Annotated in this window: 43 protein-coding genes (1 of these 43 running past the window's edge); 28 read left to right on the top strand and 15 right to left on the bottom strand. The window is 64.0% G+C overall.

Annotated features, from left to right (window positions below):
- The 3 genes from GYK42_RS22115 to GYK42_RS22105 all read right to left on the bottom strand — a co-directional run.
- Positions 1-2,903: the 5' portion of an AAA family ATPase gene (locus GYK42_RS22115; protein ID WP_166449231.1), read on the bottom strand. Its footprint begins 856 nt before the window's first position; 2,903 of the gene's 3,759 nt are visible here — the first part of the coding sequence; the start codon lies at positions 2,901-2,903; its stop codon lies off the left edge, out of view.
- Between the two features lie 16 nt (positions 2,904-2,919).
- Entirely contained in the window at positions 2,920-4,146 is a 1,227-nt protein-coding gene (locus GYK42_RS22110) for an exonuclease SbcCD subunit D C-terminal domain-containing protein (RefSeq protein ID WP_166449230.1), read from the bottom strand.
- A 67-nt stretch (positions 4,147-4,213) separates the two neighbouring features.
- Positions 4,214-7,234, bottom strand: coding sequence for a PAS domain-containing protein (locus tag GYK42_RS22105; protein ID WP_346768149.1), 3,021 nt, complete (start codon positions 7,232-7,234; stop codon positions 4,214-4,216).
- A 273-nt stretch (positions 7,235-7,507) separates the two neighbouring features.
- On the opposite strand from GYK42_RS22105, the gene GYK42_RS22100 reads away from it, so the two are divergent.
- Together GYK42_RS22100 and GYK42_RS22095 are read left to right on the top strand one after the other, a co-directional pair.
- Positions 7,508-7,879, top strand: coding sequence for a YajD family HNH nuclease (locus GYK42_RS22100; RefSeq protein WP_034755042.1), 372 nt, complete (start codon positions 7,508-7,510; stop codon positions 7,877-7,879).
- 21 nt (positions 7,880-7,900) lie between these two features.
- Positions 7,901-8,569, top strand: coding sequence for a response regulator (locus tag GYK42_RS22095; protein ID WP_166449229.1), 669 nt, complete (start codon positions 7,901-7,903; stop codon positions 8,567-8,569).
- A 34-nt stretch (positions 8,570-8,603) separates the two neighbouring features.
- Here GYK42_RS22095 and GYK42_RS22090 read toward each other — a convergent pair whose 3' ends face one another.
- Positions 8,604-10,760, bottom strand: coding sequence for a TonB-dependent receptor domain-containing protein (locus GYK42_RS22090; RefSeq protein WP_166449228.1), 2,157 nt, complete (start codon positions 10,758-10,760; stop codon positions 8,604-8,606).
- A gap of 170 nt (positions 10,761-10,930) precedes the next feature.
- Between GYK42_RS22090 and GYK42_RS29610 the strand changes: the two genes are divergently transcribed.
- Positions 10,931-12,277, top strand: coding sequence for a sensor histidine kinase (locus GYK42_RS29610; RefSeq protein WP_346768148.1), 1,347 nt, complete (start codon positions 10,931-10,933; stop codon positions 12,275-12,277).
- 27 nt (positions 12,278-12,304) lie between these two features.
- Here the strand turns inward: GYK42_RS29610 and GYK42_RS22080 are convergent, their stop codons facing one another.
- Positions 12,305-15,529 (bottom strand): di-heme oxidoredictase family protein, encoded by a 3,225-nt coding sequence (locus GYK42_RS22080; RefSeq protein ID WP_166449226.1) that lies wholly within the window; start codon positions 15,527-15,529, stop codon positions 12,305-12,307.
- On the opposite strand from GYK42_RS22080, the gene GYK42_RS22075 reads away from it, so the two are divergent.
- From GYK42_RS22075 to GYK42_RS22035, 9 genes are all read left to right on the top strand, one after another.
- Positions 15,528-15,716: a hypothetical protein gene (locus tag GYK42_RS22075; RefSeq protein WP_166449225.1), complete on the top strand. Its 189-nt coding sequence runs from the start codon at positions 15,528-15,530 to the stop codon at positions 15,714-15,716. The two genes, GYK42_RS22080 and GYK42_RS22075, sit on opposite strands and share 2 nt — an antisense overlap.
- A 213-nt stretch (positions 15,717-15,929) precedes the next feature.
- Positions 15,930-17,207 carry a winged helix-turn-helix domain-containing protein gene (locus GYK42_RS22070; protein ID WP_205711507.1) on the top strand — a complete coding sequence of 426 codons (1,278 nt, stop codon included), beginning with the start codon at positions 15,930-15,932 and terminating at the stop codon, positions 17,205-17,207.
- Positions 17,204-18,196 (top strand): DUF2804 domain-containing protein, encoded by a 993-nt coding sequence (locus GYK42_RS22065; protein WP_166449224.1) that lies wholly within the window; start codon positions 17,204-17,206, stop codon positions 18,194-18,196. The genes GYK42_RS22070 and GYK42_RS22065 overlap by 4 nt, the downstream gene beginning before the upstream one ends.
- 99 nt (positions 18,197-18,295) lie before the next feature.
- A complete protein-coding gene (locus tag GYK42_RS22060; RefSeq protein ID WP_166449223.1) occupies positions 18,296-20,962 on the top strand; it encodes a bifunctional acetate--CoA ligase family protein/GNAT family N-acetyltransferase in 2,667 nt (888 codons plus the stop codon).
- Positions 20,963-21,078: 116 nt separating this feature from the next.
- A complete protein-coding gene (locus GYK42_RS22055) occupies positions 21,079-21,708 on the top strand; it encodes a hypothetical protein (protein ID WP_166449222.1) in 630 nt (209 codons plus the stop codon).
- A 213-nt stretch (positions 21,709-21,921) separates the two neighbouring features.
- Positions 21,922-24,510, top strand: coding sequence for a DUF349 domain-containing protein (locus GYK42_RS22050; protein ID WP_166449221.1), 2,589 nt, complete (start codon positions 21,922-21,924; stop codon positions 24,508-24,510).
- Complete coding sequence (moaE, locus tag GYK42_RS22045) at positions 24,507-24,980, top strand: molybdopterin synthase catalytic subunit MoaE (RefSeq protein WP_166449220.1); 474 nt, start codon at positions 24,507-24,509, stop codon at positions 24,978-24,980. The genes GYK42_RS22050 and moaE overlap by 4 nt, the downstream gene beginning before the upstream one ends.
- A gap of 121 nt (positions 24,981-25,101) precedes the next feature.
- Positions 25,102-27,708 carry an ATP-dependent chaperone ClpB gene (clpB, locus tag GYK42_RS22040; protein ID WP_166449219.1) on the top strand — a complete coding sequence of 869 codons (2,607 nt, stop codon included), beginning with the start codon at positions 25,102-25,104 and terminating at the stop codon, positions 27,706-27,708.
- A 116-nt stretch (positions 27,709-27,824) separates the two neighbouring features.
- A complete protein-coding gene (locus GYK42_RS22035) occupies positions 27,825-28,946 on the top strand; it encodes a polyamine ABC transporter substrate-binding protein (protein WP_166449218.1) in 1,122 nt (373 codons plus the stop codon).
- An 84-nt stretch (positions 28,947-29,030) separates the two neighbouring features.
- On the opposite strand, the gene GYK42_RS29605 is transcribed toward GYK42_RS22035, so the two are convergent.
- The 3 genes from GYK42_RS29605 to ppk1 form a co-directional block, all read right to left on the bottom strand.
- A complete protein-coding gene (locus tag GYK42_RS29605; RefSeq protein WP_256267160.1) occupies positions 29,031-29,159 on the bottom strand; it encodes a hypothetical protein in 129 nt (42 codons plus the stop codon).
- Positions 29,160-29,343: 184 nt separating this feature from the next.
- A complete protein-coding gene (sixA, locus tag GYK42_RS22030) occupies positions 29,344-29,802 on the bottom strand; it encodes a phosphohistidine phosphatase SixA (RefSeq protein ID WP_034755059.1) in 459 nt (152 codons plus the stop codon).
- 25 nt (positions 29,803-29,827) lie between these two features.
- The gene (gene ppk1 / locus GYK42_RS22025) at positions 29,828-31,921 is read right to left on the bottom strand and encodes a polyphosphate kinase 1 (RefSeq protein WP_166449217.1); all 2,094 of its coding nucleotides are present in this window, start codon (positions 31,919-31,921) and stop codon (positions 29,828-29,830) included.
- Between the two features lie 282 nt (positions 31,922-32,203).
- On the opposite strand from ppk1, the gene pstS reads away from it, so the two are divergent.
- The 14 genes from pstS to GYK42_RS21955 all read left to right on the top strand — a co-directional run bounded on the left by pstS (position 32,204) and on the right by GYK42_RS21955 (position 46,559).
- Entirely contained in the window at positions 32,204-33,253 is a 1,050-nt protein-coding gene (gene pstS / locus GYK42_RS22020; protein WP_046684744.1) for a phosphate ABC transporter substrate-binding protein PstS, read from the top strand.
- 198 nt (positions 33,254-33,451) lie between these two features.
- Positions 33,452-34,423: a phosphate ABC transporter permease subunit PstC gene (gene pstC / locus GYK42_RS22015; RefSeq protein WP_240943706.1), complete on the top strand. Its 972-nt coding sequence runs from the start codon at positions 33,452-33,454 to the stop codon at positions 34,421-34,423.
- Positions 34,420-35,307: a phosphate ABC transporter permease PstA gene (gene pstA / locus GYK42_RS22010; protein ID WP_166449215.1), complete on the top strand. Its 888-nt coding sequence runs from the start codon at positions 34,420-34,422 to the stop codon at positions 35,305-35,307. The genes pstC and pstA overlap by 4 nt, the downstream gene beginning before the upstream one ends.
- Before the next feature lie 38 nt (positions 35,308-35,345).
- Positions 35,346-36,128 carry a phosphate ABC transporter ATP-binding protein PstB gene (gene pstB, locus GYK42_RS22005; protein ID WP_373631409.1) on the top strand — a complete coding sequence of 261 codons (783 nt, stop codon included), beginning with the start codon at positions 35,346-35,348 and terminating at the stop codon, positions 36,126-36,128.
- 42 nt (positions 36,129-36,170) lie between these two features.
- The gene (gene phoU / locus GYK42_RS22000) at positions 36,171-36,881 is read left to right on the top strand and encodes a phosphate signaling complex protein PhoU (RefSeq protein ID WP_034778131.1); all 711 of its coding nucleotides are present in this window, start codon (positions 36,171-36,173) and stop codon (positions 36,879-36,881) included.
- Positions 36,882-36,886: 5 nt separating this feature from the next.
- On the top strand, positions 36,887-37,576 hold the full coding sequence (locus tag GYK42_RS21995) for a response regulator (RefSeq protein ID WP_034755074.1): 690 nt from the start codon (positions 36,887-36,889) through the stop codon (positions 37,574-37,576).
- Between the two features lie 11 nt (positions 37,577-37,587).
- A complete protein-coding gene (gene phoR / locus GYK42_RS21990) occupies positions 37,588-38,904 on the top strand; it encodes a phosphate regulon sensor histidine kinase PhoR (protein WP_166449214.1) in 1,317 nt (438 codons plus the stop codon).
- Between the two features lie 77 nt (positions 38,905-38,981).
- On the top strand, positions 38,982-40,178 hold the full coding sequence (gene senA, locus GYK42_RS21985; protein ID WP_240943705.1) for a selenoneine synthase SenA: 1,197 nt from the start codon (positions 38,982-38,984) through the stop codon (positions 40,176-40,178).
- A 24-nt stretch (positions 40,179-40,202) separates the two neighbouring features.
- The gene (locus GYK42_RS21980) at positions 40,203-42,149 is read left to right on the top strand and encodes a UvrD-helicase domain-containing protein (protein ID WP_166449213.1); all 1,947 of its coding nucleotides are present in this window, start codon (positions 40,203-40,205) and stop codon (positions 42,147-42,149) included.
- Positions 42,150-42,242: 93 nt separating this feature from the next.
- Complete coding sequence (locus GYK42_RS21975; RefSeq protein WP_166449212.1) at positions 42,243-43,157, top strand: NAD-dependent epimerase/dehydratase family protein; 915 nt, start codon at positions 42,243-42,245, stop codon at positions 43,155-43,157.
- Between the two features lie 381 nt (positions 43,158-43,538).
- Positions 43,539-43,922, top strand: a complete 384-nt coding sequence (locus GYK42_RS21970; RefSeq protein ID WP_346768147.1) for a LiaF transmembrane domain-containing protein — start codon at positions 43,539-43,541, stop codon at positions 43,920-43,922.
- Positions 43,912-44,727, top strand: a complete 816-nt coding sequence (locus GYK42_RS21965; protein WP_166449210.1) for a LiaI-LiaF-like domain-containing protein — start codon at positions 43,912-43,914, stop codon at positions 44,725-44,727. Before GYK42_RS21970 ends, GYK42_RS21965 begins: the two co-directional genes overlap by 11 nt.
- 6 nt (positions 44,728-44,733) lie before the next feature.
- Positions 44,734-45,810 (top strand): sensor histidine kinase, encoded by a 1,077-nt coding sequence (locus GYK42_RS21960; RefSeq protein WP_166449209.1) that lies wholly within the window; start codon positions 44,734-44,736, stop codon positions 45,808-45,810.
- Positions 45,811-45,821: 11 nt separating this feature from the next.
- Positions 45,822-46,559, top strand: a complete 738-nt coding sequence (locus tag GYK42_RS21955; protein ID WP_166449295.1) for a LytR/AlgR family response regulator transcription factor — start codon at positions 45,822-45,824, stop codon at positions 46,557-46,559.
- Here the strand turns inward: GYK42_RS21955 and GYK42_RS21950 are convergent.
- The 3 genes from GYK42_RS21950 to GYK42_RS21940 form a co-directional block, all read right to left on the bottom strand.
- The gene (locus GYK42_RS21950; protein ID WP_166449208.1) at positions 46,545-48,809 is read right to left on the bottom strand and encodes an ATP-dependent DNA helicase; all 2,265 of its coding nucleotides are present in this window, start codon (positions 48,807-48,809) and stop codon (positions 46,545-46,547) included. The genes GYK42_RS21955 and GYK42_RS21950 overlap by 15 nt on opposite strands.
- On the bottom strand, positions 48,806-50,458 hold the full coding sequence (locus GYK42_RS21945; protein WP_166449207.1) for a VRR-NUC domain-containing protein: 1,653 nt from the start codon (positions 50,456-50,458) through the stop codon (positions 48,806-48,808). Before GYK42_RS21945 ends, GYK42_RS21950 begins: the two co-directional genes overlap by 4 nt.
- A gap of 95 nt (positions 50,459-50,553) precedes the next feature.
- Complete coding sequence (locus tag GYK42_RS21940; protein WP_166449206.1) at positions 50,554-51,258, bottom strand: SMI1/KNR4 family protein; 705 nt, start codon at positions 51,256-51,258, stop codon at positions 50,554-50,556.
- A gap of 156 nt (positions 51,259-51,414) precedes the next feature.
- On the opposite strand from GYK42_RS21940, the gene GYK42_RS21935 reads away from it, so the two are divergent.
- Positions 51,415-52,644, top strand: coding sequence for an MFS transporter (locus GYK42_RS21935; protein WP_166449205.1), 1,230 nt, complete (start codon positions 51,415-51,417; stop codon positions 52,642-52,644).
- A gap of 167 nt (positions 52,645-52,811) precedes the next feature.
- On the opposite strand, the gene phaP is transcribed toward GYK42_RS21935, so the two are convergent.
- The 4 genes from phaP to GYK42_RS21915 form a co-directional block, all read right to left on the bottom strand.
- Positions 52,812-53,423, bottom strand: coding sequence for a TIGR01841 family phasin (gene phaP / locus GYK42_RS21930; RefSeq protein ID WP_166449204.1), 612 nt, complete (start codon positions 53,421-53,423; stop codon positions 52,812-52,814).
- A 107-nt stretch (positions 53,424-53,530) separates the two neighbouring features.
- Complete coding sequence (locus GYK42_RS21925) at positions 53,531-53,725, bottom strand: hypothetical protein (RefSeq protein ID WP_034755105.1); 195 nt, start codon at positions 53,723-53,725, stop codon at positions 53,531-53,533.
- A 47-nt stretch (positions 53,726-53,772) separates the two neighbouring features.
- Entirely contained in the window at positions 53,773-56,013 is a 2,241-nt protein-coding gene (locus GYK42_RS21920; protein ID WP_166449203.1) for an ATP-binding protein, read from the bottom strand.
- 102 nt (positions 56,014-56,115) lie between these two features.
- Positions 56,116-56,544 carry a winged helix-turn-helix transcriptional regulator gene (locus GYK42_RS21915; RefSeq protein WP_166449202.1) on the bottom strand — a complete coding sequence of 143 codons (429 nt, stop codon included), beginning with the start codon at positions 56,542-56,544 and terminating at the stop codon, positions 56,116-56,118.
- A 116-nt stretch (positions 56,545-56,660) separates the two neighbouring features.
- Here GYK42_RS21915 and GYK42_RS21910 point away from each other — a divergent pair, with 116 nt between their 5' ends.
- On the top strand, positions 56,661-57,512 hold the full coding sequence (locus GYK42_RS21910) for an SDR family oxidoreductase (RefSeq protein WP_166449201.1): 852 nt from the start codon (positions 56,661-56,663) through the stop codon (positions 57,510-57,512).
- The last annotated feature ends 159 nt before the right edge of the window (positions 57,513-57,671 follow it).

Below are 57,671 nucleotides of genomic sequence, written 5' to 3'. Positions count from 1 at the left end.
CCAGGGTGGGCATCCTGGAACTGGCGCAGCCAGCCGTGCAGGGCGGCGGTGGCGCCGTGTGCCTGCTCGCGCAAGGCGGCCAGGCGCTGCGACAGCTGCGCGCACGCTTCTTCCAGGCGCGTGCGCTGCTGGCCGGCCGACTGTGCCGCCGTTTGCCGCTGCGCCAGCTGTTCTTTGGCCTGCGCGATGGCGTCCGCCAGCGCGCGCTCGACCTCGGCCACGCTTTGGCCCTGCCATAGCGCGTTGCGCTGCGCTTGCAGCGCCGTGCGCTGTTTGTCGGCGGCGGCAAAGGCGGCGTGGGCTTCCTGCGCCGTGTGCTGTGCCTTGCCGGCGGCCAACAGCGCCGCTTCCAGTTGCGCGGCCAGGGTCGCCAGCGCGTGGCCGCGCTTGTCCTGGTCCGCCTGCTGTTTCAGCCATTGCCGGCTTTCCGATTCACGCGCCGCACGGAAGGCGGCCGGACCGGCACGCCAGCCTTCTTTCCAGCCTTCGGCGCCGTCGGCGTCGGCAAAGGCGCCATCGAGCTGCGCCAGCAAGGCATCGAGCGCGGCGCGCGCCGTCTCGCCCTTGTCTGCATTGCCCGCTTGCTGCGCCTGCAGCTGGGCCAGCCGCGCTTGCGCATCGGCGACGGCGCTTGTGCAGCGCGCGTGGTCGCTGGACGCCAGGTCGTGCGCCGCCTGCGCCTGCTCGCGCAGTGTACTGGCCTGGCGCAGCGCCGTTTCCTGCTGCGCCAGCGCCTGCAAGCCTGCCGCATTGGCCGCCAGCTGCTGCGTGAACCAGTCCGCGCGCTGGTCTGCCGGCGGCAGCTGCAAGGTATCCGCATGCGGCTGCCATTGCGCATTCAGGCCGTCAATGATGGACGGCAGTGCAGATAGTTCTTCCGCCGTTTGCGCTTGTTCGCGTAAATGGGCTGCCAGCGCCGCCTTGTGCGTGGCCAGCCGTTCCAGATTGCCGCGCGCCTGCGTGCGGCAAGCCAGCACCTCATCCTGCAAGCTGGCCAGCATCGCCTGCAAGGCGTCATCGGCATGGCTGTACGGGTGTTCCAGCGCGCCGCAGACGGGGCAGGGCTGCTCGTCCTGCAAGTTGGCCCGCAGCTGCTCGACGCTGGCCGCGCATGCCGCTTCCGCGCCTTTCAAGGATTTTTCCGCCTGCGCCAGGCGCGCCTCCAGCTGCGCCGTTTGCGCCGCTTCCTTTGCTAATGCCGTGCTTTCCGTTTGCGCGGCCTGCGCCAGTTGGGCTGCCCTCGCTTGCCAGTGCGCCAGCGCCTGCTGCTGGCGCGTCAGTTCGCTCAAGGTTTTGTCCGCGCTGGTCAAGATGCGCGCGTGCGCCTCCAGCCGGCCGCGCTGTTCCTGCAGCCCCTGGCCATCGATGGCTTGCATGGCCGCCAGCGCCTCGCGCCGTTCGGCATCGCGCAGCGCCAGCGCGGCAGCGGCGCTGGCCAGCGCATCTTGCGCCGCCTGCGTGGCGTCAAAGGCCTGGCGCACCTGCCGTGTCGATTCGGCCATGCTGGCGTCGGCCGCATCGGCTTGCGCGGCCGCTTGTCCGGCCTGGGCAAACAATTGATCCCACAATTGCCACGATTGCGCCAGCGCCTGCCACTGCTGGTGCGACGCCAGCCACTGGCTGCCCGCTTCCTGTTCCGCCTGCGCGGCTTGCTGGCGCTGCTGCAGCGCGTGCAGCGCGGCGCGCGCCGCCTCGTTGGCCTGGTCGGCACCTTGCGCCGCTTGCTTTGCCTGCTCATGCGCGGGCAAGTGTGCCGCAATGCCGGCGTCGAGCGCCTTGGCCTGGTCGAGCAGGGCCGCCGCATCGTGTTGCGCCGCTTCCCTGGCCAGCAAGGCCGCTGCCGCCAGTTGTACGGCCTGCGCCAGTTGCGCTTCGCTGGCGACGGCCTGCGCCGCCTGCGCGCGCGACGCTTCCAGCGTGGCGCCGGTGCTGGCGATGTCGTTCGCCAGACGCGCCACGTCGTCGATCAGGGGCCGCGCCGGCTGCAGCAATTCCCATTGCGCCAGCGCCGCGCGGCGCGCTTCGGCAGCGGCCCGTTCGGCATCCGCGCCATCGAGCGCCGCTTGCGCCGCCGCCATCTGGGTTTGCAGCTTGTGCGTCTCTTGGTGCCAGCGTTGCTGCAGTTCCAGCACGGCCTTGCGCAAGTCGATGGTGTGCAGGGTGGTCTCGGCTGCACCACTTGACGCTTCGGTATCGGCCCGTTCTTCCGGCGACAAGGGACGCTGGTCGGCCAGCTTTTCGCCCAGGCGTTCGAGGACCTGTTTTTCCTTTTTCGCCCGCTCGAAGGCGCGCATGGAAATATCCGTATAGATGCTGCTGCCCGTCAGGGTTTCCAGCAACTCGCCCCGTTCATTGTCTTCCGTCTTGAGGAAGGTGGAAAACTCGTTTTGCGCCAGCAGCACGGCGCGCGTAAACTGGTCGAACGACAGGCCGATGCGCTTTTCGATCTCTTCCTTGACTTCCGTCTTGGTGCCGCCGATGGGCTGCAGCGCGGGCAGCTGGTGCAAGCTCATGGCGGTTGCCTGCAGCGCGCCTTCCGCCTTGGTGCGCGAGCGGCGCACGCTCCAGCGCGCGCGGTAGCTTGCGCCGTCGTTGCCGACGAAATCGACTTGCGCGTAACCGTCGGGCGTGCCGCGGCGCAGCAGGGTGCGCGTATCCTGGGCATTGACGGTTTCCTTGCCCACGTCGGGCAGGGCGCTGCCCCGTCCCAGCACTTTCAACAGGCGCGGCGTGGCGTCGTACAGGGCCAGGCACAGCGCGTCGAGCAGGGTGCTCTTGCCCGCGCCCGTGGGGCCGCTGATGGCGAACAGGCCGGATGACGCCAGCGGTTCCTGCTGGAAGTCGACTTCAAATTCGCCAGCCAGCGAGGCCAGGTTCTTGCCGCTGATTTTCAGTATTTTCATGGTTCTTCAGTTGCGCTCAAGCGCCGGGCAGCAGTAGTTCGGCCAGGGCCGACAGTTGTTCGGGTGGTGCTTCCTTGCCGTATTTTTGCAGGTACAGGCGGCGGAAGATGTCGTCGGGCTGCAGCTGGCCCAACTGGTCGAGCGTCAGGTTCTCGGGCGCGCTGCTGCGCGCGGCGCTCGACGTTTCGATCTTCGCCAGACGCACGGGCTTGCCGTCGAGCGCCGTTTCGATGCGCGCGCGCAGGCCCGGTTCGGGCGCGTCGAGGCGCACGCGCACTTCCAGGAAGGGTTGCGCTTCCGGTGGCGCAGCGGGTATGTCGAGGGCGGCCAGCTGCGTCAGCACTTCGTTGATGGGCGCCGGCGTGGCGGGCACGCGCAAGAGCGGCACGGCGCGCGGCACTTCGATGGCGCGCACCTCAGTCAACTGCTCGCCGTCGATATCGAGGCACAGCACCTGGTGGCGGTAATTCACTTCCGCGAACGACAAGGGAATCGGGCTGCCGCAGTAGCGGATGTGCTCCTGGCCGCCCACGGCCTGCGCCTTGTGCAAATGGCCCAGCGCCGCATACGCGATGGACGTATCGAAGATCCCCGAGGGCAGCATCTCCGTGCCGCCGATGACGATGCGGCGTTCGGAGTCGTTCGACATTTCGCCGCCCACCATGTGGCAGTGGCCCATGGCAACGATGGCTTGCCCTGGCTGGCGGCGCGCCAGCGCCAGGTCCGCCAGCTGGCGGTACAGCAGGGCGATGCCGCCCAGGTAGGCATCCTGCGTGTCGCCGGCCGGCAGTTTCGGCACGTCGCCGGGACGCAAAAAGGGCACGGCCAGACACCAGGCCTGCACTTGCCCATCGCTGCCGGCGAGCGGCAGCAGCAGGCGTTCCAGGTCGATATTGCCTGCCTCGTCGCGCAGCAGATGTCCGACTACGTGGGTGCCGTGCGCGGCCAGCAGGGGGCCGGGCGCTTCGAGCCGTCCCGCCGAATCGTGGTTGCCGGCCACGACGACCAGTTGCAGCGCGGGCAGGCGCGCGCGCGCCTGCTGCAGGAATACATATAGCTGCTTTTGCGAGGCGGCCGATGGGTTGGCGTTGTCGAATACGTCGCCCGCCACCAGCAGCACGTCGACCTGTTCGGCCACGAGCGTGTCGAGCAGCCAGTCGAGGAAGCGCTGGTGTTCGTAGCCCCTTTCATAATTGTGCAGGGTCTGGCCCAGATGCCAGTCGGAAGTGTGCAGCAGGCGCATGGTGTGGCAACGGTAGGGAGGACAGGCGCCAATATAGCAGGAATGACGGCATGCGCCAGCGGCTAAATCAAGCCGTCAATGCGCCGGCGCGATAAGTATTCCTGCCATCCTGCTTGGCCTTGTACAGCAGCACGTCGGCCCGCTGCAGCAGGACGGCGGGCGAAATGTCTTCGTCGCGGTAGAAGGCCAGGCCGATGCTGGCGGAAATGCGCACGGTGATGCCATCGAGTTCGAACGGCTGCTGCATGGCGGCGACGATTTTTTCGGCCAGCACGGCCGCGTCGTCGGGCCGTGTGATCTGTTCCATGATGATGGTGAATTCGTCGCCGCCCAGGCGGGCGATGATGTCGGTGGCGCGCATGGTTTGCGTCAGGCGCTGGGCGAAGGCGCGCAGCAGGGCGTCGCCGGTGCCGTGGCCGTGCGTGTCGTTGACGGGCTTGAAGCGGTCGATATCCATGTACATGACGGCCATCAGGTGCTGCTGCTGGCGGCTCGCGTGCATGGCGTCGCTGAGTTTTTGCTGGAAGCCGGCGCGGTTCGACAGGCCCGTGAGCGCATCGACCTGGGCCAGCTTCAGCAGGCGCTGTTTCTCGCGCTTTTGCACGGTGATATCCTGGCGCATCACGTGAAAGCCCACCACCTGCAGCTTGTCTTCGCCGATCTGCGGGATGTAGATCACTTCCAGGCAGCGCTCGATGCCTTCCTTGTCGTCCTCTTCCTCGAAGCTCAAGGTTTCGCCGGCCAGCACGCGCTCGATATACGGCGCCACCGTGCGGTAGCGCGCCTCGCCCACCGTTTCGCGCACGCTCTTGCCCAGCGCCTGCCGGCCCGTCAGGCCGAATTCGCGTTCATAGGCGATGTTCAGGAAGCGATAGATCTGGTCGGCGTCGATATACGCGATCATGGCTGGCAAGGTGTCGGCGATGGTGCGCAGGCGCGCTTCGCTTTCCAGCAGCGCCACTTCCGATTCGCGCAAGGTGGTGATGTCGTCCAGGGTCCCCACGTAGCCTTCGATCCGGCCGTCGACGAGGATGGGCGCGATCTTCACGGAGACCCATACCAGCCGGCCGTCGCGCTGCAGGTAGCGCAGGGTTGACTGGAATGGCGCATGGCTGCGCGTGAGCTGCTCCAGCGCCACGTGCATCAGCGGATAGTCGTCCGGATGCAGGGCGCTGGTCCAGCCGGCGCCCAGGGCGGCCGCGCGCGGCAGGCCCGTGATCGATTCGAAGGTGCGGTTGACGTAGGTGCAGCGGCGCTGGCGGTCCAGACGCACCAGCCCCAGTGGCGAGGCGTCGTTGACGGCGGCCAGCTCGGCCTGTTTCTGGCGCAGTTCCAGTTCCTGCTGGCGGCGCTGCGAGATATCCTCGGCAATGCACAGGATATGTTCGATCTGCTGGCGCTCGTCGAACACGGGCACGGAGACGGCGCGCAGGTAGCGCAGGCTGCCGTCTAGCAGGCGCAATGGCTTTTCCGTATGGTCGATAACGCCGTGCTCGGCCAGGATGGCGCGGTCGTCTTCGGCATCGTGCAGGCCGAAGTCGGGCGGGAAGGCCTGGAAATCGGTCTTGCCGATGACGTCGGCGGCCAGGTGGCCGGTGATGTCCTCGGCCGCCTTGTTCCACACTTCCATCTGGCCGAAATTTTCCGGGCGCGCGCTTTTCACGTAGACGAGCACGGGCAAATGGTCGATCAGCGATTGCAGGAAGCTGCGGTTATCCTGCAGCGCCAGTTCGTCGTGCTTGCGCGCGCTGATGTCGCGCGAAGTGACGGCCACGCCGTCGGCGATCGGCACCACCTGGTGGCGCAGCCAGCGCGTGCCGCCCGAGGCCAGCGGCAGCTCGAATTCATCTTCCAGCGGCTGGCGCGTTTCCATCACCAGCACGAAGCGCTTGAAGAAACGCTCGCCGCGCAGCAGCGGCATCTGCGGCAGCACGCGCTGGCCCAGCAGTTCGGAGCGCGGCTTGCCCAGCATGTCGGCGGCCCGCTCGTTGATGTCGGCAAAGGTGAAGTCTTCCACCGGTTTGCCCGGTGCGGGGCGCCAGGCTTTCAGCAGCAGCACGGCATCGAGGCTGCCCTGGTGCGCCGCGCGCAGCAGCGCCTGCGTTTCCTTGGCCTGGCGGATGCTGCGGCGCAGGCGCGCGCTCTGGCGCATCAGCAGGGTCGTAAAGCCGGCAATGAGCACGCTGGCGGCGAGCAGCGCGCCGATATACACGATGCGGCGGTGTTCGAAGCGCGCCAGGGCGACGGTGCGGCTCACGCCCACCACGGCCAGCAGCGGGTAGCGCGGCAGCTCGTGGTAGCTGTAGATGCGCGACGTCGCGTCGACGGGCGGCTCGATCAGCAGTTCCTCGGCGGCGTGCTGCGGCGGTCCCGGCATGCGAAAGTCGATGCGATCGCTGAGGATCAATTGCTCGCCGATGCGCCCCACCGTCAGGCCGCTGTCGCGCGCCACCAGCATCAGCGCGCCATGCTCATCGAGGTTCAGGCGGTCGTAGTCGTCGACAAAATACGTGGGGTCGACGAGGATGACGATGGCCCCGGCGAAGCGGCCCTGGGCATCGTTCAGGCGGCGCGCCAGGCGGATGGTCCAGCGCTTGCCGTCCGCGTCGAGCATGGGCGTATCGACCAGGGCCGTGTCGGATGCATTGGCGGCCAGCGCCCTGAAAAATGGCTGCGTGGCCAGGTTTTCCGGCAGATAGGCGTGGGCGCTGTCGACCACATTGCCCTGCGCGTCGATGAGGGCGATCGGCAGTTCCAGCTTCGATGGCAGCACGCTGTCGAGCAGGCCCTGGCGGCGCGTGAATTCATTCAGGCGCAGGCCGCCATCCGTCTCCTCGTATTTGAGCTTGAACAGCTGCGTGGCGTGGTCCGTCTGGCGCAGGGTGAAACTGGTATGGTCGGCCAGGGTGCGCGCCAGCGACTGGCTGACGGCCACGGCGTCGCGCACGGCGCTGGCCCGTTCCTGGCCCACCTGGTAAAAGACGGCCGCCCACAGCGCCAGCAGCAAGATGAGCGCGAACAGGGGCACCAGGCTGAGACTGTACAGGCGGCGGGCAAGGCGTTGCAGGGGTCTTGTTATCGCTATCACGGGCGCTTGCAGGCTAGGGTCATGAAAAAGGGAAGGGCGGCGTGGCGCGCATCATAGCCGAAATATGCTGACCTGCGCGCTGCCTGCTGCCCTAGCGTCTGTTCGTGGTCTGTCGCTGGCCTTATTTTGCGTTAAATCAAGTATCTGTGGTGCCGCGCACGCTAAAAAAAGCACGCCGGCGGTGACACGGGCTGGCGGCGTGGCAGAAAAAGTACAATTGCGCCCCCATCCTCATTAAAATGGATGCTTCTACCTCCCATATCGAAAGTTGTCATGCAGAGTAAAAAGCCCGATGCTGCACGGCTGGACAAGATCGTGGCCGAAGCGCGCCGCGCCGCCGACCAGCGCGAGAGCGGCTACCGCGAGCGCTCGCTGAAGATGTATCCGTGGGTATGCGGCCGCTGCATGCGCGAATTCACGCGCGCCAACGTGCAGCAGCTGACCGTGCACCACCGCGACCATAACCACGACAACAATCCGCCCGATGGCAGCAACTGGGAACTGCTGTGCCTGTATTGCCACGACAATGAGCACTCGCGCTACCTGGAAGCGGACCGTGGCGCCGGCCTGCTGTCGGCCGAGGTGGCGCCGGCCACGCACAATCCGTTTGCCGCACTGGCGGGCCTGATCAAGAAAAAGGACTGAGCGGGCCGCGCCGCTTTCCCCATGCGCATCTTGCTGACCGAAGACGACCCGCAGCTGGGCCGCGCCACGCAGATCGGCCTGGAGCAGGGCGGCTATGCCGTCGACTGGGTCACGAGCGCCGAGCACGCGCACACGGCCGTGCGCCTGCACGACTATGGCTGCATCCTGCTCGACCTGGGCTTGCCGGGGCAGGACGGCATGCAGGCGCTGGGCGTGCTGCGCGATAACGGCTACAGCGGGGCCGTGCTGGTCGTCACGGCGCGCGACAAGGTAGGCGAACGCATCGCCGGCCTCGACGCGGGCGCCGACGACTTCATCGTCAAACCGTTCGACCTCGACGAACTGGCCGCGCGCATCCGCAGCGCCTGCCGCCGCGCCGTCGGGCGCCTGCGCGAAAACCTCGTGCACGGCGACCTGGTGCTCGATATCGCGGACCGGCAGGTGACGCAAGGGGGATTGCCCGTGATGCTGACGGTGAAGGAATTTCGCATCCTGCAACTGCTGCTGGAACACGGTGGCCGGGTGCTGAGCCGGGAGCAGCTGGAGAAAAACCTGTACAGCTGGGGCGGCGAGGTGGAAAGCAATGCCGTGCAAGTGCATATCCACCACCTGCGCAAGAAGCTGGGGCGGGACTTGATACGCACCGTGCATGCGATCGGTTATTGCATCGACAAGCCCAAAGCGGCCTGACGAAAAAAAGGCGGCCCGCAGGCCGCTCCCTTGATCAGAAATCGACGGTGGCCGACAGCCACAGACGGCGTCCGTCCAGGCTGTTGACATAGCGATTGGCGTAGGTCAATGCCGGTGCGCGGTATGGCTGGTAGTCGATGAAGTCCTTGTTGAGCAGGTTGTACACGGCCGCGTTCAATGTCACGCGTTTGTTCAGCTGGTAGCTGGTGCCCAGATGCAGCATGGTATAGCCCTTGTAGTCGCCCAGCGCGGCCTTGGCGGCGCGCGTGGAAGCCGACGTGCCTGGATCGCGGAAGCGCTCGCTGCGATACTCGGCGCGCAGCCAGCCATTCCACTCGCGCGAGATATCCCACGACAGGCGCGCGTTGACGGCGTGCTTGGGCGTGTCGCTGAGCGGCTTGCCCGCGTTGCTGCCGCTCTTCTGTTCGCTTTCCGTGTACGTGTAGTTGGCGCTGGCCGACAAGGTCTTGCCGAGCGGGAAGCGCGTATTGAGCTCGACGCCGCGCGTGACGGCATCATCCACGTTGACGGACTGGCTAAACGCATCGACGTTGGGCCAGTTGCCGAAGCTGACGCAGCCGGGACGGTTCGGCGATGGACGGTAGTCGCAATTGACGAGGCCCGTGCCCGTCGTGATCTTGTCCTTGAATTCGTTGTTGAACAGGGAGCCGCTGGCCGTCCAGCCTGCCAGGTTATCGAAATAGGCGCCGATTTCCGTCGTCGTGCTCGTTTCCGGTTTCAAGTCCGGGCTGCCGACGAGGGGAATCGTGCCCTGGCCGCCGAAACCGTTGATGCCTGGCGACAGTTGCTCTACGCGCGGCGTCTTGTAGCCCTTGCTGACGCCGCCCTTGACGGTCCAGCTCTGTGTCGCGTTCCACACGGCATAGGCGCGGGGGCTGGTCTGGCCGCCGAAGATGCTGTGATCGTCATAACGGGCGCCGAAGGTCAGCGCGATGTTCTCCAGCACTTGCCATTCGTCTTCCACGAACAGGGCTTTTTGCGTGAATTCGAATTTCTTTGGCGCCACGCCATCCGTCATGTCCGCTTTCCACCATTGCGCGCCGACTGTCGCCATGTGTTTGCCCAATGGCATGACCAGCTTGGTGTCGAAGACCTGGCTTTCCACTTCCAGGGTGCGCGCGCTGCCGGCCACGGCGCCTGGCGTGCCTGGCGGAATCGTGCGGCCCAGCGTTTCCGTCTTGTTCACCATGTAGCTGCTGTCCAGGGTGCCGAAGCCGAAGCGGCCCGTGTGCGACAGGGTCCACTGGTCGCGGTTATATTTCTGCTCCGGGCCGTAGCCGCCCTGTACGCTCTTGGTGCCGAGCTGTCCGTTCGAATTATCGTAGGTCTGGCGGCCCGCGTCGGCATCGAGGATGACGGTGTGGTAGCGGTTCGGCGTAAAGGCCAGGCGCGCGCCAAAGTTCTCGACGTCCGAGCGCACGGGATTGGCGCCCATGCTGGCGGCCGTGTCCGTGCCGGCGGCGTTGGGGACGCGGATGTCGGCCGCATCGCGCCGCTGCTTGCTGCCGCGCAGGGACAGGCCCAGCAGGTCGGTGGCGATCGGGCCGCTCAGGTAGAAGCGGCCGGCCTTGACGTCGCCGAAGTCCGATTCCTGCTGCGCGGTATAGTCGGCCGAGACCGAACCCATCCACTGCTTGCCCACCTTGCGCGTGATGATATTGATCACGCCGCCCATGGCGTCCGAGCCGTACAGGGTCGACATGGGGCCGCGGATGATCTCGATGCGCTCGATGGCGGCCAGCGGCGGCATGAAGCTCGTCTGCGTGCCGCCAAAGCCGTTCGGCGTGACATTGCCGGCCGCGTTCTGGCGCCGGCCATCGATCAGGACCAACGTATAGTCGCTGGGCATGCCACGGATGCTGATGTTCATGCCGCCCGTCTTGTCGCCCGCCGCGCCCACGTCGATGCCTTCCACGCTTTCCAGCGCCTGCGTCAGGTTGCCGAAGCGCTCTTTCGACAGTTCCTGGCGCGTCAGCACCGTGATCGAGGCGGGCGCCTGCTTGATGTCCTGCTCGAAACCGGAGGCGGAAACGACCACTTCCGGCATGCTGGCAGGCGCGCCCGTCTGGGCGTGCGCCGGCAGGCAGGACAGGGCTGCCAAGGCCAAGGCCAGGGCCAGGGCCAGGGTGGTGGGACGCGGCAGGCGCGTGCGGTGGGTGCTGTTGGACATGCAAACTCCTGATGGTGGATGTGTTATTGGTTTTTGTTGCTGGTGCAAGCTAATGGGAATCATTGATGCAATAAGAATCATTTACAATTGCGGCCATGGCTACCCAAAAAATATGTCGCTTCGGATCTTGCGCAGAAGTTCTTAAGAGATTCTTAACGGCTGGCGGCGGCGTGAAAACCTGGTCCTTGCGGCGCACCTTGCTGGCCGTGCTGCTGGGCCTGACCCTGGCCCTGTGGGTGGGCAGCGCCGCCATCGTGTACGTGGAGGCGCGCCGCGAAAGCCAGGAATTGTTTGACCAGTCGCTGATCGAGACGGGCCATCTGCTGCTGTCGCTGGTGGAAAAGGATGCGCGCCAACATGGCTTGACGGGGCCCATCGACGTGCCCCTGCGCGGCCATCCGAATCCGCACCAGTATTTGCTGTTCAAGGTGCGCGACGCGCAACAGCGCGTCTTGTACCGCAATGATGCGGCGTCCGACATCGCCCTGTCGCGCAACGCGCCGGACGGCCTGTCGTGGACCAGCATAGCCGGCCAGCGCTGGCGCCTGTTTTCGCTGTGGGACCCGCAGCGCAGCCTGCAGCTGCTGGTGGCCGAGCCGACCAGCCACCGCGACGACATCAGCCGCGGCTTCTTTTACCGCATCGCGCTGTTCGGCCTGCTGCTGGTGGCGCTGGCCACCATCGCCATCTGGTGGAGCATCCACCGCGTGTTTCGCGTGCTGCAGGCATCGGCCGATGAAGTGTCGGCGCGCACGCCCGATGAACTGGCCGACGTCAGGCTCGCGGGCGCGCCCGCCGAGCTGCATCCGCTGCTGCTGGAAATAAACCGCCTGTTCGGCAGGGTGCGGCAAAGCCGCGACAACGAGCAGCGCTTCACTGCCGATGCGGCGCACGAACTGCGCACGCCGCTGGCCGCCATCAAGACCAATCTGCAAGTGCTGCAGCGGGCCCGCAGCGAGGACGAACGCGCGGAATTCATCGCCGCTCTGGGCGCCAGCGTGGAGCGCGCCACGCGCCTCGTCAACCAGTTGCTGGCGCTGGCGCAGCTCGATCCGCAGTCGCAGGCGGAGACAGGGCTGGCACCGGGCGACCTGGCGCACCTGCTGGCGCAGCAGGCCGCACAGTGGCAGGCGCTGGCCGCGCCGTACCGGCTGTCGCTGAGCGTGAACATGGCGCCGGCGCCGTGCGCGCTGCACGCGGACAGCCTGAAGATGCTGCTGCGCAACCTGGTCGAGAATGCGCTGCGCTACACGCCGGCGCAGGGCTCTGTGGTCGTCAGTTGTGGCGTGGAGAATGGGCGCAGCTATGTGCGCGTGGCCGATACGGGGCCCGGCATCGCCGAGGAATGGCATGAGCGCGTATTCGAACGCTTCGTGCGCCTTGGGAGCACAGCGCTGCCCGGCAGCGGACTGGGACTGTCCATCGTGCGCCGCATCGCCGAGCGGCATGGGGCGAACATCGTGCTGGGCGCCGGTTTGCAGGGCAGGGGGCTGGCGGTGACCGTCGTGTTTCCATGACGGCCCCGCCAGCCGTGCTTCACATGCTTACAGCGACTTGAGGAAAGCCAGCAGCGCGTCGCGGTCCGTCTTCGATAGGTTCTCGAAACGCTGGCGCGCTTTGGTCCCTTCTCCGCCGTGCCACAGGATCGCTTCCGTCAGACTGCGCGCGCGGCCGTCATGCAGGTAGCCCGCCTTGCCGCCGCCATTGCCCATGACTTTTTCCGTGTAGCCGATGCCCCACAGGGGCGCCGTGCGCCACATGCTGCCTTGCGCCTGGCCTTCCGTGAAGGTGTCGGCCAGTTCGGGGCCCATGTCGTGCAGCAGCAAATCGGTGTAGGGACGGATGGTCTGGTTGCGCAGTTCCGCAAACAGATGTCCCGCACCCGTCTTCATCTCCACCGTGTGGCAGGCGGCGCAGCGCATGCCCTGGAACAGTTTCGAGCCGGCCGCCACCTGCTGCGGGTCGACCTTGAGTTCCTCGATCGGCGCCACGCCTTTCGGGAAACCGCTGGCGATGCTGCGCTGGGCCGGCACAGCCACCAGGGCCAGGTATTGCGTGATCGACTGCAGGTCCGCTTCCGAGATGCCCGGCTGGGCGCCTCCCGCCGCGCAAGCCACCGGTCCGGCCATGCAGGCGCGGTTGCGGTACACGGGCGAGGTGACGGCCATGTCCAGCAGCAGCGCGTCGGCGGCCTGGTGGCGCAGGGTGGCTTTCGCGGCCTTCCAGCCGAAGCGGCCCAGGCGCACGGCGCCCGCCTCCGGTTCATACACATAGTTGGGCAGGCCCTTGACGCCGTCGGCATCCGGCGTGCTGCGGGCGCGCGCCAGGATGTCGGCTTCCGGCACGGCTTCGAGCAAGCCCGTGCCGATCATCGGCGGCGCCGCGCGCAGCGAGACGACTTGCGGCACGGGGCCTTCGAAGGCCAGCGTCGGTTTGCGCAGTTCGACCTGCGTGCCATCGGCCAGGGTGGTCTTGCGTGCCGTGAAACCGGCCACGCTGACGCTGTTGCCCCAGTTCTGCGGCACGCCAGAAGGCGACACGGCATTCATCTGGATCGCCGTGCCGTATTGCGGGTGCGGCACCTGCTGGCCCGCCGCATTCAGGCTGGCGACGCGCACGGCCATCGTGTCGAGGCGCTGGTTCAGCGCCACGGGCGCGGGGCTGCGGCCATTGTTGACGTGGCAGGCGATGCAGGCCGACTGCCCGTAGCGCTGTCCCTGCAGGCCTACGGCGGGTGCGTAGCGGTCGTTGCCGCCTTCGTTGTGGTCACCCGTGGTGAAGTTGGTGTGCACCAGGCGGCGGCCCTCGACGAAGCGCTGCATGTTCTGCATGCCGATATTGTTGTGCGGCTGCTGGAACATGAACAGGGCGTTGTCCGAGTAGTTATACGACACGGAGCCGAGGCCGCCGGACAGCGTTTCTTCCGGCAGCGGCACGCCATTGAGGCGCGGTTGCACGCCGTACCACGGCCGCAGTCCCGCGCCCACCACGTACGTCCATTCGTAGGAGTAGTAGCGGATGCCGCCGTCATCACCTTTCGAGGCCATCGAGGCGGTGGTCGAGAACATCGATGGCGACACTTCGATGATGTCGCCCGCCGTCAGGGCGCGCGCCTTGACGTCGGTGCCATTCGGCATGCCGTTGGCATCGAGTCCGCCATGGCCCGGGTACTCCTTGATCAGCAAGGTGCAGGCGCCATTGATGCCGTTGGCGTTCGTCAGGCGGTCGTTGGCCGGGTAGGCCGTCGGCTTGCAGACGGGGACGTTGCGGTCCACCAGCTCGCCGGGCGACATCCAGCCGTAGCCCGTCACGCCAGGGCGGTCGAAGCCGCGGAAGAAGGCCACGCCGCCGGACAGGAAATCGACGGTGGTGTACTGGTTGACGATCAGGGTGGGTTTCACCACGCCGCGTACACGGCTGTTGTCGATGATTTCCACGCCCCAGGTGCGGTTCTTGAAGTACTGCGGCACGAAAGTCAGGTAGTTGCCCGGCCCCTTGTCTTGCGGCATGCCTGTGACGGGATCGACCGTTTCATTCGGGCCGTAGCCGATGTCATTCCATTCCTCGCCCCGCTCGCGGCCGTGGCGCGCCAGGCCGCGCGCGCCGAAGCGCGTCACCAGGGTGCCGTCGGCCAGGGTGAATTGCAGGCTTTCCAGCGGCTGCGCGGCGGCTGGCAGCGGCGCCATGCCCGCGCCGTTGGCGGGAAATTTCAGCGCCGACGTCGCGGTCGACGGCAGGCTGTTGTCGCTGCCGGGCGTCTTGAAGCTCACTTCCAGCAGCGAGTAGCCATACTGCGTGGCGCGCGCCACGCCCTGCAGGCGGATGTAGCGGGCATGGATGCCCAGGTTGAAGAATTCCTCCGTGCCGCCGCGGCCATTGCTCACGTAGCGGATTTGCGACCAGTTTTGTCCGTCGTCGGATACTTGCAGCGCGTACTGCATGCCGTACGCGTTTTCCCACAGCAGTTTCATGTAGCCGACGGGCGTTTTGACGCCGAAGTCGAACTGGATCCAGGCGCCGTCCTCGAACTTGCTGGCCCAGCGCGTGCCCGTCTTGCCATCGATCGCCATGGCGGCCGACATGCCGTTGTTCTCCACGGGCGAGGAAGTGGCGGCCACGGGCGAAATGGTCACGCCGGGCTGGCCCGGATCGATGGTGACCGGGAGCGGTTCGGTGACGGGCGGCGTCACGGGCGGCAGTACGGGTGTACCCGAAAATGCCTGGATTTCAAAGATGGAGTAACCATACTGACCCGCGCGCTTGACGCCCTGCAGGCGCAGGTAGCGGCCCTGCGCCGTCAACCCCGTGATGTCCTCGACGCCGCCCTTGCTGTCGCTGACGTTCTGGACGGTGGTCCAGTGCGTATTGTCGTCCGATACCTGCAGCAGGTAGGCGCTGGCGTGCGCGTTTTCCCAGGCGATATGCACGCGCGTGATGCGCTGCGTGCTGCCGAAATCGAGCGTCAGGTATTCATTGTCGGAGAAGGCGCTGCCCCAGCGCGTGCCGTCGTTGCGGTCAATCGCGGCGCTGGCCGACAGGTCGCCCCGTTCCGCCGAGCTGGCCGTGGCGGAGATGGGCGTCAGCGCTGTTTCCGCCGATGCCTGCGCCAGCAGGCGCTGCGCCATGGCGGGCGTGGCCGGATTGTCGCCGCCACCGCTACCGCCGCCGCATGCCGCCAGCAGCAGGGCCACGGCCAGCGGCAAGCGCCGCCTGGAAAAGTGGATAAGGCCGGCCTGGTGCCGCCGGGGCCGAAGCAGGGATATGTGCATGCTATCTTCCTTGTTTTTATTGATGATGCAAGATTGTGCCGGCTACCTCGGCATCCCCGCCGATGTGTTGCGCATGCTGCAGCGTCACGGCGGCGCCTTGCGGCCAGGGGACGGCAAGGAGGAGCATGGCGGACAAAGATGGGGAGTGATTTTAATTGCCTCATGGCAATATTTCATTAAGTTATAGAAGCGCATGAGGCATGTCAAGAGATCTCGTGCGCTTGTCATCCACTGTGCATGTCACCCGGGTTTTTTGCACTGTGCTGGTGCGCAAGGTGAGTGAAAATGTGCGATAGCATGAATAAAATTCAGGAAAAAATGCGTGGCGCGCGACGGGAATGCGGTATCTTCCTGAAATGCCTGCCGACGACGCGAGCCCCTTTTTGAGGAAGAACTGACCTTGCCGATTTCACCCGCCGCACCGATACCCGCGCCGCTCTCCCTGGCCGCCGCGCGCGCCTTGCACCTGGCCGCGCAGGGCTTGCTGCAGGCGCGGCGTAAAAAGGCCGTCAAGGCCGACGTGCTGTCCGCCATCCGCCAGATGGGTGTGCTGCAGATCGACACCATCCACGTGGTCGCGCGCAGCCCGTATCTTGTGCTGTGGAGCCGGCTGGGCGACTATCCGCAGCCGTGGCTCGAGCAATTGCTGGCCGAGGGCGCGCTGTTCGAATACTGGGCGCATGAAGCGTGCTTTGTGCCCATCGAAGACTATGGCTTGTACCGCCACCGCATGCTGGACCCGGCCGCCATGGGCTGGAAGTATTCCGTCAAGTGGATGGCCGAGCAGGGCGAGGCCGTCGCTTCGGTGCTCGAACATATCCGCGCCAACGGCGCCGCGCGCTCGGCCGACTTTGAACGCACGGATGGCAAGGCGGGCGGCTGGTGGAGCTGGAAGCCGGAAAAGCGCTCGCTCGAAGTGCTGTTCACGTCGGGCGTGCTGATGATCGCCAAACGCCATCAGTTCCAGCGTTATTACGACCTGGCCGAACGTGTTTTGCCGGGCTGGCACGACGGCTTGCTGCCGACCGAAGAACAGGTGCGCCGGCGCCTGCTGCTGGCCAGCGTGAAGGCGCTGGGCCTGGCGCGGGCCAGCTGGATCAGCGACTACTTCCGCACGAAACAGCCACGCGCCAGCCTGGCGCACGATCTGCAGGCGCTGGTGGACGAGGGCGCGCTGCTGCGCTGTACGGTCGACGGCTGGATTGACGCCGTGTACGTGCATGCCGAGCACGCGGAGTTGCTGCGCGACGCGGCCGCCGGCAAGCTGGCGCCCACCCTGACGACGATTTTATCTCCGTTCGACCCCGTCGTCTGGGACCGGCGCCGCGCGCTGGAACTGTTCGGCTTCGACTACCGGCTCGAATGCTACACGCCCGCAGAAAAACGCCGCTATGGCTACTTCACCTTGCCGATCTTGCGCCGCGGCGCGCTCGTGGGACGGCTGGACGCCAAGGCGCACCGCGCGCAGGGGCGCTTCGAAATCAAGTCGCTGGCGCTGGAAGACGGCGTGCGCGTCAGTCCCCGCCTGGTGCAGGACGTGGCCGGCGCCGTGCAGCGCCTGGCGCTGTGGCATGCGTGTCCGCAGGTCGAGATAGCCCAGGCGCAGCCGGCCGCTTTTGGCGCGCTGCTGGCCGAGGCGCTGCACGACGGCGGCGCCCCCGCAAGGAAGGCCGCATGATGCTGCCGCCGGCTCCGCCCGCGCTGCTCGACGCCGACGGCCAGCCATGTTTTGGCCGCTACACGGGCCAGCTGGACGCTTTCGACTGGGCCGCGCTGGCGCCGCCGCACGCACGCGGCGGTCTCTGGCGCTTGTTCCACCACAAGCGCTGGCATTACGTGGCCCTGTCGACACCGGCCGTATTTTGCGGCGTGGCCATCGTCGACCTGGGCTGGACCAGTACGGCGTTCGCGTATGCCTTCGACCGCCACAAGGGCAAGATCGTGGCGACCTTTTCGCAGGATGGCATCCTCGGCTTGTGCGCGTCGGTTGCGCCGCATGCGGGCGCCAGCAGCCGTTTCCGGTTTTTGTCGCAGACAATCAGCATCGAAACGCAGCCGCAGCAGCGCTACCGTTTGCGGCTCGATTGCGGCCATTTCGGCATCGATGCGGAATGGGGGCCGCCTGTGGCGCCTACCTTGCTGGCCATCGGCCCCGTGGGCGAGGGCGGCAGCGTGCATGCGACGCAAAAGTCGGGCGGCTTGCCCTTGTGGGGCACCGTGCGCTGCGGCGCCGTTGGCTACAGCTTGGACGACGGCGTGGCCAGCTTCGATTATTCGAACGGGCTGCTGGCGCGCGAGACGGAATGGCGCTGGGCTTCGGCGCATAGCCTGGACCTGGGTTTCAATCTGCAGGCCGGCTATTTCGGCGCGCATGAAAACGCGCTGTGGCTCGATGGCCAGCTGTATGCGCTGGGCCGCGCGCATTTCGACTTCAATCCCGACAATCCGCTGGCTCCGTGGCATGTGTGGACGGACGACGATCTGCTGGACCTGCACTTCAAGCCGGAAGGCGCGCGGCGCGAAGACAAAAACCTGTGGATCGCCGCCAGCCGCTACATCCAGCCCATCGGCACGTTCAGCGGCTGGGTGCGCACCAGCGCGGACTCTCCCAAGCGCATCGTGGCGCAACTGGCGGGCGTCACGGAAAGCCACCGCTCGCGCTGGTGAGCATGCTTTTTCGCGAAACACATCGCAAGGTCAAATTTATTTGCCTGCGCATCCTTTACACTGGCGCACAGTCGCTCCGGCAAACCATGAGGCCAGAACATGAGTATCCGTAATCTCGACAAGCTGTTCAAGCCGGCCTCGGTGGCCCTGATCGGCGCCACGGCGCGCGAGCGCAAGCTGGGCGCCATCGCCCTGTACAACCTGCTGGGTGGCGGCTACCAAGGCGAGATTTGGCCCGTCAATCCCAAGTACGACGAGCTGATGGGCCTGAAATGCTACCGCAAGCTGGCGCACTTGCCCAAGGCGCCGGACCTGGCCATCATCTGCACGCCGCCCGCCACCATCACGGCCCTGATCCGCGACCTGGGCGCGCTGGGCACGCGCGCGGCCATCGTCATGACGTCGGGCCTCGATCCCGTGCGCGAGCAGTCGCTGCGCCTGGCCATGCTGAAGGCGGCCAAGCCGCATTTGCTGCGTATCCTGGGGCCGAACAGCATGGGGCTGCTGGTGCCGAAGCTGGGCTTGAACGCCAGCTTCGCCCATGTCGGCGCGACGAGCGGCAAGATCGCCTTCGTGTCGCAATCGGGCGCGCTGGTGTCGGGCGTGCTCGATTGGGCCAATGCGCACGGCGTGGGTTTTTCCAAGTTCATTTCGCTCGGCGCCAGCTACGACATCGATTTCGGCGATCTGCTCGACTACCTGGCCGGCGACATCGATACGGCCGCCATCCTGCTGTACATGGAAGACATCCAGGCGGCGCGCAAATTCATGTCGGCGGCGCGGGCGGCCGCGCGCAGCAAACCCGTCATCGTTTTGAAAGCGGGGCGCGAGGCGGAAGGCGCGGCCATGGCGGCCTGGCATACGGGCGCGCTGGCCGGTTCCGACGCCGTCTACGACGCGGCCATCCGCCGCGCCGGCATGCTGCGCGTGTATTCGGCCGAAGAACTCTTCGACGCCGTGGAAACCTTGACGCATATCCGTTCGCAGCGCGGCGAGCGCCTGGCGATCCTGTGCAACGGCGGCGGCCTGGGCGTGATGGCCACCGACGCGCTGGTGGGCAGCGGCGGCAAGCTGGCCGAGCTGTCGCCCGATACCGTGATCGCGCTGGAAAAGGCGCTGCCACGGGGCTGGTCGCACGACAACCCCGTGGGCTTGCCCGGCGACGCGGCCGTGCAGCGCTATGCCGACGCCATCAAGCCGCTGCTCGACGAGCCGCAGGCGGACGCCTTGCTGCTGCTGCACGCGCCCACGGCCATGGTCTCGTCGATCGACATCGCCGAAGCCGTCACGCCGCTGATCAAGGCCACCTCGCGCACGGTGCTGTCGTGCCTGCTGGGCGGCACCACGGTGGCTCCCGCGCGCCAGGTCTTCAACCGTGCCGGCATTCCCACCTACGACACGCCGGAAAAGGCCGTGCATGGCTTCATGCAGATCGTGCAGTACCGGCGCAACCAGGAAACCCTGATGCAGGTGCCGGCGCAGCTGCCCATGTCGGCCACGCCGCGCCGCGCGCGGGTGCGCGAAATCGTCGCCGCCGCGCTGGCGGCCGGCCAGACGGTGCTCGGCGAATGCCGTTCGAAAGAGATTTTGGCCGCCTACGGCATCCCCGTCGCCACCACGCGCATGGCGGCCGACGTGGAAGAGGCGCTGGCCGTGGCGGCGGATATCGGCTATCCCGTCGCGCTGAAAATCCATTCGCCCGACATCGCCCATAAATCCGACGTGGGCGGCGTGGCGCTGGACCTCGACACGCCCGACATCCTGCGCACGGCCGCCGCCGCCATGCTCAAGCGCGTGCGCCGCATGCGCCCCGACGCCCTGATCGACGGCTTCACGGTGCAGCAGATGGCGCGCCGGCCGCAATCGCATGAATTGATCGTCGGCGTGACCACGGACGCCGCCTTCGGCCCCGTGATCCTCGTGGGGCAGGGCGGCATCGCCGTGGAAGTGACGGCCGATCACGCCATCGGCCTGCCGCCGCTGAACATGGTGCTGGCGCGCGACATGCTGGCGCGCACGCGCGTGTCGAAACTGCTGGCCGGCTACCGCAACCAGCCGCCGGCCGATATCGACGCCATTTGCTATACGCTGATCCAGGTGGCTGAACTGGTGGCCGACATCGGCGAGCTGGCCGAACTCGACATCAACCCGCTGGTGGCCGACGCGGACGGCGTGATCGCCCTCGACGCGCGCATCCGTTTGCAGCCGGGCCAGCAGCGCGACCGCCTGGCCATCCGCCCGTATCCGCAGGAGCTGGAAGAGCAGGTGACGTGGATGGACCAAGCCATCCTGCTGCGTCCCATCCGTCCCGAGGACGCACCACAGCACATGGAGCTGTTCCACGCGCTGGACCCGGACGACGTGCGCCTGCGCTTTTTCACCTCCATGCGCGAGCTGCCCGTATCGCAGCTGGCGCGCCTGACGCAGATCGACTACGACCGCGCCATGGCCTTCATCGCCACGCACACGGGGCCGGACGGCAAGCCGGAAACCCTGGGCGTGGTGCGCGCCGTGGCCGACCCGGACAATATCCACGCCGATTTCGCCATCGCCGTGCGCTCGGCCCTGAAGGGCAAGGGCCTGGGCCACATCCTGTTCGAGAAGCTCGTCGACTATTTCCGCAGCCGGGGGACGGAAGCGCTGGTGGGCGAGGCGATGGCGCGCAACAAGGGCATGCAGCGGCTCGTGAAAAGCTTTGGCGGCGAAGTCACGCCGTCGGAAGAGCCTGGCGTCGTCAACCTGTATATCGGGCTGCGCGCGCCGTAAAAGAAAGCGCGCCTGGCCCGCTGCGGGTTTGTGCAGGATCAAACCGGCCGCTGTCGGTAGTCTTTACACTTTCACTTCCAGGATCAGACATCCAGCGCGTTTTCGGGAGTGAGTGCATGCTTACGGCAACATATATATTGGTTTCCCTGTCGGTGGAACAGGCCAGCATTCGCATGAGCTTGCTGGCTTTTCAGAAGTACATGCATGTGCAGCTGCGCCACCAGAGCAGGCTCAGCCTGGCGCAGATGCAGTACGCGGGCGACTGGCTGAACCGGCTCTACCAGGGCGGCTACTGGCGCAAGGTGGAGATGTACCTGATCCCCGCCATCCGCCAGGCCGCGCCGCATGCGGACGGCCTGCTCGACGAGATTACTGGCTTGAACCACGCGGCGCTGGAGAGCATCAATGTCGTGCAGCAGCGCGCGGGCGCCGCCATCGACCATTCCGAATTGCAGGCCGAGCAGCTGTGCGCCGCCATCGACGCCTTTTGCGCGGCCTTGCTGCAGCGCCTGGAAAAAGAAGAGCGCGAGCTGTTCGCGCTGGCGCGCAAGGTCATCGTGGGCGAAACGTGGTTTGCCATCGCCTACCAGTTCCTCGCCCACGATGCGCGCGCGCAGGAAGCGCGCCGTGGCAAGGCGCAAGTGCTGCCCTTTGTTTTGCCGGCAGCCGGCGGCGCTGAAACGGTGGCCGATGGCGCAGAGTCCAGCTCGCCCGTGCCGCCGCAGCCGCTGCGCGCGCAGGCTTGAACGGGTAGCGAGCGCACACCCCATTCTCCCGTTTGTACCGGGGTGCTTTCCTGATTTTGCGCTGGCCCTCCCATTGGGGAAATGCCGTGTTACTCACGGTGTTATTCACAATGTTACTCACTATGTTACTCAATTGGTAACTTGTACATACCTGTCCGATGCAATACCCCGGGCTTTGTTATGATGGTGGTTTTGATCCACGCGAAACCCGTCATGTTCGAATTTCTCTTCAAGCGTTCTGCCAGCAAGACTGCCGTCCCCGATCCTGTCGTGGCAGAACAGGCCGCCGCCTCGGCGCAGAGCGCATCGCGCCGCGCCGAACAGGTTGCGCGCGCCCATGCCGTGGCCGGCGACGAAACCGCCGCCTTTGAATTCATCGTGTCCAGCGAATTTGCCGATGCCCGCCTGATCGCGGCCGAACACATCCATGCCTTGCCCCTGCTGGAAAAAGTCCACCACGCCATGCGTAACACGGACCGCCGCGTTGCCAAGCTGATGCAGGGCCGCATCGACCTGATCCGTCACCAGGCCGCCGAGACGCAGCGCGCCCAGGCCAGCATCGACACGGCGCAGCGCCTGTTGAACGATGAAAAGCTGAGCCCGAACCAGGTTGCCGAGCTGGACCGCCAATGGCAAGTCATCAAGGCCACGCCCGAGCTGGCGACGGCGTTTGCCGCCGCGCGCGCCGCGCTGGCCGCCCGCCTGGAAGCGCAAGTGCTGCTGCAGCGCGCCGTGATCGACGCCGTCGCCGCCGCGCGCGCGCTGGCCAGCAATGGCCAGTCCGCCGGCGAGCTGGCGCAGGCGCTGGCCCGCCTCGATGCGGAACATGCGCAGCATGCGCAATCGCCCGAGCGCGCTTCCTTGCCGAAACACCTGGAAACCGATTTCATCCAGGCGCGCGAGCAGGCGCAGTCCGCCTTGCAAGCGCTGCAGCAGCACCAGGCCGTGTTCGACGTACGCCAGGCCGCGTTGGCAGAATGGCAGGCGCAGGACGCCGCCAGCCTCGACTTGGATGCCTTGAAACGCGCGTGGCAAGCCCTGCCGCGCTTGCCGGAATCGCCGCTGTCCGACAGCCTGCAGCAGCAATTTGCGGTCCTGCTGGCCAGCGCGCCGGCACCCGTGCACGCGGCGGCGCCGGAGGCCGCAGCGGCCCATGCCGAGCCTGTATCTATACCTGTATTACGCAAGCCGCGCCAGGAACACGCGCCCGTGTCGAAAGAAGCGACGGAGCAATTCTTCAAGGTGCTCGACGCCATGGAAGCGGCACTGCAGGATGGCTTGCTGCACGTGGCTTCCGAACATGACAAGACTTTGCGCGACACCAAACACGGCCGTTTGACGCCGGCGCAAGCGGACCGCCTGGCCCATGTGCGCGGAGAGTTCAAGCGCCTGGCCGACTGGGCGCGCTGGGGCGGCAACGTGTCGCGCGAGGAACTGGTCAAGGCGGGCGAGGAATTGCCGGCGCAACAATTGCCGATGGCCGAGCTGGCCAAGAAAGTGGGCAGCTTGCGCGAGCGCTGGAAGTCGCTCGACACCCTGTCCGGCCCCGCACCGAAGTCTTTGTGGGAACGTTTCGACGCCGCCTGCAGCGTGGCCTATGCGCCGGCGGCCCAGCATTTCAAGCAGCTGGCAGAAGAGCGCCACGGCAATGCGGCCAAGGCCCAGGAACTGATCGCGGAAACGGCGGCCCTGGCGGCCGAAGAGAGTACCGACTGGAAACACGTCGCGTCCGCTTCGCAGCGTTTGCGCCAGGCGTGGACGCGCCTGGGCACCATCGACCGCAAGGAAAAGAAACGCCTGGACGCCGAGTTTGGCGCCGCGCTGGACGCCCTGTCGAAGCCGCTGGAAACGCAGCGGCAGATCGAGACGGCGCGCCGCGAACAATTGATCGTCGAAGTGGGCTTGCTGAAACCATCGGAGCGCAACACGGTCGACATGCTGAAAGCCTTGCAGGATAAATGGCAGGAACTGGCGAAAGCCCTGCCGCTGGAACGCCGCGCGGAACAGGCGCTGTGGCAGCGTTTCCGTGCCGCCTGCGACGATATCTTCGCCAGGCGCAAGGAAACGGCCCACGCGGCCGACCACGAGCGCCGCGAACACCTGCATGCGCGCGAAGCGCTGTGCGCCGCGCTGGAAACGGCCGTCGTGCCCGAGGGCGACGACAAGAGCCGCACCGCCTTCATCAATCACTTGCTGCGCGACACACGCGCCGCATGGAACGCCACGGGTCCCGTGCCGCGCGCCAGCGAAGCGAAGATCGAACAGCGCTACCAGGCCGCGGTCGCCGGCGTGCAAGCGCAAGCGGACGCCATCGCCGAACGGGCCGGCGCGGCCCAGGCCAACGCCTTGCGCGACAAACTGCGATTGGTGCAATCGCTGGAAGTTTCATTGGCTGATGGCGGCGCCGACGACGCGCAAGCGTGGAGCGAGCGCTGGAGTGCCTTGCCGCCGCTCGACGCCCAGTACGAACGCGGCCTGCAGCAGCGCTTTGCCGCCGCCCAGGCCGCGCTGGGCGAGGGCAGCGCCGCCTACGTGCAGCAATTGCAGGCCAATCAGGAGCGCCTGCTCGCTGAAGTCCTGCGTCTGGAAATCGTCGCCGGCGTCGACAGCGGCGCCGAATTTGCCCGCGACCGCTTGAAGATGCAGGTGGAAGTGCTGCAATCGTCGCTCAAATCGGGCCAGAAGCCGCTCACGCAAGCGTCGCAGCTGATGCAGTTGTGCGCGATTGCCGCCGCCACCGATGCGCGCACGGCCAGCCGCATCGAAACCCTGCTGCGCCGCATAGGAGGCAACGTCAAATGAGTACCACCGTCCGCGTCCAGCAAGCCGATTTTGACTTGAGTCAAGAAATCGCACAATTGCGTGCAGGCAATCCCAAGGTGGGCGCCGTCGTCGGCTTCGTCGGCACGGTGCGCGACATGAACGAAGGGCTGGACGTGGCCGCCATGGAACTCGAGCACTATCCGGGCATGACGGAAACGTCCATCGCAGCCATCGTCGAGCAGGCGCGCGAGCGCTGGCCCCTGTCCGGCGCGCTGGTGATCCACCGCGTGGGGCCGCTGCTGCCGCAGGAGCAGATCGTGCTGGTGGCGGTCTCGTCCGCCCACCGGGGCGAGGCCTTCGCCGCCTGCGAATTCATCATCGACTACCTGAAGACGGAAGCGCCGTTCTGGAAGAAGGAAGACACGCCCGAAGGGGCGCGCTGGGTCGATGCGCGCGACAGCGACGAGACGGCCCTGGACAAGTGGGCGGCAAAAGCAAGCGCCATTTGAATCGTGTTTGCCCCGCACCGTAGCTTTTGCCCAAATGCATCGGTTTTCTGCTTTGTGTATGCTTGAAAAGTACTGCCTCACCCCAATTTGGTTAACAACTAATTAACCGGGAGCGCTTTTCATGCGACAAGACAAACTCACTACCAAATTACAGGAAGCCCTGGCCGATGCGCAAAGCTTGGCCGTGGGCAACGACAACCCCTATATCGAACCAGTCCATTTGCTGACGGCCCTGTTGAACCAGGACGACGGCGGCGCCCGCTCGCTGTTGCAGCGGGCCGGCGTCAACGTGGGCGGCCTGTCCAAGTCCCTGGGCGCCTCGATCGAGCGCTTGCCCAAGGTATCGGGCACGGGCGGCGACGTGCAGGTCAGCCGCGAATTCGTTGCCTTGCTGAACCTGGCCGACAAGGAATCGCAAAAGGCGGGCGACCAGTTCGTCTCCAGCGAAATGGTCTTGCTGGCCATGACGGACGACAAGTCCGACTGCGGCAAGCTGGCGCGCGAAAACGGCCTGACCCGCAAGGCCCTGGAAGCGGCCATTGACGCCGTGCGCGGCGGCAACAAGGTCGATTCGCAAGAGGCCGAAGGCCAGCGCGAAGCCTTGAAAAAATACACCTTGGACCTGACGGAACGGGCGCGCAAGGGCAAGCTCGACCCTGTCATCGGCCGCGACGATGAAATCCGCCGCACCATCCAGATCCTGCAGCGCCGCAGCAAGAACAATCCCGTGCTGATCGGCGAACCGGGCGTGGGCAAGACGGCCATCGTCGAAGGCCTGGCCCAGCGCATCGTCAATGGCGAAGTGCCCGAGTCGCTGAAGGGCAAGCGCGTGCTGGCGCTGGACATGGCCGCCCTGGTTGCGGGCGCCAAGTTCCGCGGCGAGTTCGAGGAGCGCCTGAAATCCGTGCTCAAGGAACTGGCCATGGACGAAGGCCAGACCATCGTCTTCATCGACGAGATGCACACCATGGTGGGCGCGGGCAAGGCCGACGGCGCAATGGATGCCGGCAATATGCTCAAGCCGGCGTTGGCGCGCGGCGAACTGCACTGCGTGGGCGCGACCACCCTCGACGAGTATCGCAAGTACATCGAGAAGGATGCCGCGCTGGAGCGCCGTTTCCAGAAAGTGCTCGTCGACGAGCCGACCGTGGAAGCGACCATCGCCATCCTGCGCGGCTTGCAGGACAAGTATGCGCTGCACCACAAGGTGGAGATCACGGACGCGGCCATCATTGCGGCCGCCGAGCTGTCGCACCGCTACATCACGGACCGTTTCCTGCCCGACAAGGCGATCGACCTGATCGACGAGGCGGCGGCGAAGATCAAGATCGAGATCGATTCGAAGCCGGAAGTGATGGACAAGCTGGAACGCCGCTTGATCCAGCTGAAAATCGAGCGCGAAGCCGTCAAGAAGGAAAAAGACGAAGCCTCGTTGCGCCGCCTGGGCCTGATCGAGGAAGAGATCGTCAAGCTGCAGCGCGAATACAATGACTTCGAGGAAATCCTGAAGGCGGAAAAAGCCGTGGTGCAGGGCAGTACGCACATCAAGGAAGAGATCGAGCAGGTCAAGCTGCAGATGGAGCAGGCCACGCGCGAGAGCAACTGGCAGAAAGTGTCGGAGCTGCAGTATGGCAAGTTGCCGCAGCTGGAAGCCCAGCTCAAGCAGGCCGACAGCGGCATGCCGAAAATCGATCCCGACCAGCCGAAGCTGCTGCGCACGGAAGTGGGCGCCGAGGAAATCGCCGAAGTGGTGTCGCGCGCGACGGGCATACCCGTGTCGCGCATGATGCAGGGCGAGCGCGACAAGCTGCTGCACATCGAAGAGAAGCTGCATGAGCGCGTCGTGGGCCAGGATGAAGCGATCACGGCCGTAGCTGACGCCATCCGCCGCTCGCGCGCCGGCTTGAGCGATCCGAACCGTCCATATGGTTCCTTCATGTTCCTGGGACCGACGGGCGTGGGCAAGACGGAATTGAGCAAGGCGCTGGCGACCTTCCTGTTCGATACGGAAGAATCGATGATACGCATCGACATGAGCGAGTTCATGGAGAAGCATTCCGTGGCCCGTCTGATCGGCGCGCCGCCGGGCTACGTGGGCTACGACGAGGGCGGCTACCTGACGGAAGCCGTGCGCCGCAAGCCGTACAGCGTGATCCTGCTCGACGAAGTGGAAAAGGCGCATGCTGACGTCTTCAACGTGCTGCTGCAGGTGCTCGACGATGGACGCATGACGGATGGCCAGGGCCGCACGGTGGACTTCAAGAATACCGTCATCATCATGACCTCGAACCTGGGTTCGCATAAAATCCAGGCCATGGAAAGTGATGATCCCGGTGTCGTGAAGCTGGCCGTGATGGCCGAGGTGCGCTCGCACTTCCGTCCCGAGTTCGTCAACCGTATCGACGAAATCGTCGTGTTCCACGGCCTCGACGAGAAAAACATCGGCGCGATCGCGAAGATCCAGCTGAAAATTCTCGAAGAACGCCTGGCGCGCATGGACATGCAGCTGAGCCTGACCGACGCGGCCTTGCAGCAAATCGCCGAAGCGGGCTACGACCCGGTGTATGGCGCCCGTCCTTTAAAGCGGGCGATCCAGCAGCAGATCGAAAATCCGCTGTCGAAGCTGATCCTGGAAGGCAAGTTCGGCCCGAAAGACGAGATCCGCATCGATGCCCAGAACGGCAACCTGGTGTTTACGGGGACGACGGTGGGGCTGGATAAGGTGTAAGCTTGTGCGGGGTCGCTGACCCCGGCAGTGAAAGAAGGGCGGTATCAGGCTAGACCTGATGCCGCCCTTCTTGCTATCATCGTCACTATTTTCTGACTAATTCCGGAGGCGGTACGATGGCAAACACATGGCAAGCAGGACGGCGCATTGGAGTGGGATTGGCCTTGGCGGCGGCCGTACTGGCCTTGCCTGCGCATGCTCAGGCTCAGGAAGAGAAGGTCCTGAACATCTATAACTGGTCGGACTATATCGGCGACGATACAATCAAGAATTTTGAGAAGGAAACGGGCATCAAGGTGCGCTACGACGTTTTCGACAATAACGAAATCCTCAATGCGAAACTGGTGGCGGGCAAGTCCGGCTACGACATCGTCGTACCGACGGCCCAGTGGGCGCGCCTGCAGATCGATGCGGGCCTGCTGCGTAAACTCGACAAGAGCAAGCTGACGAATTTGGGCAACCTGGACCAGAACCTGCAGGCCAAGCTGGCGAAGATCGACCCGAACAACGATTACCTGGTCGACTGGCTGTGGGGCTACACGACGGTGGGCATCAACGTCAACAAGGTCAAGGCCGCGCTGGGCGGCATGCCCATGCCCGACAATGCGTGGGACCTGGTCTTCGACCCGAAATATGCATCGAAGCTGAAATCGTGCGGCGTGTCCTTCCTCGACTCGCCGTCGGAAGTGCTGCCGGCCGCCCTGCAATACCTGGGCAAGCCCGCGTACTCGAAAACGGCCGCCGACTACCAGGAAGCGGGCAAGGTGCTGCAGGCCATCCGCCCTTATGTGACCCTGTTCAGCTCGTCCGGCTACATCAATGACATGGCCAACGGCTCCGTCTGCGTGGCGCTGGGCTGGTCGGGCGACATCAATATCGCGCGCCAGCGCGCCATCGATGCCAAGAACGGCAATGTGATCCAGGTGCTGGTGCCGAAGACGGCCGCCCTGATGTTCGACACCATGGCGATTCCCGCCGACGCGCCGCACCCGAATAATGCGCACCTGTTCATCAACTACATCCTGCGTCCGCAAGTGCATGCCAGCCTGAGCAACAAGGTGTTCTACGCGAATCCGAATCCGGCCAGCATCAAATATGTACGCAAGGACATCGGCGAGAACAAGGCCATCTTCCTGTCGGACGCCGACAAGCAGCGCATGGCCGCGCCGGAAGCGACCACGGCCGATATCCGCCGCTTGATGACGCGCATCTATACGAAGTTCAAAACGGGAGTGTAAGACGGGAGTATAAAAACGATGATGGCGCGAGGGACGGGCCTGTTGGGCCGTCGCTGGCGCCATGCGATAGTGCCGAGGTGAGCGCTACTCGTGATAGCGGTCCATCAGCTTATGGTGGCTGCCGCGCATTTCTTCGACCAGTTCAAAGGCGACAAAGCCGATGATGGCGGCGAAGATGGCAATGAAGAGAAAAACGAGGAAGGTGATTAACATGGTCTTTCAGCCGCCGTTGGACGGCTGTCCGCTGGGTTGCTCAATGTGCGGGAGCAGGGCTCTTGCACGTAGTTGATGCAATTAAACTCTAGCAGATCGGCAGCGCTTTACAAGGCTGCTGAGTTGTGAACCCCGCTAGTATTTGTCCCAGCGCACTTTTTGCGCATTTCCCCGCTTCGCCCCCTTATTTCACGACCAAATCATGCGCCATCACCGCCTTCAAATAAATGCTGACGGGGTCGCCTGGCTCGCGCTGCGAAAACCACCAGGCGCTGGCCTTGCGCATTTCCCATTCCTGTTCCTCGCCCGTCAGCAGCAGGGCGGCCGCCTGGCCCAAGGTTGGCTGGTGACCGACGATGAGCACGGTTTCCTTGCCGCCGGGCCAGTTGGCCGCCTTGAGGATGTCTTCCGCCTCGGCGCCGGGCGCCAGTTCCGGCATCAGCTTGAACTTGCGCCCCAGCGCCTCCGCCGTTTGCAGGGTGCGCAGGGCGGGGCTGACGAGGATACGGCAATTTTCCGGAAGTTGCGATGCCAGCCATTCCCCCATGCGGCGCGCCTGTTTCTGGCCTTTGACGGTCAGGGCGCGTTCGAGGTCGGGGACGCCCGGCTCGGCTTCTGCGTGTCGCCACAAGATGAGATCCATGCTGTGCTCCTCTGTGTAGAATTGCCTATTCGCCGACCTCCGCGCCCGGCGTGCCCAGTGTGTGCATCAGGTATTGCTGGGCGCTGAACGGTGTTTGCTTGCCGCGCGGCTTGCGGCGCGCGTAATGGCCCGTCGGCTCCAGTTCCCATGCATTTGTATTATCCTTCAAATACGGATTCAAGCCCTCGGCGATCACGCGCCGCTTCAGCGCCCGGTCAAGTACCGGGAAAGCCACTTCCACCCTGCGGAACAGGTTGCGGCTCATCCAGTCGGCGCTGGCCAGGTAGACATCGTGCGCCAGGTCGTTGCGGAAGTAGTAAATGCGGCTGTGTTCGAGGAAGCGGCCGATCACGGAGCGCACCTTGATGTTTTCCGACAGGCCCGGCACGCCGGGCTTCAGGGTGCAGGCGCCGCGCACGATCAGGTCGATCTTCACGCCATCGGTCGAAGCCGCATACAGGGCGCGGATCACGGACTCATCGACAAGTGCGTTGACTTTCACGATGATGCGCCCGCGCTGGCCCGAACGGGCGATCTTCGCCTCGTTGCGGATGGCCTTGATGATCTCGCTTTGCAGGCCGAACGGCGCCAGCCACAAATGGTTCAGGTTGTGCGGCTTGGTCAGGCTAGTCAGGTGGATGAAGACTTCATTGACTTCGACGGCCAGGTCCTGGTTGGCCGTCAGCAAACCGAAGTCCGTGTACAGCTTGGTCGTCGTGGGATGATAGTTGCCGGTGCCCAAGTGAGCATAAAAGCGCAGCGCGCCTTCCTCGCGGCGGATGACGAGGGCCACCTTGGCGTGGGTTTTCAATCCCACCACGCCGTACACGACTTGCGCGCCCGCCTGTTCCAGCTTGTCGGCCCAGTTGATGTTGGCTTCCTCGTCGAAACGCGCCATCAATTCCACGATGACGGTCACTTCCTTGCCCATCTTCGCCGCCGTGATCAGCGACTCCATCAGGTCCGAGTTCATGCCCGTACGGTAGATCGTCTGCTTGATGGCGACGACGGAGGGATCGTAGGCGGCGCTGCGGATGAAGTCGATGACCGTCTGGAACGACTGGTAGGGGTGGTGCAGCAGGATGTCGTGCTTGTGCAGCGCGGCAAAGATGTCGTTGCCGATGGCTTTATGCGCAAGGCCCGGAAAGAACGGCGGGAAGCGCAGTTCCGGCTGCTTGACGTGATCGATCATTTCCGACAGGCGCACCAGGTTCACGGGGCCGTTGACGCGGTAGAGGCGGCTTTGATCGAGGCTGAACTGGTCGAGCAGGAACTGCGACAGTTCTGGTGGACAATTGCGCGCCACTTCCAGGCGCACGGAAGTGCCGAACTGGCGGCCCACCAGCTCGCCCTTCAGGGCTTGGCGCAGGTTCTTGACTTCGTCTTCATCGACCCACAGGTCGCTGTCGCGCGTGACCCGGAATTGCGAATAGGCAATCACTTCGCGTCCGGCGAACAGATCCGAGATGTGCGCATGGATGACGGACGACAATAAACAGAAGGACACGCCTTCGCCCGAGATCTCGTCCGGCAGCTTGATGACACGCGGCAAGACGCGTGGCGCCTTGACGATGGCGATCGCCGTGCCGCGCCCGAACGCATCCTTGCCGCTCAGCGAGACGATGAAATTGAGACTTTTATTCACCACTTGCGGGAACGGGTGAGCCGGGTCGAGGCCGATGGGTGTCAGCAGGGGCCGCACTTCGCGGTCGAAATACTGCTTGACCCAGGCGCGCTGCGCCTCGTTGCGGTCGCTGTCGCGCAGCAAATGCACGCCCGCTTCGCGCAGGGCCGGCAAGACTTCGCTATTTAATATCTCGTACTGGCGTTCCACCAGCGCATGGCATTCCTTGCCGATGCGCTCCAGGTTGGCCGCCAGGGCAGGGTGGCCGGCCAGCGAACCGCCGATGCTGCCGGCCGCCAGCAGGCTGGCCACACGCACCTCGAAGAACTCATCCATATTGCTGCTGACGATGCACAGGTAGCGCAGGCGCTCGAGCAGCGGAATGTTCGGGTCTTCCGCCTGGGCCATCACGCGCCGGTTGAAAGTCAGTTGCGACAGCTCGCGGTCAAGCAGGATGCCCGATTTGGTCACTTCCGTGTGCAGTTCAGGTTTCATATTCTTTTGTCTTTGCAGATAGTTAATTCTAGCCGTATTTCATCCGTATTTCATCACGTATGACGCGTTGTGAGTGTAATCATGAAATATGACGTAAGCGTGACATACGCTGTCATAAAGCGTCGCCGCCTCTGTCATTTTTCGCGCCAAAAATGGCAGTCCCCCGGGCGTAGGCAATTATTTCAGGATTTTTTACCCATGTCATAAAGCTGTCATATTCGCTTGCTAGACTGCGCAGCATTCAACCGGGACTTTGAGCCCCAACAACCCTGAGGACTTGATATGCAAATGAAGCAAATGTTCAAATTTATCGTCGTGGGTGCTTCGGCAGCGATGGCATTTTCTTCCGCTTCCGTCATGGCGGCAGATATGACAGGTGCTGGCGCAACCTTCCCGTACCCGATCTACGCCAAATGGGCTGAGACGTACAAAGCCAACACGGGCAACGGCCTGAACTACCAGTCCGTCGGTTCCGGCGCCGGCATCAAGCAAATCAAGGCAAAAACTGTTGAATTTGGCGCCTCCGACATGCCTTTGAAGGCGGAAGAGCTGGAAGAAGCGGGCCTGATGCAGTTCCCGGCCATCATGGGCGGCGTAGTCACCATCGTCAACCTGGACGGCGTAACCCCAGGCCAGCTGAAAATGACGGGTAAAGTCGTTGCCGATATCTACCTGGGCAAGATCACCAAATGGAGCGCGCCTGAAATCGCCGCCCTGAACAGTGGCGTCAAGCTGCCAGACACGGAAATCACCGTGGTGCACCGCGCTGACGGTTCGGGCACGTCGTTCCTGTTCACCGACTTCCTGTCGAAAACCAACCCGGAATTCAAATCGAAAATCGGCGCTGGCTCGGCTGTGAAATGGGCCGTGGGCGTGGGCGGCAAGGGTAACGAAGGCGTCGCCGCCAACGTACAGCGTATCAAGGGTTCGATCGGCTACGTCGAGTGGGCTTACGCCAAGAAAAACAAGATGTCGCACACCCAGCTGCAAAACAAGGACGGCAACTTCCTGCAGCCTGACGACGAAAACTTCAAGGCAGCAGCCGCTTCGGCACCTTGGACGCAAACCCCAGGCTTCGGCGTGGTTCTGACCGACCAGGCTGGCAAGAACAGCTGGCCTATCACCGGCGTGTCGTTCATCCTGATGCACAAAGTCCAGGCTGACGCAGCCAAGGCCAAAGAAGTCCTGAAATTCTTCGACTGGGCCTACAAGAACGGTGGCGCCGCTGCCGTTGAACTGGACTACGTGCCTATGCCGGCATCGGTCGTGAAACTGGTGCAGGAATCGTGGAAAGCCAACCTGAAAGACGCTTCCGGCAAGTCGATCTACTAATCGCATAGCCTGAGTCATTCATCCTTGCCCCGCCAGCAGCACGGCGGGGCAGGGAGTTAGCCAGGACCGCCCGCAGCCCTTGCAGGCGGTCCCGGCTAAAAGAGCACGATAAAAATAGCAGTACCTGCAGTACCACCCATATGGCACACTATGAGCGCACAATCTACCTCCTCCACGATCCCCATGCCAGGCGGCACCATGACCGATTCCATCAGTCACGCGCAAATGCTTACCACCATGCGCAAGCAGCGCTTCCAGGATTTCATGTTCCACAAGGTGACGATGCTGTTCGCCCTGTCGGTGCTGATCGTCCTGGTCGGCATCATCATTTCGCTGATCATGGAATCGATACCGGCCTTCAAGACCTTCGGCCTGCATTTCATCGTTTCGGCCGAGTGGGACCCCGTCAATGATCAGTACGGCGCCCTGATCCCCATCATCGGCACCCTGGTGACGTCCGTCATCGCTCTGCTGATCGCCTTTCCCGTCAGCTTCGGCATCGCCCTGTTCCTCACGGAAATCTGCCCGGCCTGGCTGCGCCGCCCGCTGGGCACGGCTGTCGAGCTGCTGGCCGGCGTGCCGTCGATCATCTACGGCATCTGGGGCCTGTTCGTGTTTGCGCCCCTGTTTGCCGACCACGTCCAGCCCATCCTGAAAGCCACCTTGGGGAACGTGCCCGTCATCGGCCAGCTGTTCAGCGGTCCCATGATGGGCATCGGCTTGCTGACGGCCGGCCTGGTGCTGGCCATCATGATCATCCCCTTCATCGCCTCCGTGATGCGCGACGTGTTCGAGATCGTTCCTGCCGTGCTGAAGGAATCCGCATACGGCCTGGGCTGCACGCGCTGGGAAGTGGTGCGCAAGATTGTCTTGCCATACACCAAGACCGGCGTCGTCGGCGGCGTCATGCTGGGCCTGGGCCGCGCGCTGGGCGAAACCATGGCCGTGACCTTCGTCATCGGCAACGCAAATAAACTGTCGTGGTCGCTCTTTGCCGCCGGTAACAGTATCACCTCCCTGCTGGCGAACGAATTCGGCGAAGCGCAATCGGCGCTGCACGTGTCCTCGCTGTTCTCGCTGGCCCTGATCCTGTTCGTCATCACCTTTATCGTCTTATCCGCCGCCAAGCTGATGCTGGCTGGCATGTCCCGCAAGGAAGGCACGAAATGAGCCAAGTAAGCACTCTCGACGCTCCGGTCAAGCCGGCCATGAATCCCGTCTACCGCAAGCGTTTGCTGATGCACCGCGTGGGCATCGCCCTGTCGGTGGGCGCCATGGCCCTGGGCCTGGCCGTGCTCGTGTGGATCCTGTGCACCCTGGTGATCAAGGGTTTCGGCGCACTGTCCATCGACCTGTTCACGCAAACGACGCCGGCTCCCGGCAGCGAAGGCGGCGGCTTGATCAATGCCATCGTCGGCAGCGCCCTGATGGTGGGCCTGGCGACTGTCGTCAGCACCCCGATCGGCATCCTGGCCGGCATCTACCTGGCCGAATACGGCGAAGAAAACAAGCTGGCGCAAGTGACGCGTTTTGTGACCGACATCATGCTGTCGGCGCCATCGATCGTCATCGGCCTGTTCGTGTATGCGCTGTACGTGGCGCATGTGAAACACTTCTCCGGTTACGCGGGCGCCATCGCGCTGTCACTGATCGCCGTGCCGGTGGTGGTACGCACGACGGACAACATGCTGCGTCTGGTACCGAACAGCCTGCTGGAAGCCGCGTTTGCCCTTGGCGCGCCGCGCTGGAAGGTCGCGACCCTCGTACGCTTGCGCGCCGTCAAGGCGGGCGTGATTACCGGCGTACTGCTGGCATTGGCCCGCATCGCCGGCGAAACGGCGCCGCTGCTGTTCACGGCCCTGAATAACCAGTTCCAAAGCTTCAACATGAATGCGCCGATGGCCAACTTGCCCTCCGTCATCGCATCGTTTGCGATGAGCCCGTACGACAACTGGCGCTCGCTGGCCTGGGGCGGCGCACTGCTGATCACCTTCAGCGTGCTGGCCTTGAATATCCTGTCGCGCACCGTGTTCAGCCAAAAAGTCCCTAATTAAACAGATACCGAGCGAAGCGAACCCTTATGAATACGCAAATGAATCCAGCCCAAGACTTGGCACCAAAGAAAAAAACCATCGAGATTTCGGGCCTGAACTTTTTTTACGGCAAAACGCAAAGCTTGCATAACGTTAACCTGGACATCCACGAGAAGAAGGTCACGGCCTTCATCGGCCCGTCCGGTTGCGGCAAGTCGACCCTGCTGCGTACGCTGAACCGCATGTACGACCTGTACCCGGGCCAGCGCGCGGAAGGCTCGATCCTGTACCGCGGCCGCAACGTGCTCGACGCGGACCAGGACGTCAACATGCTGCGCGCCAAGGTCGGCATGGTGTTCCAGAAGCCGACGCCGTTCCCCATGTCCGTGTACGACAACATCGCCTTCGGCGTGCGCCTGTATGAAGATCTCTCGAAGGGCGAAATGGACGAGCGCGTCGAGTGGGCCCTGAAAAAGGCCGCGCTGTGGGGCGAAGTCAAGGACAAGCTGACCAAGAGCGGCCTGTCGCTGTCGGGCGGCCAGCAGCAGCGCTTGTGCATCGCGCGCGGCGTGGCCGTGAAGCCGGACGTCTTGCTGCTCGATGAGCCGACCTCGGCGCTGGACCCGATCTCGACCTCGAAAGTGGAAGAGCTGATCAGCGAACTGAAACAGGATTACACGATCGCCATCGTGACGCACAATATGCAACAGGCGGCGCGCTGCTCCGACTACACGGCCTATATGTATTTGGGCGAGCTGGTGGAATTCGGCGAAACGGACCAGATCTTCATGAATCCGGCCCGCAAGGAAACGCAGGATTACATCACGGGCCGCTTCGGCTGATCCGCCCCGCGCATACACAACAACTGAATACGGAGAGACAGCATGATAGGCGAACATTCATCCAAGCAATACGACAACGAACTCGAAGCGATCCGCTCGAAAGTGCTCCTGATGGGCGGCATCGTTGAAACCCAGTTCCTCGACGCGATGACGTGCTTTCGCATCGGCAACCCGGAACGCGCCGACCGCGTGATGCGCGAAGACGACGTCGTCAACCAGCTCGAAGTGTCGCTGGACGACGCGTGCAGCCATCTGATCGTGCGCCGCCAGCCGGCCGCCAACGATTTGCGCACCATCATGGCCACCATCAAGGTGATTACCGACCTCGAGCGCGTAGGCGACGAGGCGACGAAAATCGCCCGCGTGGCGAAGAATCTGCACAAGCGCGGCAACGGCGTCGTCAACCATTACGAGATGGTGCGCGGCATTGCCAACACGGCCACCGACATGCTGCACGACGCCCTGGACGCGTTTGCGCGCAACGATGGCAAGCAGGCCTTACAATTAATTGCACAAGATGCCATCATCGACCATGAGTTTCGGTCTATCATGCGCAACCTGATCACCTTTATGATGGAAGACCCGCGCACGATTTCGGCGGCGCTCGACACCCTGTGGGTGGCCAAGGCCATCGAACGGATCGGCGACCATGCGAAAAACATCGCCGAATACGTGATTTACGTGGTTGAGGGCAAGGACATCCGCCACACCAAGGTGGCTGCTCCCGCCATTTCCGAGGAGCTCCCTGAGTAAGCTTTATGGCATCTGATAAAACCACGGTATTGATTGTTGAAGATGAGCCGGCCATCGTTGAACTGGTGACCTATTCGCTGCGCGAATCCGGCTGGAATTGCTGTTCCGTACAAAACGTTGCCGATGCCTGGGAATTCATCCAGCACCGCACGCCGCACCTGATCCTGCTGGACTGGATGCTGCCGGACCAGACGGGCTTGCGCCTGCTGTCGCGCATCCGCGCCGACCGCAATTTCGCCGCCATCCCCGTCATCATGCTCACCGCCAAGAGCATGGAAGAAGACAAGCTGGCCGGCCTGAACAGCGGGGCCGACGATTACGTCACCAAGCCGTTCTCGCCGCGCGAGCTGCTGGCCCGCGCCAAAGCTCTCTTGCGACGCAAGAGTCCGGAACACGCGCAGGCGCCTATGCGCGCCGGCAACGTCGCCCTGGACCCCGTCAGCTGCACGGTGATGATGGATGAACAGAAGATCGATATCGGCCACGCCGAATACAAGCTGCTGAAATTCCTGCTGGCCCATCCGGAACGCGTGTTTTCGCGCAGCCAGCTGCTCGACAAGGTGTGGGGCGACCATGTGGTGATCGAGGAGCGCACGGTCGATGTCCACGTATTGCGCTTGCGCAAAGCCTTGAAAGAGGCGGAAAGCCTGATCAAGACTGTGCGCAGCGTCGGCTACATGTTGTCTGAAAAGTAAAGCTAGCCTCTATGAATCCGAAATTGCTGTTCTGGGTACCGGCCGCCTTGCGCATGGTGCTGGCGCTGCTGGGCGTGGCCGTCGTCTGGTATCTGTTTGGCGCCACGTATGCGCTGGGCATCGCCTTCGTGCTGATGGCCATGATGGTGTTCGTGCAGCTGTCGTATCTGTTCCAGCTAAGTAACTGGCTGGACAATCCGCAAAGCGCCAAGCTGCCCGACGGCTGGGGCGCCTGGACCAGCATTTTCGCGCGCCTGTACCGCATGCGCCGCGACGACGAGAAAAACCAGGCCGAGCTGACGGAATGGCTGGCGCGTTTCCGCCAGGCCATGCACCTGTTGCCCGACGGCGTCGTCATCATGGACGACGTGCTGTTCCTTGAATGGTGCAACCCGGCCGCCGAGAAACATCTGGGCCTCACGCACGAGCGCGACAAGGGCATGCGCGTGACCAACCTGATCCGCAGCCCCGAGTTCATGGATTACATCATCCTGGGCCGCTACGACCAGCCGCTGACGATCACCTTCCGCAACCGCAAGCTGATCGTGCAGATCATTCCATTCGAGAACCGCCGCCAGATCCTCGTCACGCATGACGTGACGGAAACGGAACGCATCGAAATGATGCGCCGCGACTTCATCGCCAATGCCTCGCACGAACTGCGCACGCCGCTCACCGTCATCGTCGGCTTCCTGGAAATCGCTTCCGCCGAGTTGGACCTGGACGCCACCACGCGCGCCTCCCACCTCAAGCTGATGACGGAGCAGGGCCACCGCATGCAGCATCTGATCGAGGACATGCTGACCCTGTCGCGCCTGGAATCGGTCGATTATCCGCTGCGCCCCGAGCCGGTGGATATCAAAAAGCTCATGCAGCAAGTCTTGCGCGACGCCAAGGGCTTGTCGGCAGGCAAGCATGAAGTGACAATGGAATGCAACGGCCCCGACGTGCTGGGCAGCTACGACGAGCTGTACAGCGCATTCGGCAACCTGGCCTCGAACGCCGTGCGTTATACGCCAGCCGGCGGCACCATCACCCTGCGCTGGCAAGATGGTGCGGCCGGACCGCAATTCATTGCGCAAGATACGGGCATCGGCATCAGCCAGGAGCATATCTCGCGCCTGACGGAACGTTTCTACCGCGTCGACAAAAGCCGTTCGCGCGAAACCCAGGGCACGGGCCTGGGCCTGGCCATCGTCAAGCACGTGCTGCTGCGCCATGGCGGGACGTTGGCCATCCAGTCCGTGGCCGACAAGGGCAGCAGCTTCATCGTCAGCATGCCCAAGTCCGTCGTCACGCCGCTGCAGGGCGAATTGCTGGTCAAGTAAGCGGGGGAAGGGGAGGACTTCTTCCCTGTTTCCTGCGCGACTAGTGCAAGCTTGGCATAAGTCGTTACAATCAGGCCATGACTTTAATCAACGCCTCTTTTCGCCATGCCGGCGCGCAGCAACTGGCCCAGTCGCTGCAGGCTGCGCGCCACGATACTTTATCCCTGTTCGACTGTTACGTTACTGCCGGCCTGGACGTGGTGGCCGGCCTGCCCCGCCATCCGCGCCTCAATCCTCCCTTGTGGCAACTTGCGCACATCGCCTGGTTTGCCGAGTGGTTCATCCTGCGCGAAGCCGCTTCCAGCCATCCGGCAGACGCCATTTATAATTCCCTGCTGACGCGCGGCGACGACTTGTTCGACGCCAATATGGTGGAGCAGCGCGCGCGCTGGAAGCTGGAACTGCCCAGCCCGGGCGCCGTGAAAACGTATTGCCGCGAAGTACTCGACCGGGTGCTCGATAAACTCTCGCGCGAAGCTAATGTCGACAGCGCCCTGGCGCCGTACCGGCTGGCACTGGCGCATGAAGACTTGTGTGGCGAGGAAATGCTGGCCGGCCTGCAATGGCTGGGCCTGGAAGCACCGGAATCGCTGGCTGCCAGCCCGGCCTTGCCGCCGGGGGAGGGCGAGATCGCTTTTCCTGGCGGTACCATCGAGCTGGGTTCGCCGCGCGGGGCCGGATTTGCTTTTGATAATGAATCGCCGCCCCACGCCTGCTACGTGCCGCCGTTTTCCATCGATGCCTGCGCCGTATCGAACGCCCAATTTGCCGATTTTGTCGCCGACGGCGGCTACCAGAACCGTCAGTTCTGGAGCGCGGCCGGCAGCGCATGGCTGATGCAGCAGGAGCGCTCGTCGCCCCTGTACTGGCTGCGCGAAGCAACACAGTGGCGCACCATGCGTTTCGGCCAGCGCACGACCTTGCCGCCGAACGAGGCCGTACGCCACATCAACCTGTATGAAGCGCAGGCGTACTGTGCCTGGGCGGGGCGCCGCCTGGCGACCGAGGCGGAATGGGAGTATGCTGCGCTGTCCGGTCATCCGCGCTTTCACTGGGGCCAGGTGTGGGAGTGGACGGCGACGCCGTTCGAACCGTATCCGGGCTTTGCGGTCGATGCCTGGCGCGAATATTCGGCGCCGTATTTCATGCGGCACCAGGTGTTGCGCGGCGCCGCCTTCGCCACGCCGCCGCGCCTGCATTCGCCCCGCATGCGCGCCTTCCATGCGCCCGAACGGGGCGACGTCTTTGCCGGCCTGCGCACTTGCGCCTGGTAACAGGTAACCATTTCAGGATTCTTTTTGAGTACAGATAACGCCCCGCAGTTCATTCCCAAACGCATCACGCCCACGCCGGAACAGGTCGCCATCCAGACGGCGCAAAAGAAAGTGGTCTTGATCGACGCCAATGCCGGCGCGGCCAAGACGACGACCCTGGCCCTGCGCCTGGCCGAAGCGCTGCACCGGGGCCGCGCGCCCGAGCGCATGCTGGCCCTCGTGTTTACGGACGCGGCGCGCGTGGCCCTGCGCCAGCGCCTGCTGGAAGTGGGCGTGCCGCTCGGTGTCGTCAAGCGCCTGACGGTCGACACCTTCGACGCCTTTGCCGCCAAGGTGCTGTTGCAGCTGGAAAGCATGCAGGTGGCAGCCATGCGCAGCGATGAAGAGCTGCGCCCGATTGCCTGGGAAGCGCTGGAAGTCGTGTCGGAAAAATATGCTCACCGCTATCCGCTGGAAATTAATACGACGAACGGGGCCATCGCCGAATTCTTGAAATTGCAGCTGCGCACCAAGGCGCGCCTGGATTTCCAGAATCCTGACTTCGAGAGCAATTCCCTCGACGACAACCTGGAGCTGCTGGGCATGTCGCGCACGCATTACCTGTGGCTGCGCGAATATGAAGGCTTGCGCGGCGCCGACACGGGCGACATCCAGTTCCGCGCGCCGTTCGACGCCACCTACGACCTCGTGCGCATGCTCGACGGCGACGAGCCGCTGCGCCAGCAATTGCCGGCCTTCCAGATCATCGTGGCCGATGAATTGCACGACTTGAATGAAGCGTCGTTCCGCCTGCTGACCATGCTGATACGCCGCGGCAACGCGTTTTTCTGCGGCGCCGGCGACAAGGATCAAGTCATCTACACGTGGTCGGGCGCCGACCACCGCTTCCTGCGCCAGCGCTTCGGGCAGGAATTCCCCACCTTGCAGCGCTTGCCGCTGACGGCTTCCTACCGCTACGGCCCGCAATTGGCGCAGGCCGTGGGCGTGCTGAAAAACAAGGCCAGCGTGTCGGCCCTGTCGCGCGCCACCCACATCGAGCTGCTCGAGTACGACCATGTGCAGCCGCAGGCGTGCAGCGCCCAGCTGATCGCCGCGCTCGAACACGCGCATGCGGGCACGACGGCTATTTTGCTGCGCGACCGCGACCAGGCCATCCGCGTGGAAACGGCGCTATTCCAGAGCGGTATCGCGTATGGGCTGGTGGACATGAACAGCTATCTGCTGAGCCTGGAAGTGCTGATGCTGCGCGGCATGGTCGCCATTGCCCGCAAGGATTTGCACGCGATCAAGAGCGGCCCGCGCCGCGGTGAAATCCTCGAAGCCCTGGTGGCCTTCGCGGAAATCCCGTTTACACGCGCGGAATTGCAGCAAGCCAAGGCCGACGTGGCCAATTATCCCGACTTGCTGGAAGGCTTCTTGACGAACCAGCTGGCCAAGTCGCAAAACCAGGACAAGGCGGCGCTGACCCTGGCCGCCGTCGATTATCTGCGTGCGCTGCCCCCCGACGCGCTGGCGGGCGAGGCGCTGCAGCACATCTTTGGCCTGATGCAGCTGGAACAGACGGCGCGCCGCATCTATGTGGACCCGGCCCAGGCGCGGGTCGTCGCCCGTTCCCTGCACGGCTTTATCGCCGTGTGCAGCGAAGCGGGCGTGGCGCTGGGCGGCTTTGCGGGCTGGCTGGGCGAGATGGAGGAGGCCGTGACGGTCTCGACCGGCAAGGCCAAGCTGGTCATCGCCTGCATCGACCAGATCAAGGGCCTCGAATACAACCACGTCATTTTGCCCTATCTGGCCGTCGACGAATTCCCGCGTAGCAAGACCGATCCGCTGGAAGAAGAAAACCGTTTCTATGTGGCCGCCACGCGTGCGCGCGACAGGCTGACCTTGCTCACGCCGGAAGACACTGCTTACCAGAGCCGCTACATCGCCGCCCTGCAGCTGAAACAGAAGATTGTTGCGCCGAAGTCATAGATCTTTTGCCGCGCTGCTGCTTTTTGCGAAAGACGAAAGCGGGCATACTGGACTGGTGTGATTGACAGCAATCTAACCAGACAGGAGTAAAGCATGAAGATTTTCTTGACAGGCGCGGCAGGTTTCATCGGCAGTTCCATCGCGGCGGGCCTCGTGCGGGCCGGCCACCAGGTGACGGGCCTCGTGCGCAAACCGGAGCAGGTGGCCGAGCTGGCCAGCATCGGGGTGGAGGGTATCGTCGGTACCCTGAACGACCGCGAACTCATCATCGAGCAGGCCAAGGTGGCCGATGCCGTCATCAATGCGGCCAGCAGCGACCACCGGGGCGCCGTCGAAGCGATCCTCGAAGCACTGGCCGGCACCAACAAGGTGTTCCTGCACACGAGCGGCTCGTCCATCGTGGGCGACGCGTCGGGCGGCGAGGGCACGGAACAGGTCTATTACGAAGACAAGCTGCCGGCACCGACGGCCGACAAGGCGGCCCGGGTCGCCATCGATGATCTGGTACTGGCCAGCGCAAGCCAGGGCGTGCGCGCAAGCGTGCTGTGCAACACCCTGATCTACGGCCATGGCGCCTTGCCGCGCGACAGCGTGCAGCTGCCCCGCTTGTTGAAACAGGCGCGCAAGAGCGGCATCGTGCGCCATGTGGGGCCGGGCCGCAACATCTGGTCCAATGTGCATATCGACGACGTCGTCAGCCTGTATTTGCTGGCGCTGGAAAAGTCGCCCGCCGGCACGTTTTACTTCGTAGAATCGGGCGAAGCGGCTTTCCGCGACATGACGGCCGCCATCGCCACCGCACTGGATTTGGGTCCCGCGCAGGACTGGCCGTTGCCCGAGGCCATTGCCGAATGGGGCTACGAGATGGCTTCCTACGGCCTCGGTTCCAACAGCCGCGTGCGCGGCGAGCGGGCACGCACGCTGCTGGGCTGGCAGCCGCAGGGGCCGTCCGTGCTGGAGTGGATCGAGAAGGCCATGCTCAAGCCGCCGCACGCCATCACAGATTGATGCAGCTCAGCAAAACAGCATCAATGTGCGCTAGCGAACGGTGCTGTTTTACGATCGGGAGTATGATGCCTCTGCTTGGTTGAGACGCACTGCCGTGAAGTTGGCGGCATGTTCGATCTTCCAGCAGGTCAGCCGGTCGCCTCAAGGATCGGCACCAGATTTTCGCCGCCGGCGCGTTTGCGCTCTGCGGCTGTGCACTGCAACTCCAGGTCGCGGTGTGTGCTGCGAACCCCTTCAAGGCCGGCCTAGCCGGTCTTTTTTTTGCCTGTTTTTTCTGCCGTTGCGCCATTCACCGCCACCTGTCCGCCATTCGCCGAAGCGCTGTTTTCGCGTGCCCGAAATCCGCGTATCTTTACGATCAACCAACTTCAAGGGGGGACCGTGAAACCTGAACCAGCGTATTACCGCCGTACCCAGCTGCTGTGGGGCGTGCTGCTGATCGCCGTCGGCGCCATCATCCTGCTGGACCGGCTCGATGTGATCTATCTCCATGATTACTATGCACTATGGCATTATTGGCCAGTGATACTGGCCGTCTTTGGCCTCAACAAGCTGCTCACGCCCGTGTCCGCCAAGCAGGTGCTGAGCGGCCTGTGGCTGATCTTCTTCGCCGCCTGGTGGTATGTGTCGTATGAAGAACTGTGGAACTTGAATTTCTACAATAGCTGGCCCGCCTTGCTGATCGCCTGGGGCGTGGGCCTCGTGCTCGAACCGCTGTTGAACAAACATTTTATTGCCTACCGGGAGTCCGAGCATGAAAAATAGACCGCCGCTGCACTCGCCATCGCAGATCGTGCTGGGCGTCATCGTCATCGGCCTGGGGCTGCTGTTCCTGCTCGATAACCTCGGTTTCATCAATGTGCGCTATACCTTCCGTTTCTGGCCCACCATCCTCATCATTTTCGGCTTGCTGAAAATATCGCAAAGCCATTCCCGCTCCGGCTACATCCTCGGCGGCGTGATGGTCTTGCTGGGCCTGAGCTGGACCTTGAAAGCCATGGGCTTGTTCTATATCAACTGGAGCATGCTGTGGCCGCTGCTCATCATTGCCGCCGGCGTGGCCGTCGTGTCGAAATCCCTGCCCGGCGGGTGGCAGCGGCAGCGCCGCCGGCACTTTGCCGCGCCGCCCGATGCCAGCGCCGCGCCTGATGCATTCGGCCAGGCCAGGAATGGCGCCGTATCGCTCGACAAGGAAGTCGCCGGTGCCACTGCGGCGCCCGGCGCCGGTGACCAGGCGGACGACGACAGCATCATTGAAGTGACGGCCATCCTCGGCGGCTACGTGCGGCGCGTGTCGTCGCAGCGCTTCAGGGGCGGCGATATCAACGTCATCATGGCCGGCTGCGAAATCGACCTGCGCCAGGCATCGATCGAAGGCGAAGCTGTGCTCAACGTATTTGCCCTGTGCGGCGGCGTCACCATCAAGATTCCGCCCGACTGGAGCGTGGTCCTGCAGGGCACGCCGATCCTTGGCGGCTTCGAAGAAAAGACCATCGTGCCGCCGAACCAGAACAAGCGCCTGTACGTGACGGGATACGCCATCATGGGCGGCCTGGAAATCCGCAACTAGGCGCGCATGTCCGGACCTTTGTCGAAGCGGCGCGGCGCCGTCGTGGTGTTCCTGGTCTGCATCGCGCTGGGCCTGGCACTGGCTTCCATCCTGGCCAGAGTGGCGCACGCGCCCTGGCTCAATGCCGTCCTGCTGGTGGCGCCCGCCACGCTCGTGTATGCGATCGGTTCGGGGTTTTCCGCGTTTTACCTGTGCCGTGCCTATCCCTTGCACGCCCGCCATCCGCTCGCCATCGCCAGCGTAATGGGCGTGGCGGCCCTGTTCGCGGGCTTGCTGTGGGCGACCCTGCTGCAATTTTTGAACAGCGTCAGCCTGTTGATGGAGCAGCACTGGCTGGGCGTGAACCTGACGCCATCGCTGCTGGCCCTGTTCTTCGGCCTGGGCGCGCTGCTGTATTGCCTGGCCGCCGCCGTGCATTATCTGCTGCTCGAATTCGTGCGCGCCAGGATGGCCGAACAGCGGGGCCTGGAAGCGCAACTGATGGCGCAGGAAGCGCAGTTGCGCATGCTGCGCACGCAGATCGATCCGCATTTTCTGTTCAATAGCCTGAACTCCATCAGCGCCCTGACGTCTATCGATGCGGCGGGTGCGCGCCAGATGACCGTGCAGCTGGCCAATTTCTTTCGCCAGAGCCTGAGCCTGGAAGCGCACAAGCACATCACCGTGCAAGAGGAACTGGTGCTGATCCGCCACTTTCTCGCCATCGAGCAAGTGCGTTTCGGCGCGCGCCTGCAAGTGGCGGAAAGTGTCGACACTGCCGCGCTGGCGTGCCTGTTGCCGCCCATGCTGATACAGCCGCTCGTAGAAAATGCCGTCAAGCATGGTATCTGCGGCTTGACGGAGGGCGGCCAGATCGATATCGAAGTGCGGCGCGCAGGCAGCCTGCTGCAGATCGCCGTGCGCAACCCCGTCGATGCGGATCAGGGGCCCGCGCGCGGCAATGGCGTGGGCCTGGAGAATGTGCACCAGCGCCTGGCCGGCGCGTATGGCCACGAGGCCAGCGCGCACTGGGGCCTGTGCGACGGCCGTTTCGAGGTGATGATTTCCATGCCGGCGCAGACCGGCGACACGGAGGCAGCATGATGCAGGCAAGAATGCGGGTGGCCATCGTCGATGACGAATTGCTGGCGCGCAGCGTGCTGCGCGAATACCTGGCGCGCCACGACGATATCGAGATCGTCGCCGAGTGCGCCAACGGCTTTGACGCCGTCAAGGCCATCGCGGAACTGGCGCCGGAACTGGTGTTCCTCGACATCCAGATGCCGCGCCTGGACGGTTTTGAAGTGGCCGAGCTGATCGGCGCGAAGACGCGTTTGATCTTTGTCACGGCCTATGACCAGTACGCCTTGAAAGCGTTCGAATGCCATGCCCTCGATTATCTGCTCAAACCGTTCAGCGAACAGCGTTTCGACCAGGCGCTGGCGCATGCGCGCGCCCACCGCAGCACGCCGGCCGCGTCCACTGCCGTGCAAACGCTGGCGCGCGAAGCGGCCACGCGCGCTGCGCCGCTGGACCGCGTGCTGATCCGCGATGGCGCCAAGGTTCACGTCATCGCCAGCGCGCGCATCGATTACATCGAGGCGCAGGACGATTACATCAGCATCCGTTCCGAAGGCAAGTCCTACCTGAAAAGCCAGCGACTGTCGGAGCTGGAGACCCAGCTCGATCCCGCCAAGTTCCTGCGCGTGCACCGGTCGTATCTGCTCAATATCGACGGTATCCGCCGCATCGAGGCGGCAACGAAAGACAGCCACGTGGCCATCTTGCGCGACGATACGAGGATACCCGTGAGCAAGGCGGGCTATCAGAAGCTGAAGTTACTGGTTGGCTAGCTGCACATCCCACCAGCTGGGTAGCAGTTGGCGGATTTCCGGGCGCGAAAAACGGTCGTCGATCAGATACACGACACCCTTGTCCGACTGGGTGCGGATGACACGGCCGGCCGCCTGCACCACCTTTTGCATGCCCGGATACAGATACGTGTAGTCGTAACCGGCGCCGAAGACGTCGCCCATGCGCTGGCGAATCTGCTCGTTGACGGGATTGATCTGCGGCAAACCGAGGGTGGCGATGAAGGCGCCGATCAGGCGCGCGCCGGGCAAGTCGATGCCTTCGCCAAACGCGCCGCCGAGCACGGCAAAGCCGATGCCGCGCGTGTCCAGGCCGAAGCGGCCGAGAAATTGCGCGCGGGCAGTATCGTCCATGCGGCGCGGCTGCTGCCAGATAGGAACGTCGGGGTAGTGCTGGGCGAACAGGGTGGCCGTCTTTTCCATGTAATCGAAGCTGCTGAAAAAGGCCAGGTAGTTGCCCGGCATTTCCGCGTATTGCTTCGCCATCAGCTGGGCGATGGGCAGCAGCGAGGCGGCGCGGTGCTGGTAGCGCGTGGAAATGGTGTCGGCCACGCGCACGGACAATTGTTCCGCCTGGAACGGCGACTCCACGTCGACCCAGGCCGTGTCGGCCGGCATGCCCAGGGTGTCGCTATAGTAATTCCACGGACTCAGGGTGGCGGAAAACAGTGCCGTGCTGTGGCTGGCCGCGAAGCGCTCCTTGAGAAACGGTGCTGGCACGATGTTGCGGATGCACACGGTGCTGCCGCTATCCGTTTTGCTGACGTCGAACAGCGAATGCTCGCCGAAACTCTCCGCCAGGCGGTTGATCAGCAGCACGTCGAAATAAAAGCGCTGCAAGTCCTCGTCCAGGGCGGTGGCGTGTTCTGCCATGTAGTCGCCGATGGCCGTCGCCACGCCTTGCAGGGCGCCAAAGAATTTGTCGGGCAGGGCCGCATGCACGTGGTAGTCGCCATCCTGCTCTTTCAGCAAAGCCGTCCACTGGCGCGAGAGGCGGTCGAGCGGCTTTTTCAAGGCTTCGGGCGCGAACTTGCGCAGCATCTTGAGGTCGATCTGCGCCAGCTCGGCTGAATACATGCTGCGCGCGCGCGACACCATATTGTGCGCCTCGTCGACCAGCACATTGACTTTCCAGTCGTGCGCCAAGGTCATGCCGTACAGCATGGCGCTGAGGTCGAAATAGTAATTGTAGTCGCCGATGACGACGTCGCTCCAGCGTGCCAGCTCCATGCCCAGGTAGTAAGGACAGATACCCTGCTGCAAGGCGACGGCGCGCACGGCTTCCTTGTCGAGGATCAAGCCGCTGGCCAGCGCCACCTCGCGCGCCAGCGGCAGGCGGTCGTAGAAACCCTTGGCCAGCGGACACGATTCGCCATGACAGGCCTTGTCAGGATGTTCGCAGGCGCTGGTCTTGGCGCTCAGTTCCAGCACGCGCAAGGGCAGCAGCGGGGCGCTATCCTTGAGGATGGCGCAGGCGTCCAGCGCCATCTGGCGGCCCGGCACCTTGGCGGCCAGGAAAAACAGTTTATCGAGGCCATGCGCGGCCGTCGCTTTCAACATGGGGAACAGGCTGCCCACCGTCTTGCCGATGCCGGTCGGCGCCTGCGCCAGCAAGCCGCAGCCGCGGCTGCTGGCCTTGTACATGGCTACCGCCAGCTGGCGCTGGCCCGGGCGGAAGTCCGCATGGGGAAAGGCCATGGCCGTGAGCTGTGCGTCGCGGCTGGCGCGGTGCGCCATTTCCTGCTCGGCCCAGTCGAGGAACAGTGCGCAATGCTGTTCGAAGAACAGGCGTAGTGCCTCGGCCGTGCATTCCTCGTGCATGACGGTTTCCTTCTGGCTCGCGATATCGAAATACACGAGCGCCACGCGCAGCATGGGCAAGTTCAGCTGCTGGCACAGCAAGTGGCCATAGATGCGCGCCTGCGCCCAGTGCAACTGGCGGTGGTTGGCGGGCATCGTGTCGAGCTCGCCCCGGTAAGTCTTGATCTCTTCCAGCTGGCGCCGGGCGGGGTCGTAGCCATCGGCACGGCCCCGCACGTGCAGGGGGCCGAAGTCGCCGGAAAGACTAATTTCGCGCTGGTAGTCATCGTCGCGCCGGCTCGTCACGGTGGCGTGGCCGGCCATGCCTTCCTGCGCCGTGGGGGACGGTGTGAAACGCAGGTCCAGGTCGCCCACCTTGGCCGTGAATTCGCACAGGGCGCGCACGGCGATGGTGTAAGTGTTGCGGCTCATGTGGCCACCTGCCACTGCAGATAGCACACGCTGACGGGCATGGCGTGCTGGGCGCAATACGCGATCCAGCGCAGCTGGTTGTCTTGCAGACGGTCGCCCGGCCCCTTGACTTCGATCATGCGGTAGCGCTGTTCCTGTGGCCAGAACTGGATCAGGTCGGGAAAGCCGCTGCGGTTGCTTTTAATGTCGAGCAAGATGCGCTCGAACGCCTTCTTCAGGTGAAAGGCCGGGATGCAGTCCAGCGCCAGATCCAGCAAGCCATCGTCCAGCACGTCCCAGCTGACGAAGGGCGAGACGATGCCGTGCTTGGCGGCAAGCGTGGCGCGGATGGCCGCGTGGTAGCTTCCGTCGTCCAGCTGCGCCAGGCAGGCGGCAAAATCGTTGCTGCGGCGCTGGTAAAAATCGGCGCTGTGCAAGTCGGCGGGCCCCCTGTGAAACGGGTGGAAGAAGGCGCCCGGCATAGGCTTGAAGATGGCGGGCCAGCACAGCAGGCCGAACAGCGAGTTGATCAGGGTGTTTTCCACGTAATACACGGGCGCATCGTCCTGCATCAGGTGTTGCTGCACCACCCCTTCCACGTAGCACGCCTGTTCCGGGTAGGGCAGCAGCAGGTCGATGCGTTCCACGGCGGCCGCCGCATTGGCCGCCTGCTTCGCATGGCCCAGCTTGCGCCGCAAACGGGGCGCCATGCGCAGCAGCAATTGCTGTTCCGCTTCGCTTTCCGGCGCGGCCAGGGCGATCAGCAGGCGCTCGTAGGCAGCTTGCGGCTGCTCGTCTTTTTCCAGCACGCGGATGGCGCGGCCACGCGCGCCCGGATAGCCGCAATCGGCGTAGGCGCGGTAGGCAGCTGGCCAGTCCTGGCATTTTTCCAGGTGCTGGGCGATCTGGAAGCGCAGCTTGTCGCGCCGGCTGGCCAGCCAGGTATTGTCCTCTGGTAATGGCAGCGCAGCCAGTTCCTGCAGCACTTCGTCCGCCGGCGCGCTGTCGTTGTAGCGCTCGCGGCACTGGTGCAGCACTTCATAGTGCTCGATATCCTGGCGCGTGCGAAAACCCCGCGACTGCGGCGAGAATTCCACTTTTTCATATTGATACACGCCGAGGTCGGACAGCACGAATTCCGACCAGTCCTGGTGATAATTACCAAAATAAATCAGGCGCAGGCGGTCGCACAGCGTTTGCAGGCCGATGCGGTACAGTATGTCGCCGGAGGCCGGATGCCAGGCGGAGAACGGTCTGTTTTCCCCGTGCTGCTCGCGCAAGGCGTCCAGCTGCTCGGCCTTGCGCGCCGCTTTCAGCGGGGTGGCGAGGTCGAAGGCCTGGACGATTTCCGCCTTCAGCAGCAAGTCGAACAGTTCATCGAGCGCAATGACGGGATCGGCTTCGACCCATTCCAGGGCCAGCAAGGGCAGGGCAGCCGCGCGCGTGTCGCCGATTTCCGGATAATTGAGCTTGCTGGCACGAAACAGGCAGCCCTTGCGCATGACGAGGCGCACGAACAGGGCGCGCGACGGCTGCGGCAGTGCGCCGAAGGCGGCGATGAACTGCGTTTCTTCAACGCTCAGCAGATCGGCGTAACGCGCGCCGATCCAGTTCAGCACATCCTGGAAATTATCCAGATAGTACAGGGGATTTTCCAGGACTCTCAACATGGGGATGGCAATAGGGCAAGTGGCAAGGCGATGGCTTTTACTGTGTTTATATACAGTTTAAACCTTCAGCCGCCGCTTGCCCAGCGATTTTATGTTTAGTCAGCCGTGCTGTAGGGAAAATAGCTGTCGAACTTTTCATAGGGAATCAGCTCCGCGCGCAAGCTGGCCAGTTCGATATCGGTCAGCAATCCCCTGTGCGTTTCCGTGCGTCCCTTCGGCAGCGCCACCTCGTAATCGATGATTTCCCTGGCCAGCAAGGCGTGCAGCACGTCGGCTTGCCGCACCGTCAGGTAGCGCGCGTGCGTGCCCAGGGTTTTAGCCAGTTGCTCCTTGAATGCCTCGTCGCTGACGTCGTTGTACGTATCCTGGTCGGCCATGCTGTTCAACAACATGTGAGCCATGAAATCTTGCAGGTTTTTTGCCAGGTACTGGGCTTCATTCTCGTCATGCCACAGCAGCACGATGGGCATCTCGCCGTCTTGCTCGCTTGACGCGAAAAAGCAATAATGGTCGCCCGCGCCCGTTTGCGCGAAGGGGATGAACTGGAAGGCGGGATCGACCTGCCGGTAATCGTCCGTATCCAGCAAGGTTTCCGCTTCCGCGGCGACGGCCTCGATGTTGAGCAATTCGAAATCGTCCGCATGCAGCAGCAGGGTGGGCCGCTCCGTCAATGTGGGATAGACCAGCTTGTACCAGTCGGGGCCGTATTCGCCCACGGCCAGCATGCCGTCGCGCTCCAGCTGCCGATACAATGCGGGATAGGTGAAGCCGTGCTGCTGTTCAATTTCTGACAGTGTCATGTTTGCCCCGTTAAACGTGATTCGTGTGGGCATGATAGCGGAGGCCGTGCCTCGCACGCTTCACGGCAGCAACGATGGGCATCATGAATAAACATTTAAGTTTGCTTGTGTGGCATGGTCACGTATGCTTGCCAGACTAACATCCGCCGAACCCGCATGAAAAACATCATCCTGATTTCCGCCGCCTGCCTGCTGGCGCTGCTGTCGACCATCGGCGCCTCGCTGCCATACCCGATCCTGCCGCCCCTGTTCGCGGCCGAGGCGCCGAATGCCTTCAATAATTTTCTCGGCTTGCCATCGAAATTGCTGTTCGGCCTGGCGCTGACCATCAACCCGCTGGGCTTGCTGATCGGCTCGGCCTTGCTGGGACCGTTATCCGACCGCTATGGCCGCCGTCCCTTGCTGATGCGCACGGCCGTGGGCGCCGCCATCGGCCACGCCATCACGGCCTGGGCGCTGGTGATCCAGTCCTATCCTCTGTTCATCGTCGCCCGTTTTATCACGGGTTTGCTGGAAGGGAACGGCGCCGTGGCGCGCGCCATGCTGGCCGATCAACTGACGGGACCGCTGCGCCTGCGCGCCATGTCGTGGCTGAATGGCGCGTTTTACCTGGGCTGGCTGGTAGGGCCGATCCTGGCGGGTGCGACCCTGCACTGGGGCGTGACGGTGCCGTTCTGGATTGCCGCCGCCGCCCTGATGCTGGTCGCCGTGCTGGTGGCCGTGGGTTTGCCGCGCGAAACGCCCTCGCTCTTGACGACCTCGTGGTGGCAAGTGGCGCGCGACCGCCATTCGCTCAATTTGCTGCGCCATGAGGAGCTGCGCACCCTGTTCATCGTGCAACTGGCGCTGACCTGCGGCGTGGCCAGCTTTTATGAGTTCTATCCGCTGTGGCTGGTCGAGACGGCCAATTACCATGCACAGGAGATTGCCTGGGTAAATGTGGGCCTGTGCGGCACGATGACCATCACGTCCTTGCTGGCGGGCGGTCCCAGCCGCCATGCGCCGCTGCTGCGCGCCAGCTGGTACGCGTGCGGCGTGGCGCTGGCCGTAGGGATTTTGGCGCTGGGTAATATTTGGGTGGGCATCGCCGCCATCGTGCTGTTCGGCATTCCGAATGCGCTGTACAACACGGTGATACAGGGCTGGTGCGCCGAGCGCTTCAGCGCGCACGGACAGGGTGCCGTGATGGGTTTGCTGGCCACGACGTTTTGCATCGCCAATATCGTCGTCGCCCTCAGCGGTTCGGTGCTGACCCTGATCGATACGCGGCTGATACTCGTCGCGGGCGCCTTGTCCGCCGCCTGGGCCGCGTGGCGCATGGCGGCCTGGCGCCGCCAGCTGGAAGGCGCCGTCGAGGCGAAGGCATGTGAGGATTTCTGCAGCTAGTAGCGGGCCATCTTGGTATGGGAGGAGGCCAATACCGGGGCCTGCCGGTGGATTCATTGTAGGCCGGGTAGGCCGGATTAGCGCGCAAGCGCGTAATCCGACATCACCATGAGCGCCAACAATGCGTCGGATTAGCACAGCCTTGCCGCGCTAATCCGACCTACTGCTTACTTTTTAGCAGCCTTCGGCTTGGCCGTCGGCGCCGCTTTTTCAGCCGCGGCAGTGGCACCGGCCGTGGCTTTTTCCGTGGCCTGCGCCACTTGCGCGCTGGCCTTGGCGATTTGCTCTTCCACGGTCTTCACGGCCTGTTTCGTTGCCTTGGTCACTTGCTCGTAGCCGAGGAAGGCGTTGTCGATGGCGGCCTTGACGATGGCGACGGCGTTTTCCGAGCCTGGCGGCACGTTTTTCGTGACGTCGTAGATCAGGGCGCTCAGATTGCTCTTCGCTTCGGCCACATGGGCTTCGGCGGCCGTGGTGAATTCCGTGTGGATTTCCTTGATGATGTCGTCGAGTTGCTGTTTATACGCTTTGGCGCCGGCCACGCCCGGTTGCAGCTGGGCGGCGGCGGCGGCCATGGCGGCCTTCGGATCCTTGGCCTGGCTGATTTCCTTGCCGGCGGCAAGGCCATCCTCGATGCCGGACTTGGCGGTGGCCATGTTCAATGCCAGTACCTGTTCCACGCCTTGCACGGCCTTCGAGGTGAGGGTGTTGAAGGTCATCAGCTGGAATTCAAACAGGGCCTTGGTGGCCGATGCGAATTGTTCGGGATTCGTAAACATGTGGTCTCCTCGGTTTGAATAGATACGTTCTTATCGTTCCATACTCTTTCGACGCCGCAATGCCATCGCTTGCTTTCAAGCCGGTGCCCCGTGTGGTCATGGCCCCATTATTTAACAAGCGCCGGTTTTTCGCAACGGCTATCTTTGTACGGTCCCGAGGCCAGTTCCCAGCCAAATCCCAGGGTGGACTGGGCGCACGACAGGGTGCCGTCGATCTTGCTGCGCCATTTGTACCAGGGGGCAGGTCCGGCCATTGCACAGGCGCAAACTGCCAGCAGGGCCGTGGCGATCAGGTATTTCATGGGTGCTCCGAAAGAATTGCTTACGGGCATTGTAGCGCGCATGCCGTTCAGGGCGCGGGCGATTGCGGCGCCGTGGCGGGCAGCTGCAGGGTAAAGGTGGTGCCGCTGGCGTCGCCGGTGCGGCTGGTGGCGTCGATATGGCCGCCCAGCACGCCCGTGACGATGTTGTGCGCCACATGCAGGCCCAGGCCCGAGCCGCCGGAACCGAGCTTGGTCGTGAAAAAGGGGTCGTAGACGTGCACGAGGTCGTCGGCGGCGATGCCCACGCCCGTGTCGGCGATGGACAGCGTAATCGTTTGCTCGTCGTCGCTGCCGCGCGCCCTGACGTTAATGGTGCCGCCGCTGCGGCCTTCGAAAGCGTGGCGCAGGCAGTTTTCCAGCAGGTTGCTCAGCACCTGGCCCAGCGGACCCGGATAGCTGTCCATGGCCAGGCCCTCCGGCACGTCCTGCGTCAGCGTCAAACCGGCGGCCTTGAGCTGCGTGGACAGGGGCAGCATCAGCTCGGCCACGAACTGGCGCAGCAGGAAGTGGCGGCGCTGCGAGCTGGCGCGGTCGACGGCGATCTGCTTGAAGCTCGAGACGAGATCGGCCGCGCGCTGCAGGTTGCGCAGCATGATGGCGTCCGCTTCGCTGGCCTGGGTCAGGTAGGCGCCCAGTTCGGAGCGGCGCAAGCCGTCCAGGAAGCTGGCCTGGATTTCGCGCGTGCGTTCGGCCATCGTGGTGGCCACCACCAGGCCGTTGCCGATCGGCGTATTGAGTTCATGCGCGATGCCGGCCACCAGCGCACCGAGCGCGGCCAGCTTGTCGCGGCGTACCAGTTCCTCCTGCGTGATGGACAGGTTTTCCAGCGCGGCGGCCAACTCGCGGTTTGTTTGCTCCGAGTGTTCCTTGGCCTGCGTCAGGGCCGCCGTGCGTTCGGCCACCAGCTCCTCCAGGTGGGTGCGGTGGCGCTGCAGCTCGCGCTCGTGGCGCATGCGGCCAATCGCGATGCCGGCCAGGTCGGTCGCCGTGTCGATCAGTTCCAGGTCGCGCGCATCGGGCTTGCGCACATCGCGGTAATACATGGCGAACGAACCGAGCACGGCGCCATCCTGGCCGAAGATGGGGCGCGACCAGCAGGCGCGCAAGCCGAACGGCGCGGCCAGCTCGCGGTAGGGCGCCCACAGCGGATCGCACATGATGTCGCTGACGACCACCGGTTCGCGCAGGAACATGGCCGTGCCGCAAGAGCCCACGCCGGGGCCGATGGCCACGCCTTCGAGCAGGGCCATGTAGTCGGGCGGCAGGCTGGGACCGGCCGCGCTGTGCATGTGGATGCCGTCATCGTCGAGCAGCATGATGGAGCAGAGCACGCCGCGCGACTGGCCTTCGATCAAGAGCAGCAACTGGTTCAGGGTGGGGATCAGGGGCGCGCCCTTGGCGACCATTTCCAGCAGGGCGCTCTGGCCCGAGCGCATCGCTTCGGCGAGGTTGCGTTCGGTCAAGTCGATGATGCGCGCATGCACGAGCTGGCGGCCCGGCACGGACAGGCGCATCAGCCGGATTTCGCAGGCGATCGGGCGGCTGTCGCGGTGGCAGCAGCTGGCGCGGAAGACGACGATCTTGCCTTGCAAGGTATCGCGGATCTTTTCTTCCAGCAGCTGCGGCGAGGCGCGTCCATCGCTCTGATGCTTGGGAAACAGCGGCTCCATGCCGCCTTGCAGCAGCTCGGCCAGCGGCATGCCGAACAATTCTTCAGCCAGGTGATTGGCGTCGATCAGCAGGCCATTGTCGATATCGAACAGCAGCACGGCGTCGGGCGAGCCGGCCAGGATCGAGTGGTAATTGACTTCCAGCGTTTGCGGATGCAGGGGGCGCGGCGGCGTGGTCGCACGCGGCGCGGGCGCCTCGGCCTTGTGCAGCGCCAGTTCCATGAGGATTTTTTCCGCCACGTCGCGCGCATTGAAGGGCATCTTGATGTAGTCGGAGGCGCCGGCGCCCACGCTGCGGCCCTGTTCCTCGGCGCTGGGCGTGGCCGACATCAGCAGCAGGGGCACGCTGTGGCGTCCGCCCGCATTGCGCAAGCGCATGCAGGTGGCGCCGATATTCGAGCCCGCCAGGGCTGCGTCGAGCAGGATCAGGTCCGTGCCGCCGGCCGCCAGTTCCACGCCTTCGTCGATATCGCCCGCCAGTCCCGTGCCCAGGTTATGCCGGTCCAGCACATACAGCAGTTCGCGCACTTCGTTCGGCGAATTGCTGACCAGCAGCACATTGGCCCGGTCGGTGATGGAGGAAATCAACTGATTCATGGTGTCGCGCCCTTACGCGGTTCATGGGCCTAGTATTACATCAAGGCAAGTAGGAGTAAACGATAATTCTTGATGACTAAAAGCAATGCGGATGGGTCTCGTTCACGCGGCGTTTTGCGCTGCGGGCGCCGTGGCCAGGTCGGCGCGCGCCTGCTCGATGCGCGGGTAGTTATCCTCGATCCAGTCGACCAGCATGGCCAGGCGTTCTGCCGCTTCGCGTCCCAGCGGCGTGAGGCTGTATTCCACCTTGGGCGGTATCACCAGATACGCCTGGCGCAGCACGAAGCCGTCGCCCGCCAGCGCTTCCAGGGTTTGCGCCAGCATTTTTTCGCTGACGCCGCCCACTTCACGGCGCAGTTCGCTGAAGCGCCGCGTGCCGCTCAGCAGCAGTACCAGCACCAGCACGGCCCAGCGGCTGGTCAGGTGGCTGAGCACGGCGCGCGAGGGGCAGGCGGCAGCCATCAGATGTGCGTCCTGGGTTTGCCGGGCGAGGGCGGCGCGCAGGCTGGCGCCGGGAGTGTCTGTGGACATGATAGTTGGCCCTATAAATTGAAATTTTATTCATACTTACCAAAAGGTACGTACTTACAATAAGTAAGTAATAGTCCTATTATAGGGTTTTACCACCCACGTACCAAGGAGAAATCATGATCGTCATCACCGGCGCCACAGGCAATCTGGGCCAGCACGTCATTGCCAGCCTGCTCAAGTCCGTTCCCGCAGCCAACATCATTGCCGCCGTGCGCAACCCGGCCAAGGCCGCCGACCTGGCCGCCCAGGGCGTGCAAGTGCGCCAGGCCGATTACAACGATGGCGCCAGCCTCGATGCGGCGTTCAAGGGCGCAACGAAAATCCTGCTGATTTCGTCGAGCGAAGTGGGCCAGCGCGCCCAGCAACACCAGAACGTCATCGATGCGGCCAAGCGCGCCGGCGTATCCCTGCTGGCCTACACGAGCGTCTTGCGCGCCGACACATCGCCGCTGGGCCTGGCCGCCGAGCACGTGACCACGGAAGCGGCCATCCGCGCCTCCGGCCTGCCTTACAGTTTCCTGCGCAACAGCTGGTACCTGGAAAACCATACGGAACACCTGGCGCCCGTGCTCGAGCATGGCGTCGTGCTGGGCGCGGCGCAAAACGGGCGCTTCTCGTCGGCCGCGCGCGCTGATTATGCCGCCGCCGCCGCTGCCGTGCTGACGGCGGATAAACCGCAAGCCATCTATGAACTGGCTGGCGACCAGGGCTTTACCCTGACCGAGTACGCGGCCGAAGTGGCGCGCCAGTCGGGCAAGGCGATTGTGTACAAGGATTTGCCGCAGGCGGACTTCAAGGCGGCGCTGGTGAGCGTGGGCGTGCCGGAAGGCTTTGCCGATCTGCTGGCCGATTCCGATGCGGGCGCGGCCAAGGGCGGCCTGGAAGACCATGGCAAGCAATTGAGCGCGTTGATCGGCCGTCCGACGACGAGCCTGCTTGACGCCGTCAAGGCGGCGCTGGCGAAGTAAGGGGAGGGAGGATGCCGTGGCAGCACGGCATCCGGAAATGAAAAAAGCCGCAAACTCGTGAAAGTTTGCGGCTTTTTTGCGAATTAGGTAATGGTGCCCACGAAGGGACTCGAACCCCTACACCCGAAGGCACATGGACCTGAACCATGCGCGTCTACC

This window comes from Janthinobacterium lividum (genome assembly GCF_011601275.1).
Classification (GTDB): Bacteria; Pseudomonadota; Gammaproteobacteria; order Burkholderiales; family Burkholderiaceae_D; genus Janthinobacterium; species Janthinobacterium lividum_E.
This window is presented reverse-complemented; position numbering and strand designations above follow the sequence as displayed.

Coding starts and splice junctions, on each gene's coding strand:
- GYK42_RS21965 (WP_166449210.1), top strand. CDS start 43,912: ATGAAAAATAGACCGCCGCTGCACTCGCCATCGCAGATCGTGCTGGGC.
- GYK42_RS22100 (WP_034755042.1), top strand. CDS start 7,508: ATGCAGAGTAAAAAGCCCGATGCTGCACGGCTGGACAAGATCGTGGCC.
- GYK42_RS22075 (WP_166449225.1), top strand. CDS start 15,528: ATGCTATCTTCCTTGTTTTTATTGATGATGCAAGATTGTGCCGGCTAC.
- pstB (WP_373631409.1), top strand. CDS start 35,346: ATGAATCCAGCCCAAGACTTGGCACCAAAGAAAAAAACCATCGAGATT.
- GYK42_RS21945 (WP_166449207.1), bottom strand. CDS start 50,458: ATGTTGAGAGTCCTGGAAAATCCCCTGTACTATCTGGATAATTTCCAG.
- GYK42_RS21915 (WP_166449202.1), bottom strand. CDS start 56,544: ATGTCCACAGACACTCCCGGCGCCAGCCTGCGCGCCGCCCTCGCCCGG.
- GYK42_RS22080 (WP_166449226.1), bottom strand. CDS start 15,529: ATGCACATATCCCTGCTTCGGCCCCGGCGGCACCAGGCCGGCCTTATC.
- phoU (WP_034778131.1), top strand. CDS start 36,171: ATGATAGGCGAACATTCATCCAAGCAATACGACAACGAACTCGAAGCG.
- moaE (WP_166449220.1), top strand. CDS start 24,507: ATGAGTACCACCGTCCGCGTCCAGCAAGCCGATTTTGACTTGAGTCAA.
- GYK42_RS21935 (WP_166449205.1), top strand. CDS start 51,415: ATGAAAAACATCATCCTGATTTCCGCCGCCTGCCTGCTGGCGCTGCTG.
- pstA (WP_166449215.1), top strand. CDS start 34,420: ATGAGCCAAGTAAGCACTCTCGACGCTCCGGTCAAGCCGGCCATGAAT.
- GYK42_RS21940 (WP_166449206.1), bottom strand. CDS start 51,258: ATGACACTGTCAGAAATTGAACAGCAGCACGGCTTCACCTATCCCGCA.
- pstS (WP_046684744.1), top strand. CDS start 32,204: ATGCAAATGAAGCAAATGTTCAAATTTATCGTCGTGGGTGCTTCGGCA.
- GYK42_RS22050 (WP_166449221.1), top strand. CDS start 21,922: ATGTTCGAATTTCTCTTCAAGCGTTCTGCCAGCAAGACTGCCGTCCCC.
- GYK42_RS22095 (WP_166449229.1), top strand. CDS start 7,901: ATGCGCATCTTGCTGACCGAAGACGACCCGCAGCTGGGCCGCGCCACG.
- GYK42_RS21975 (WP_166449212.1), top strand. CDS start 42,243: ATGAAGATTTTCTTGACAGGCGCGGCAGGTTTCATCGGCAGTTCCATC.
- phoR (WP_166449214.1), top strand. CDS start 37,588: ATGAATCCGAAATTGCTGTTCTGGGTACCGGCCGCCTTGCGCATGGTG.
- GYK42_RS22060 (WP_166449223.1), top strand. CDS start 18,296: ATGAGTATCCGTAATCTCGACAAGCTGTTCAAGCCGGCCTCGGTGGCC.
- sixA (WP_034755059.1), bottom strand. CDS start 29,802: ATGGATCTCATCTTGTGGCGACACGCAGAAGCCGAGCCGGGCGTCCCC.
- GYK42_RS21960 (WP_166449209.1), top strand. CDS start 44,734: ATGTCCGGACCTTTGTCGAAGCGGCGCGGCGCCGTCGTGGTGTTCCTG.
- GYK42_RS29605 (WP_256267160.1), bottom strand. CDS start 29,159: ATGTTAATCACCTTCCTCGTTTTTCTCTTCATTGCCATCTTCGCCGCC.
- GYK42_RS21950 (WP_166449208.1), bottom strand. CDS start 48,809: ATGAGCCGCAACACTTACACCATCGCCGTGCGCGCCCTGTGCGAATTC.
- GYK42_RS22090 (WP_166449228.1), bottom strand. CDS start 10,760: ATGTCCAACAGCACCCACCGCACGCGCCTGCCGCGTCCCACCACCCTG.
- phaP (WP_166449204.1), bottom strand. CDS start 53,423: ATGTTTACGAATCCCGAACAATTCGCATCGGCCACCAAGGCCCTGTTT.
- pstC (WP_240943706.1), top strand. CDS start 33,452: ATGACCGATTCCATCAGTCACGCGCAAATGCTTACCACCATGCGCAAG.
- GYK42_RS21995 (WP_034755074.1), top strand. CDS start 36,887: ATGGCATCTGATAAAACCACGGTATTGATTGTTGAAGATGAGCCGGCC.
- GYK42_RS21920 (WP_166449203.1), bottom strand. CDS start 56,013: ATGAATCAGTTGATTTCCTCCATCACCGACCGGGCCAATGTGCTGCTG.
- GYK42_RS21925 (WP_034755105.1), bottom strand. CDS start 53,725: ATGAAATACCTGATCGCCACGGCCCTGCTGGCAGTTTGCGCCTGTGCA.
- GYK42_RS22110 (WP_166449230.1), bottom strand. CDS start 4,146: ATGCGCCTGCTGCACACTTCCGACTGGCATCTGGGCCAGACCCTGCAC.
- clpB (WP_166449219.1), top strand. CDS start 25,102: ATGCGACAAGACAAACTCACTACCAAATTACAGGAAGCCCTGGCCGAT.
- ppk1 (WP_166449217.1), bottom strand. CDS start 31,921: ATGAAACCTGAACTGCACACGGAAGTGACCAAATCGGGCATCCTGCTT.
- senA (WP_240943705.1), top strand. CDS start 38,982: ATGACTTTAATCAACGCCTCTTTTCGCCATGCCGGCGCGCAGCAACTG.
- GYK42_RS22065 (WP_166449224.1), top strand. CDS start 17,204: ATGATGCTGCCGCCGGCTCCGCCCGCGCTGCTCGACGCCGACGGCCAG.
- GYK42_RS21910 (WP_166449201.1), top strand. CDS start 56,661: ATGATCGTCATCACCGGCGCCACAGGCAATCTGGGCCAGCACGTCATT.
- GYK42_RS22035 (WP_166449218.1), top strand. CDS start 27,825: ATGGCAAACACATGGCAAGCAGGACGGCGCATTGGAGTGGGATTGGCC.
- GYK42_RS21955 (WP_166449295.1), top strand. CDS start 45,822: ATGCGGGTGGCCATCGTCGATGACGAATTGCTGGCGCGCAGCGTGCTG.
- GYK42_RS22055 (WP_166449222.1), top strand. CDS start 21,079: ATGCTTACGGCAACATATATATTGGTTTCCCTGTCGGTGGAACAGGCC.